The sequence below is a fragment of the Roseibium aggregatum genome, assembly GCF_014692675.1.
GTDB classification, from domain to species: Bacteria; Pseudomonadota; Alphaproteobacteria; order Rhizobiales; family Stappiaceae; genus Roseibium; species Roseibium aggregatum_C.
Genome location: NZ_JABFCZ010000020.1, coordinates 1 through 55638 on the forward strand (window position 1 = coordinate 1; position 55638 = coordinate 55638).

Sequence of the window (55638 nt, forward strand, 5' to 3'; positions counted from 1 at the left end):
CGCCGCCGGCTTCAGCCAGCGTCATCGTGATCGCAGCAGTCAGCGTGGTCTTGCCGTGGTCAACGTGCCCAATCGTGCCAATGTTGACGTGCGGCTTGTTACGCTCAAATTTTTCCTTCGCCATCGGCGTCGCTCTCTGTCCAATACGTGTAATCGTTAAAGGCTCGAGGCGGGACGCTTTCCGGCGCTTTGGACGTATCCGCGGACGACGAATTGCTTCCCGTATGTTCTGTTCAGGATTTCCGGGCGAAAGCAGCTTCCGTTCCGGACACTCCGATCAGCACCCATGATGGAGCGGGTGAAGGGAATCGAACCCTCGTCGTCAGCTTGGAAGGCTGCTGCTCTACCATTGAGCTACACCCGCGCACCGGAGGTCTGCCGGACGATGGTGGAGGAGGTTGGATTCGAACCAACGTAGGCATAGCCAACGGATTTACAGTCCGTCCCCTTTAGCCACTCGGGCACTCCTCCATCTCGTCCTGCTTCACGCCGAAGCGGTCAGGATGGCTTCACGAAGAGCCCGCCCGGAAGGACGAGCAATCCCGTGGCGCGTGTTATGCAGATGACGGGTAGTGGTGTCAACGCCGATTTTCAGAACATTTCGAAAATTTCCCAACTTTGCCCCTCCCGCCCCCTCTGCCTCGTCAGATGAGCGCTTCGAGCGGGGAATTTATCTTTGTTTGCAGTCAATTGCCGTCTGGCACCCATGGAGAAATCCGGGAGAATTCCGCAGTTTACATCCAGTCCGGCAGGAATCCGCCGCAATAGAAGTGTTGTAGCTGCAACATTATCGTTGTATATGCAACACAATCAGACACCCGGAGACCCGCACCCGATGGATATTGAATGGATGGGCCGCGTTTGCCTGGCGCACGCCGCCCGGCGGACCGCCAATCTGGTGACCCGCCACTACAACCGCTACCTGGCGCCGCTGAACCTGGAAGTCACCCAGGCGGTCCTGCTCGGCGTGATCGGTTCCGGCCGGGCGAACTCCTTGAGCGACCTTGCCCGCCTGATGGGCATCGAACGCTCCACCCTCCAGCGCAATCTGCATCCGCTGGAGCAGGCAGGCCTGGTCCGCAGACACAAAAAAGGCCCGAAGCAGGTCGTCCCGGAACTGACCCGGCAGGGTGAGGAAAGTCTGGCGGACGCCTATGAAGCCTGGCAGCAGGCGCAGAACAGCCTGACCGACATGCTCGAAACGCCGGACGAAGACGCAATCCGCGCCCATCTGTCGGCGCTGCGCAAAGCCGTTCACCGCGCCGAAGCGGTCACACCCGGCGAATGAATCCAGTCACAAGGAAAACAGGGACATGTCACTCATGAACGAAACACAGACCGCCGGCAGCAGTCCGAATCTCGGAGCCCTGCCCCGCGACCGCATCGCCCGGATGACCGGCGTGGAAATATTCGAAGAAATGCTCGCCGGCCGCCTGCCCGCGCCACCGATCATGGTCACCATGGAAATGGGACTGCGGGAAGCCGAACGCGGACGCGCCGTCTTCACCGGCACGCCGTCGGCGGCTCACATGAACCCGCAGGGCACCGTTCATGGCGGCTGGATCTCCACGATCCTCGATTCGGCCCTGACGTGCGCCATCCATACCGACCTTGAAGCCGGCGAACTCTGCACGACCACGTCGCTCACGGTGAATATGGTCCGTCCGCTGATGCCCGGTGCCGGCGAGGTCCGCTGCGAGGGCCGTATGGTCCACCGGGGCCGGCGGCTCGCAACGGCCGAAGGCAGCCTGGTCGATGCCAACGGCAAGCTGATCGCCCACGGGACGGCCAACTGCATGATTTTCGGGATCGGCCAGTAAACCGGCCGATCCACCGTCAGGCCACCCGGCCAGGACTTACTGGCAGAAGCGTTTCTGACCGCCGTAAGTCGTGTAGTAGCCCGTGTTCGGGTCGAACGACCGGTACTTGCTGCGGCAGTAATCGTACCAGGCAGGCGACCACGGCTCCAGGCCGCCGCCGCGCTGCGGCCGCGGCGCGTTCCGCCGCGCCATGCAGTCATTATAGGCCCGCTTATAGGCACGGTTCCATTCGACCGAGGACTTGCCCGCACCGGCTGCGGCGCCGACACCGCCGCCGATGGCCGCGCCCCGGCCCCAGCTGCCGGTAACCGAGCCGATCACTCCGCCGACAACGGCGCCGCCGACGGCGCCGCCGACCACATTGTTTCCTGTGCGCGTGTTCCGGTTGGCGTAGTCGCGGGCGTAACTGTCGCAGGAGGCATGTGACTGTGCCGAAGCCTGGGCGGCCATCATGGCCGATCCGCTCAGCCCCAGAACGATTGCCAGTGCCGCATTCCGAATAAGTCTGGTCATGATGTCACCTCGTTTAAGGGTCCCTGTCATTAACGGAAGTCTATCGCCAATGGTTCCATCGGCACTTTGATATCGCGCAAATGCGACAAAATCCTGCTGACACGATCTCACGCCGGCCGATTGGCATCCGGCCGGCTTTCCTCGTATATATATCGAAATTTGAATTTAAGCCGGTGCCCCAAAGGCGCCGGCAGGCGGACAAGACCGGACCAGATGCCAGATCAGATGACAGAAACCCTGCTCGCGAACGAACCCCTGATTCGCATCGTCTTCTTCCTCGGCGTTCTGATTGTCATGGCCATCTGGGAAGCCGCGTCTCCCCGTCGCCGGCGGGAGATCCCGCGGGTGATCCGCTGGACCAACAACATCGGCGTGGTGCTGCTCGACAGTTTCCTGGTCCGGCTGACCTTCCCGATCGTCGCCGTCGGGCTGGCGCTTCTGGCCGCTGAGCGCGGCTGGGGCCTGTTCAACATCTTCCAGGCACCCGCCTGGCTTGCCATCACGGTGTCCGTCGTCGCGCTCGATCTGGCGATCTACCTGCAGCACGTCATGTTTCATGCCGTACCCGCCCTGTGGCGGCTGCACCGGATGCACCATGCGGATCTGGAAATCGACGTGACCACGGGCCTGCGCTTTCACCCGGTGGAAATCCTGTTGTCCATGGGGATCAAGCTGGCGGTCGTCGCCGTTCTCGGCCCGCCCGCCGTCGCCGTCCTCATCTTCGAGGTCCTCTTGAACGCCACCGCCATGTTCAACCATTCCAATGTGAAGCTTCCCGAGAACGTCGACCGGGTTCTCAGGCTCCTGGTCGTGACGCCCGACATGCACCGGGTCCATCACTCCATTCACCCGGCGGAGACCAACAGCAACTTCGGCTTCAATCTGCCCTGGTGGGACCGGCTGCTCGGCACCTACACCGCCCAGCCGCGCGACGGCCATGAAGGCATGACCATCGGCATCGAACAGTTCCGGACCGTCCGTGACCTGTGGCTCGACCGCATGCTGATCCAGCCCCTGCGCGGACCGGCCAGCGGCTACGCGATCAACCGCGAACAAACCTACAAGAAAGAAGAAGAATGACCGGCCAAAGCTCCACCCCTGCACGCAAGCCCTTCTCCAGGATCGCCGTGATCGGCTTTCTGGGATCCCTCATCGGCATTGGCCTGTTCGCCGCCTCGGTGATCGGCTATCGAAGCGGCACCTGGTTCGTGGCCGAGGTCATGAACCTTGCAGAGTGGGCCGTCTACGCATCCGCCGTCGGCTGCCTACTGTCGCTTGCCGGCCTTGTCATCTCTCGCCCCGAAGGCGGCCGGCGCGGCCTGATCATCAGCCTCCTGGGACTTGTCCTCAGCGCCCCGCTGCTCGGGATGACCGCCCGCTTCGACTACGCGGCACGGGCCTATCCGCCGATCAACGACATCACTACCGACCGGCAAGATCCGCCGGTCTTCTGGGACATGCCCAACCCGATCGACTATCCCGGCGGCGCGACCGCCGAGCTGCAGCAGACGGCCTATCCGGATCTGGCGCCGCTGACCCTGGCAACGTCACCCGAGAAGACCTATGCGCACGCCCTTAATATCGTGAAAGGCCGCGGCTGGGAGATCGTCGCCGATGTGCCCGACGAGGGGCGGATCGAGGCGGTTGCCAGTTCGCTGGTCTTTGGGTTCAAGGACGAAATCGTCATCCGCATTCAGGAAGACGGCGACGGCTCCCTCGTCGACATGCGCTCCCGCTCCCGGGTCGGGCGCATCGACCGCGGCGTCAACGCAAAACGCATCCGCGCGTTTCTGAAGGATCTGAAACAGGCGTCGGAAGGTTAGAACATCTTCCCCGCCGCTCTTTTTAGAGTTAGGAGTGCGCCATGACCGATGACACTCCCAACCGCCGACCCAAGCGTCCGTCTTCCAAGGACGGCCGCCTCCCCTTTGCCAAGAAGAAGCCGGCACCGCGCCGGCCCGGCCTGCCGCCGGAAGGCCCGATCCTGCTTTACGGCATGCACACGGTGGAGGCCGCCTTCGCCAACCCGGACCGCAAGCGGCGCAAGCTCTTTGCCACCGAAAACGCCCAGCGCAGGTTGGACGAACGCGGCATCAGGATCGACGTGCCGGTCGAGACCGTGCAGCCGCGCCAGCTCGACCACATGGTCACAAGGGACGCCGTCCACCAGGGGGTGATCCTGGAAGCCGATCCCCTGCCCGCCTATGGCGTGAAGGAGCTGAAGGGCGCCCGGCTGGTGCTTGCGCTCGACCAGGTCACCGATCCGCATAACGTCGGCGCCATCCTGCGCTCTGCCGTCGCCCTTGACGCCGACGCGGTGGTCACCACCGAGCGCCACGCGCCCGAGGAAGGCCCGGTGCTCGCCAAATCCGCCAGCGGCGCGCTCGACATGATCAAGCATGTGCGGGTGAAGAACATGGCCCGCTTCATCACCGAAATGGGCGAACAGGGCTTTTTCAGTGTCGCCCTCGACAGCAACGGCGAGGCCTCGCTGGAGCAGACGGAGTTCGGCCCGAAGACGGTGCTGGTGCTGGGCTCGGAGGGAAAAGGCGTGCGCCAGGGCGTGCGCGAGGCTTGCGACAGTCTCGCCCGTCTCGACATGCCGGGCAAGATCCGTTCGCTGAACGTCTCCAACGCCGCCGTCCTCGCCCTCTACGTGGCGCGAACGAAAATGGGGCTTTGAGGCGAAGCGGCACGCTCAGTCCGCGACCGGCGAAAGCCCCTTCAAGGCCCGACCCGGTGGCATCGTGAGGGCGGCGTCCAATTCCTCTACCGTCGGCGATCCCACGTCCTTGTAAGGCTCAGCGCCGTAGGCAAGGTAGCTCCTGAAGCCAACCGCGCTTTCGGAAACGATCTCCTTCGGCGGCCCGTCAGCATCGGACCCGAACGTGTCGATCCGGCGCGGAAACACCTGCGCCTCGCCCGGCAGAAGATAGGCCATCAGATCGGCGGAACCGGCGGCGTTCGGAACAACGGAATAGCTGTACCCGGTAACCGTTACCAGGCGGTCGCTGTCATTGATGAGGATCGTCGCTGTCCGTCCGAAACGCCGGTCCGTGGGGACCGCCAGACGCGCCCCGTCCCGGCCATGATAGGTACCGCCGTAAAACAGGTCGCGGCGTTCAACGACGACATCGGCATTCTGCGAACGCACCACCACGACCGAAACCGGCGGCACCCGCAACAGCATCGGCGCAACGAAGGCCGCTGCGGCGACCAGAGCTCCCGCGGCCAAGATGAAAATGGATTTGCGCAGGAACACCGCATAGATGACCAGCGCAATCCCGGCGCCAGCAACGATCAGGGCAACGACTTCGCCGTATCTCGCACTTTCTTCAAGAATGCGGCTCCCTCCCCTTTTCTCCCTGCCGCCAACGCCGCAGGCTCCGCTCCCGGCAGAGCGGACAACGATAGAGCTTTAAGAGCAAAAACCCTCCCGGCGTCATTGGCAAGCACCGATTGAGGGCAGGGATCAATTGAAGGGACCGGCTCCGGAAGCCGTCTGGCGCCTACGCGCCCTCGACCGCCTCGAAGCCCTCGAACTCAGGATGGCCGGCATAAAGCCCCTTGTTGTCGCCCGCGTTCTTGTGGGCGTTCCGGAAATGCTCCGACTTCGTCCAGGCGATGAAATCGTCCTTGCTGGCCCAGATCGTGTGCGAGGCGTAAAGCACGGTGGAGCCGTCTTCCGCCTCCGGTCCCTTCATCAGGTGAAAGCTCTGAAAACCCGGCACCTTTTCCAGCTGGGAATCCCGGCTCTTCCAGACCTCCTCAAACGCGCTTTCCTGGCCCTTGTTCACCCGGAACCTGTTCATGGCAAGAAACATTCCGCACTCCCGTTCGTGGCTGTGTTCGTTTCGACCGCCGCCGGATCTATCGGCCCACAGGTCGGATCGCGGGGCATGTTAATAATATGACTAATTAATTCAAGTTTATTTCCCGTCGAAAGCGGACAGATGGGCGCACGGCGTCCTGTCGCGCCTGAGGCCGGCGGGGCCACATTGAAAAGAACGTTTTCCGCAAAAACGCGCCCTTCAACTATCCACAAACGGAGCGCCCCAAACACCCGGCTTTCCGCCGTTTGTTAGCTCGAAGATGGGATTTCGTGCCGCCTCATGCGAAAATCATGCACAAGCCGGATTTTTCTGCTAGAAGGCGGCTCATATGCCGGTATAGCTCAGCTGGTAGAGCATCTGATTTGTAATCAGGGGGTCGCGGGTTCGAATCCTGCTGCCGGCACCAGTTTTCTCAATAACTTTCAATATTTTAACACCATCCCGCCGCGGCCTTTCGCGTCTGGACATGGGGTATCTTGTGGGCCCCCTGCCGCCCCCTAATCGTCCCGGACCAGCGTCGGCACGCCGAGGTTTTCGATCAGGCGGGTGGTTTCGCGGTGGACCAACGCGATGTTGCTGTCGCGCACGGTGGGCAGCATCGCTCGGGCCTTGCGGGTGTCGGCATAGTCGAGCCGGGCGAAGATCAGTTCCTCGCCGTCCTCCGCCTCCGCCACGACGGTTCCGTAGGCATCGAGGATGCGCGAGCCACCCCAGAAATTGAGATCGCCTTCCCGGCCGATCCGGTTGGCCATGACCACCGGCGCGCCGTACATCATGGCGTAGAAGCGCAGCGTCGTTCCCCAGGAGCGGGGATTGTCGAACGTGCCGCCGACGGCCTCGCGGCCGCTGGAGATCGGGGCGACCAGCATGGTCGCCCCGTGCAGGAAGGCCAGGTGGGTCAGCGCGGGATTGTAAAGGTCCGCGCAGATCAGCAGCCCCATCGCCCAGTCCTCGCTCACCCGGTGGATGTCGACGAACCGGCCATGGGAATAATACTTCGTCTCCACCAGCCGGCCGTAGGAGGGAATGTTGATCTTGCGGTGGATGTAGCGCAGCGCCCCGTCCTTGTAGACGGCGGACGCATTGTAGAACTGCGCGGCCGGCCCCTCCTCGACGAAGCTGACCACGATTTCCATTTCCCCCGCCTCGCGGCTCAGCGCCTTGAGCCGTTCGTCCCGGGAATTCATGGTCACGTCGAGCAGGTTCTCGGCACCGTTATGGCCGACAAGGGAGAGTTCGGGAAACACCAGCATGTCCGCGCCGACCGCCCGCGCCCGCTCGATGAACATCAGATGCTTTTCCGCATTGGCGGCGATATCGCCGCTCACGCAGGCAAATTGCGCGGCCGCGACGGTCAGATAACGCGACATGGACACCTCCGGAAAAGCGACAGGAACGAGCTAGATTTCACGGTCAAGCAGAACGTCACTGTAGGGATAGCGGGACATTTTGGCGACGCCGTTTTCGGTGATCACCACCTGTTCCTCCAGCTTGACCCCGTCCATGGCATCGACCTCGCCGATATAGCTTTCCACCGACACCACCATGCCCGGCTCCAGCACGCCGTCCTTCGAATACTTGTCGAAGTCCCCCTGGTGCGCCACCAGCGGCGTTTCCCCGTGCAGGCCGACGCCGTGGATGATCGAGGGATAACGCCGGTCGTAGAAGCGCTCGGGAATCTTCCAGGCGCGTTCCGCCAGCTCCCGGTAGCTCAGGCCCGGCCGAAGCAGGTCCATGTTGAAATGGATCTGGTCGTAGGCCATCCGGTAGAGCTCCTTCTGATAGGCGCTCGGCCGGCCCGGCCCCACGTGGAAGGTGCGCGAGAAGTCGCAGTAGTAGCCGTGGCAGCCGATGGTGTCGGTGTCGAGCGCGATCAGTTCGCCGGGCCGAACGGGGCGTTCGCTCGCCTCGTTGAACCACGGGTTGGTGCGCGGGCCGGAATTGAGCAGCCGCGTCTCGATGAACTCGCCGCCCTGGCGGATGACGTTGCCATAAAGCACGGCGAAGAGTTCGTTTTCCGTCACGCCCGGTTTGATCGCCTGTTCCACTTCGTAGACGGCGGCCTCCGTTCCGGCGACGGACTGGGCGAGGCAGGCGATCTCCTCCGGCGTCTTGATCCGCCGGTAATGAAGCGTGTCCTGCATGCAGTCGACTGCATTGAGGCCCTCAGCCTCCAGCGAGCGGACCAGGTTCACCGCCGCCCGGTCGAGGCCGACCTTGGTGCCGCCACCGCCATGGGCCTTGACCAGCTCGGCGATCTCCGCGCCGAAGGGATCGGAGGAGACACCGTCGCGCTGGTTCACCGCCGACCAGACCACCTTCGACACCCGGTGCTCGTCGATGGTTTCCAGCCACATGGAGACATGCTCGCTGCCAGGATATTCGAACAGGATGATCGGCCCCTGTACCGGCACGTAGATATAGCGGGTGGAATTGCGCAGGAAATAGCCGAACATGTTGCGCGAGCCGGTGGCGTAACGCTGGTTGTTCGGGTCGAACAGGACGAGGGCCGCATAGTCCTCCTCCACCATCATCGCCCTGAGCCGCGCCAGCCGCCCGGCCCTCAGCCGCCTTGGATCGAAGGCCTGCGGAATCGGATCCGTATTGCCGGTCGGCGCCGACGGAATGATCGGGATCTCCTCCGGCTCGCGGTCTGTCAGGACATCGCTTTCAACAATGCTCATGAGGGTCTTTCCTCTTCATCTCCCGGCCAGTTCCATGGAGTGTGGCCGTATAAAATGTGTTCGTCGATGGCGGGGTTTGGCGATTAGCGCGCGCCTCTCACCCGCACAGTTGTCATCCCCGGCAAGCGAAGCGCGACCGGGGACCCAGTACGCCGTGTCCTCCCGGCTCAAGCAGCCGGCCTCACGGGTTACTGGATCCCGGCTCTCCGCTTCGCTGCGGCCGGGATGACAACTGAGGATCAGGCGCTTCCTTGCCTCATAATCTGCCATCATCCCCACCGCCAAACCCTCAATCCGCAAGGGCGTCGGTGCGCACGATCTCGCGCTTCAGCATCTCCTCGTGGATCGGCGCCATACGGCCGAAGATGGCCCGGGCGCGTTCCGGGCGGCCGATGAAGCCGGGTTCTCGGGCATAGGCAAAGATCACCGTGTGCCGTTCGCGCGGACCTTCCACCGGGCTGACCCGATGCAGCGAGTTGCGGCCGAAGAAGATCTGCAGGTCGCCCGGCGACAGTTCCAGGGTCTTCAATGCGCTGTGGTCGCCGTCGAGAATGCGCTGCACGCCCTCGAAATTCTCCCCCGCGGCACCGCGGATATTGGGCGCGTACTGGAAGATCCCGCCCCCCAGGGGCTTGCGCGTCTGCATCGACACGATGAAGTCGTTGCTGTCGAAATGCCAGGGATGCTGGCGGCCCTCCTTCAGCACATTGACCACGAGATCGGCAAGCGGATCGGCAAACTCGTGGATTTCAGGTTCACCCACCACCGCGGCGACGAAGGCCTTGAAGTCCGGATGGTGATAAAGCGTCCGGATGATCGTGTCGGACGCGATCCGGTCGCCGGCGACGAAACCGTTGGTGCGGTCGTCGAAGCGGTTCTTCGGATGCTCCGGCGGCAGCGACGGGTCGCCGGCGGAATTATACGGGTTGGTCTCCGTCTCGTTGATATGGGCATAAGGCGACAGCCGTTCGGTCTCCGCCTCGAGCTGCTTAAGCATCGACGGCGGCACGAAGTCCTTCAGCACCGCGCAGCCGTCTTCGGCCAGTTGCCGCCGGCACGCGTCTATCAGCGCCTGGCCTTCCGCTTCCTCCAGCCTATGAATGGGATACCGCCTGAGATCGATACAGTCCTCCAGGCCGACTGCAGCCGCTTCCATCTCGCTCATCCGGACCATCCTCCGTCTCGTGTTGCACGATTTGGAAAAAAGCGTAGTCGATCCGTATCGATGCGAGAAACGAGTTGTTGCTATTTCATCTATGAGGATCTGTAATGGATAAGATGCGACGGAAGAAGGTGAGGTTTCCTGCCGAAGCCGCCACTAATTCTGCCGTCATTCCAGACCGTGTGGCGCGCAAGCGCCTTCGCGAGATCTGGAATCCAACTGACAGCGCGAGCTTAGCGAGCTCCGCTTCCAATAGGAGTTGAGACGTGCCCGCGGCGCGGCTGATGTCTGGATTCCAGATCAGCGTTCGGCCAAGCCTCACTTGTCTGGAATGACGGGATAGGTACGGCTTTGCTCCACGCACAACAAACCCAATCCCGATTGACGGACCAACCCCATGGACAGCGATCTTCTCAAGGCCTTTGTGGCCGTGGCGGATACCGGCGGCTTCAGTGCCGCGGCCAAACTTCTGAACCGGACGCAATCCGCCGTCAGCCTGCAGATCAAGCGACTGGAGGAGCACATGGGCACGCCGCTGTTCGCGCGCACCAGCCGGACCGTGGCGCTGACACCGGCCGGGACCCGCCTTCTGCCTTATGCGCGCCAGCTGTTGCGGCTGCAGCAGGACGCCCATGCGGCCCTCTCCCGCGATCTCCCGCCCGAACGCATCCGCTTCGGCCTGACGGAGGAACACGCGGCAGCCTACCTGCCGGGCTTTCTCGCAACCCTCGCCGAGGCCTATCCCGAAGTCCAGGTCGAGGTCGTCTGCGACGTGTCCTCCGAATTGGTGGAGCGGTTCAAGGCCGGCAAGCTGGACCTGGTCCTGGCCGTGCGCCACCAGCCGACCAAGACCGGCCGCGTGCTGGGTGTGGAACCGATGATCTGGGTCGCCCGTGAGGACTTCGACTATTCGGAAGACATGGTGCTGCCGCTGGCGCTCAATCCGGACGGCTGCCTGTTCCGGGCTCATGCGCTTGCCGCCGTCGGCCGCATCGGGCGGGCGTGGCGCGAGCCCTATGTCAGCCAGTCGCCGACCGGCATCAACATCCCTGTCCGCTCGGGCCTTGCCATCACGGTCAAGACTCCGCGCAGCCTGCCGCCCGAGTGCTGCGACGTCGGCGCCCGGTTCGGTCTGCCCGCCCTCGGCCTTGCCGAAATCGAAATGCATGTGTCCCCTGCCCAGATCGGCGACGCCTTCCAGTACCTGGTCGACCTGGTCGACACCCAGTGCCGGCGCGGCACCGCCGGCTGATCTACCCGCGCGCGACTTCCGCCAGATCGTTCCAGACCATCTGCCGGGCGATCAGGTCGCCGGAAAATTCGAACCGGTCGATGAAGCGGATGCCGGCAAAGGCCTCGCCGTCAGGCCACTCGCCTGAAAGGGTGCCGTAGCAATAGACGATGCCGCCGTCTTCGCTCGCGCAGGTGTCGAAGCGCTCATAGGTCTTGGTCACGAACCGGTAGCGCGGTTTCGCCCAGGCGATCAGCTCCTCCAGCGTGGTGAACTCGGCAGCACCCGGAAAGGTCATCCTGAAATCCGGTGCCAGGAAGCTCTTCGCCTTCTCCAGGTCACGCGCCTCCATGGTTTCGAGGAAGTCGCGGATGCGAACGGCCGGATCTGGAGCCGCCTTACCAGGCAGCCGCGACTGCCCGCCGCGCATGTAGTTCGAAGGCTTCAATTCCTCGATGGCGACCGTGATTCCATCGAGCGGCGCGGCGATGGTGGTGCGCACCGCATCGGTCAGCGCCTTGCCGAGCCGCTGGCGGGTGTCGTCGGAATAGCCCTCGATCAGGGTGACGCGAATGACCGGCATGACCTCTTACTCCCTCGAAATAACCTGACGCTGATTCAATCGGGTTGACATAATGGTATAATGACATACCATTTAACAAATTCAATCGGCCGGGGGATAGGCGGTGAGCGCGAAAGCGGAGCAGATGGACAAGGCGACGGAGCCGGAACGCCGCTCCATGGGACGCCTCAATCCGTCCGGCCACGTCCCCCTCTATCACCAGATCTTCCTGATCCTCAGGAACCGCATCTACGGCGGCGACCTGTCGGAGGGTGACCTCGTCCCGGGCGAACAGGACCTGACCACCGAATTCGGCGTGTCCCGCATCACCGCCAAGCGGGCGCTCAATGAGCTGGCCGACGCCGGTCTCGTGGTGCGCGAGCGCGGCCGCGGCACCCGCGTCGTCAAGCGCCCCCCTGCCCCGGCGGTCACCTCCTCCATCGACGGCTGGCTGGAAAACATCTCCCTGATGGGCCTGGCGACAAAGGCCCAGGTGCTCGAGTTCGAATATGTGCCGGCGAGCGACGACATCACCCTGGCGCTGGAGCTTGAGCCCGGCACGGAAGTCCAGCGCGCCGTCCGCGTCCGCTGGCTCGATCAAGAGCCCATGTCCTATCTCGTCACCTACGTGCCGGCGGAAATCGGCCGCCAGTTCGAGCGCTCGGACCTGGACGTGAAGCCGCTGCTGCACCTGCTTGAACGCACCGGGGTCGACGTCAGCTCCGCCCGGCAGACGATTTCCGCAACGCTTGCGGATTCGGAAGTCGCCGGCGCGCTGTCCATCCACGCCGGCGCGCCCCTGATCGAGGTTCGCCGCGTGGTGTGCGACAGCCGGGAACGGCCGGTGGAATACATCCGGGTGCTTTACCGCCCCGATCTCTATCACTTCGAAATGTCCATGCGACGGGTCCGCGAGGAAAGCGGCCCGCGCTGGACGGCGACAACGACGCCATCGGTCCCGGCCGACGGCGGATAACAACATCCAGACGGGAAACCGGGAAACCACGACCTGATGAGGTCCAAAAGGGGAGGTCTTCATGACCGATGACAAGAAGTCGGCTGGCATTGTCCGCCGCGATTTTCTGAAAACGACCGGTGCTGCGGCACTCGGACTTGGTGTGACCGGATTTCCGGCGGTGCTGCGCGCCCAGCCGGCATCCGTCAAGGTCGGCCTGATCCATCCGGTCTCCGGCTTCATCGCCTTTTCCGGCAACCAGTGCCGCGAAGGCGCTCTGATGGCGATTGCCGACATCAACGCGGCCGGCGGCATCAAGTCCATGGGCGGCGCCCAGCTTGAAGCCATGCTCGGCGACAGCCAGGGCAAGCCCGACATCGGCGCCGCCGAAGTCGCCAAGATGACCGAAGCCGGCGTGAACAGCATCGTCGCCGGCTATGCCTCGTCCATTTCACTCGCCACCTCCCAGGAAGCGGCCAAGACCAACACCCCGCACGTGGTCGACGTCGGCGTGTCCGACAAGATCGTCACCCGCGGCCTGCCCAACACGTTCCGCTTCGGCCCGGGCTACGGCAAGATCGCCGAATTCGCCGTCGACAACCTGGACACGATCAACAAGGCCGCCGGTTCCCCGGCAAAGACGGCCATGATCATTCACGAGGAGTCGCTGTTCGGCACCGGCACCGCCAACCTGCTGTCGCAGAAGCTGCCTGAAAAGGGCATCGAGGTCATCGAGGTCATCAAGCACGCCAACCCGACCCGCGACTTCACCAACATCGTGCTGCAGATCAAGGCGAAGAAGCCCGACCTGATCATTCCGGCGAACTACTACAACGAATACGTCCTGCTCGCCCGCACCATGCGCCAGCAGCGTGTGGAGGCCAAGGGCATCTACTCGGTGCTCGGCGGAGCCGCGTCGAACTACAAGTTCGTCAAGGAATTCCCGGAAGCTGCCGAATACATCATGGATTGTAACCACTGGTTCAATCCGAAGTCGGACGTGGCGCTGCAGCGCAAGGCAGCCGCCGAAGCCAAGGGCCTCGTCTACACTTACGAGGTGTTCCTGGCCTACAACGCCGTCCTCGGCCTGGCGGATGCCTTCGAACGGGCTGGTTCCACCGACAAGGATGCCGTTAACGAGGCCCTGTCGACCTCGACCATGGACATGTCCTACATGCCCTACGGCCCGACCAAGATGGAAGGCGGCCAGAACCAGGGCGCCCAGCCGGTGAACACCCAGGTGCTCAACGGCGATATCGAGGTGATCTTCCCCAAGGAATTCGCGTCCGCCGACGCGGTATTTCCGATGAAATAAGAAGCATAGAACCTTCGACCTGGCGCCGGGCTCCCACTGCCCGGCGCATTTTCTCTTTGTTTGTTCGAGCGGTCTTATGCCTGACCTGGCCATTCTCATACCGTCCGTGCTGAACGGCCTCACCACGGGCGCGCTTTACGCCCTGGTCGCCCTCGGCCTGACCCTGATCTACGGCGTCCTGCACATCATCAATTTCGCCCACGGCGCGCTCCTGATGATCGGGCTCTATGCGGTCTATTTCCTCAACGTTCAGTTCGGCGTCGACCCTTACGTCTCGCTGCTGATCGTGCCGCCCTTAATGTTCGCGCTCGGCTATGCCTTGCAGCGCGGGATCATCACCCGGGCCGGCCACGGCCGCGACGAGAACATCCTGCTCGTCACCCTCGGCCTTTCCATCGTGATCGAGAACCTGTCCCTGTTCGTCTTCAAGTCCGACACACGGGTGATCGACACCCCCTATTCCTTCGAGGTCGTCGAAATTCTCGGCGCTTTCCTGCCCCTGCCCAAGGTGATCGCCTTCGTCGGCGCCTTCGTCACCGCCGGCATCCTCTGGGTTCTGATGTCCAGGACCGATCTCGGCAAGGCGATCCGCGCGCTTGCCAAGGAGCGCAAGGGCGCCAAGCTGGTCGGCATCAACACCGAGCATGTCTACGCCATGAGCTTCGGCCTCGGCATTGCCTGTCTCGGCGTTGCCGCCTGCCTGCTTTTGCCGAGCTATTACGTCAGCCCCCAGGTCGGCCACGGCTTCGTGCTGATCGCCTTCACCATCGTCGTCCTCGGCGGCATGGGCTCCTTCGTCGGCGCCCTGATCGGCGGGCTGATCATCGGTGTCGTGGAAGCCCTCGGCGGCTTGTTCCTGGGCGAAAGCCTGGGCCAGATCGGCATCTTCGTGATCTTCATTCTCGTGTTGATCTTCCGGCCGACCGGCCTGCTCGGACACAAGGTGTAAGACGATGAGACAGCTTGTAATTCTTGGCATCGTCTTCGCCCTCATCGGTCTCGCCCCGTTCGTGATCGCTTCGGAGTTCTGGCTGAATCTCGTGATCATGACGCTTTATGCGGCCCTGCTCGGCCAGGCCTGGAACATTCTGGGCGGTTTCGGCGGCCAGTTCTCCTTCGGCCATGCCGCCTATTTCGGCACCGGCGCCTATACGGTCGCCGTGCTCCAGGTGCAGCTCGGCGTCAATCCGTGGCTCGGCCTCGTCGCCGGCGGGTTGATGGCCGTGGTCGTGGCGGCGGGCATCGGCTTTTCCACGTTTCGTTATGGCTTGCGCGGCTCCTATTTCGCGCTGGTGACCCTCGCCTTCGCCGAAGTGCTGCGCATTCTGTCGAACTCGGTGGATTTCACCGGCGCCGGGGTCGGCATCCTGATCCCCCTCGACCAGGGCGCGGCCAATTTCCAGTTCGTCTCCAAACAGGGCTTCTTCTGGGTGATCTGGCTGATGGCGCTTGCCGCCTTCACCGTCGTCTGGTGGCTCGGCAACTCCCGCTTCGGCGCGCAGCTGATGGCGGTGCGTGACAACGAGGATGCCGCCCGGGCGCTCGGCGTCAGCGCCTTCAGGGTGAAGATGGGCGCAATCATGCTTTCCGGCCTGTTCTCCGGTCTCGCCGGTGTGTTCTATGCGCAGTATTTCCTTTATCTCGACCCCTATATCGCCTACGGCCCGGCCATCTCGATCGAAAGCCTGCTGGTGCCGATCATCGGCGGCATGGGCACCCTGTTCGGCCCGCTGCTCGGCGCCGTCGGCCTTCACCTGATTTCGGAACTGACGCGGGAACTGATCGGCGACCTGCCGGGCATCAGCCTGGTTCTCTACGGCATTCTGCTGGTCATCATGGTGCTGTTCATGCCGCGCGGCCTTGCGGGGCTCGTCAACCGCCTGCGCCCGAAATCCGCCGCCACGGGAGCCCGCCATGCCTGAGGTTCCCATGCTTGAGATCCGCGGTCTCATGAAGTCCTTCGGCGGGGTGAAGGCGTCCAACAACGTCAGCCTGACCGTGCCGGAAGGCAGGATCACCTCGCTGATCGGCCCGAACGGCGCCGGCAAGACCACCCTGTTCGCTTTGATCACCGGCTTTCACAAACCGGACGCGGGCACGGTCAGCTTCCTCGGCGAGGACATCACCGGTCTCGCCCCCGAAGAAATCGCCCGCCGCGGCATGGTGCGCACCTTCCAGATCGTCCAGCCCTTCGCCGGCCAGACGGTACGCGAGAACATCGCCGTCGGCGCCCATCTGCGCATCCGCTCCCGCACCGAGGCGCTTGAAAAGGCGGAGGCCGTGGCGAAGCAGGTCGGTCTCGGCGACCGGCTCGACCAGGACGCCTCGTCTCTCACCGTTGCCGGCCGCAAGCGGCTGGAAGTCGCCCGCGCGCTTGCGACCGACCCGAAACTGATCCTGTTCGACGAGGTGCTCGCCGGTCTGAACCCGTCGGAAATCCGCGACGTCATTCCGGTGATCCGCGCCGTGCGCGAGGCCGGCGTGACCATTCTCCTGATCGAACACGTGATGCAGGCGGTGATGAGCCTTTCCGAATACACCTGGGTTCTGAACCAGGGCGAACTGATCGCCGAGGGCGCACCGGCCGACGTCGTCAGCGATCCGCTGGTGGTCGAGGCCTATCTCGGCAAGGGCATGGCCGAGCGCATGGCCCGGCGGGAGGCGCGCCATGCTTGAGGTCACGTCCCTGCGCAGCGGTTACGGCGCGGTCGAGGTCCTGCGCGGCATCGATCTGGATATCGAGGCCGGCGAGATCGTCGCCCTGCTCGGCTCCAACGGCGTCGGCAAGACGACCTTTTCCTCGGTTCTGTCCGGCCTGATCCGCCCATGGAGCGGCACCATCCGCTTCAAGGGCGAGGAGATCCAGGGCCTTTCCGAACAGGCGATCGTCGACCGCGGCCTGATCCATGTGCCGGAAGGCCGGCATGTGTTTCCGAACCTGAGCGTGCGCGAGAACCTGGAGCTCGGTTCCTACCGGCGCGGCCGGGCCAATCGGGCCCGCAACCTCGATCACGTGGTCGATATCTTCCCGAGGCTGAAGGAACGCTTCGCCCAGAAGGCGGGCACCCTGTCGGGCGGCGAGCAGCAGATGCTGGCGATCGGCCGCGGCATGATGGCCGAACCCGAACTCCTGATCCTCGACGAACCGTCCATCGGCCTGTCTCCGCTGCTGGTGGAAGAGATGTTCGACCTGATCCAGCGCCTGAACAGCGACGGCCTGACCATCCTCCTGGTGGAGCAGAACGTGCTCCAGTCCATGGAAATCGCCGCCCGTGCCTTCGTCATGGAAAACGGCGAGATCCGCCTCTCCGGCGTCGCCTCCGTGCTGATGGACGATCCCGAGCTGCAGCGCTCCTATCTGGGACTGGCGTGATGGCAACAACAGCAAAAACGACACTGGCACAGAAAATCATCGCACGGGCGGCGGGCCGGGACACGGTAACGCCGGGCGAAATCGTCACCGCAAAGGTGGATCTTGCCATGATCCACGACTCCGGCGGGCCGCGCCGGGTCGAGCCCATCCTTCAGGACCTGGGCGTCGGCCTGTGGGACACGGATAAGGTCGTGCTGATTTCCGACCATTTCGTTCCCGGCGACACGGACGAAGGCGCGCGCATTCTCGAACTCACCCGCCAGTGGGCGAAGGATCGCAAGGTCGCCTTCCATGACGGCGAAGGCATCTGCCATGTGGTCCTGCCCGAACGCGGTCACCTGAAGCCGGGCATGTTCGTCGTCGGCGGCGACAGCCATTCGCCGACCGGCGGGGCCTTCGGCGCCTATATGTTCGGCGTCGGCGCCACCGAAATGGCGGGCGTACTCGCCACCGGCGAAATCTGGATCAAGGTGCCCGGCACCATCCTGATCGAATGGAAAAACCGGTTGTCGGACGCCGTGACCGCCAAGGACATCATGCTGGCGCTCTGCGGCCGGCTCGGAATGGACGGCGGCCAATATCAGGCGGTGGAATATACCGGCGAGGCGATTGCCGCCCTTTCCATGCAGGAGCGCATGACACTCTCCAACATGGCCGCCGAACTCGGCGCCCAGGCGGGCCTGATCGCACCGGACGAAACCACTGCGGCCTATCTGTCCGGCGTCGGCGGCGATGCCGGCAATTGGCACGGCCTGCGCACCGACCCGGATGCCGACCTGCTCGCCCGTCACGTCTTCGACGCGGCAACGCTGGAGCCCCAGGTGGCAGCCCCCCACTCCCCGGCCAATTCGGCACCCGTGACCGAGGTCCCGGACACGAAAGTCGACGTCGCCTATATCGGCGCCTGCACCGGGGCCAAATACGAAGACCTGAAGCGGGCCGCCCGCATCCTGAAGAGCCGCAGGCTCGCCACGGAACTGATGGTCGCCCCCGCCTCGAAACGGGACCAGGACAGGGCCGAAGCCGACGGCATCATGAAGGTGTTCGAAGACGCAGGCGCTGAAATCCTGGCCAATGCCTGCGGCATCTGCGCCGGTTACGGCTCCAACCGCCTCGGCGAGGATGTCACCTGCATTTCCTCCACCGCGCGCAATTTCAAGGGCCGCATGGGTGCCGCCTCCTCCAGGGTCTGGCTCGGCTCGCCGCTGACCGTGGCCGCCTCCGCGGTCACCGGCCGGATCACCGACCCGCGCGAGTTCCTGAACGGCGGGGAGACTGAGGCATGAGCGGACGCGTCTTTCTCTTCGGCGACGACATCGACACCGACCAGCTCGCACCGGGCGTGTATATGGCCGGCGGCATCGAGATGCTTGCCGCCCATTGCCTGGAAGCCGCAAGGCCGGATTTCGCAAAGACCGTTCGTCCGGGCGACGTGGTGGTGGCTGGGAAAAACTTCGGCATGGGTTCGTCGCGCGAACAGGCCGCCGAAGCGCTGAAGCATCTGGGTGTTGCCGCCGTGATCGCCCGCTCCTTCGCCGGCATCTTCTATCGCAACGCCATCAACCTCGGCCTGCCGGTGCTGATCGCCGACGACCTCGACGGCATTGCCGACGGTGACGCCGCGGATCTCGACCTTGACGCCGGCGGACTGCGCCTGACGTCGAAAAACCAAACTGTGCAGCTGGAACCGCTGCCCGACAATCTGAAGCGGATGCTCGCCGACGGCGGGCTGGTGCCGCATCTGAAAAAACGCTTCGCAGCAGAGCGGAAAAGGGAGACAGGCCAATGAGCCTGAAACAAAGACTGGCCGAGCAGCGCATCCTGCTCGCACCGGGTGTCTATGACGCACTGACCGGCCTGATTGCCGAACAATCCGGGGCCGAGGCCGTCTATCTGTCCGGGGCCTCCATCGCCTATACCCGCTTCGGCAGCCCCGACATCGGCCTCGTTTCCATGAGCGAGGTCGCCGAGACCATCGCCAGCGTGCGCGACCGGATCGGCCTTCCCATCGTCGTCGACGCCGACAACGGCTTCGGCAATGCGCTCAACGTGCAGCGTACGGTCCGCACCTTCGAGCGCATGGGCGCCAATGCCCTGCAGCTGGAAGACCAGACCCTGCCCAAGCGATGCGGCCATCTCGACGGCAAGTCGCTGGTCTCCAGGGCCGAGATGGCCGGCAAGATCCGCGCCGCCTGCGATGCCCGCGTCTCCGAAGACACGCTCATCATCGGCCGCACCGACGCCATTGCCGTCGAAGGCTTCGAGGCCGCGCTCGACCGGGCCGAAGCCTATGTGGAGGCCGGTGCCGACATGCTGTTCATCGAGGCGCCGCAGTCGCTGGAACAGATGCAGGAGATCGTCTCCCGCTTCGCCGGCCGCGTGCCGCTGATGGCGAATATGGTCGAGGGCGGCAAGACGCCGATTGTCGATGCCGCCGGGCTCGAGGGCCTCGGCTTCAGCTTTGTCATTTTCCCCGGCGGGATCGTGCGCGCCATCGCCGCCACCGCCCGCGACTACTACGCCAATCTCATTGCCAACGGGTCGAACGAGGCCTTCCGCAGCCGCATGTTCGACTTTGCCGGGCTGAACGGCCTGATCGGCACCCCCGGCATCCTGGCCGAAGGCAAGAAATACGACGAGGAAGCCGACTGATGGCAATAGATCCGGTCACGCTCGCAATCCTGAAGGGCCGTCTGGAACAGATCGCCGACGAAATGGACGCGACCCTGTTCCGTTCCGCCTTCAACCCGATCATCGCCGAGGCTCATGACGCCTCCCACGGCATCTACGATGCGGTCACCGGAGAGACCCTGGTACAGGGCAAGTCCGGCCTGCCGATCTTCGTCGGAGTCATGGCCTTTGCCGTGAAGGCGGTGATCGACAAGGCCGCAAAGCAGGGCGGCATCAACGAGGGCGACGTCTGGATCTTCAACGATCCCTACGACGGCGGCACCCACCTGTCCGACTTCCGGCTGGTCAAGCCCGTGTTCCGCGACGGCAAGGTATTCTGCTTCCTTGCTTCCGTCGGCCACTGGCACGACGTCGGCGGCAACGTGCCGGGCAACTACAATCCGGCCGCGACCGAATGCTTCCAGGAAGGCATGCTGATCCCGCCGGTCAAGCTCTACGACAAAGGCGAGTTCCGCCAGGACGTGGTCGATATCCTGTCGGCCAATTCCCGCCTGCCGCTGTCGCTCTACGGCGATCTCAACGGCCAGATCAACGCCCTGGAACTGGGCGAGCGGCGCATGAACGCGCTGCTCGACGAATATACCGACGCGACCGTCGCCGACTGCCTGGTCGAGCTGAAGGCCCGCGCGGCGCAGATGATGCGCGCCCAGATTTCCGAACTGCCGTCCGGCACCGTTTCGGCCGAGGATTTCCTCGACAACGACGGCATCAACGACGAGCCGCTGAAGATCGCCCTCGACCTCACCATCGAGGGGGACCGCATGGTGCTCGACTTCACCCGTTCCTCGCCTGCCTGCGCCGGCCCGGTCAATATCTCCCGCTCCACCACGGTTGCCGCCTGCTACGTCGCCCTGAAGCATATTTTCGGCGATGTGCCGGCCAATGCCGGGGTGCTGGAGCCGGTCGAGTTCCGCATTGACGAGGATTCGCTCCTGTCGGTGAAGGCGCCGAAACCGGTCGGTGGCTATACCGAAACCATCCTGCGCCTGATCGACGTGGTCTTCGAGGCGGTCGCCCAGATCGCGCCGAAGGAGGCGATGGCCTGCGCCTACGGCACCATCAACGCCCTGTCGCTTGCCGGTCACCGCGCCAATGGACAGCGCTGGGTGATGTTCTCCTTCTTCGGCGGCGGCCATGGCGCCCATGCGGGCGGCGACGGCCTGAACCACGGCAATGCGCCGATCTCCACCGCGACCATTCCGCCTCTGGAAATCCTGGAAGCCGCCTACCCGGTCCGCTTTACCCAGTGGGCGCTCCGGCCCGATTCCGGCGGCGCGGGCGAATACCGCGGCGGTCTCGGGGCGATCTACGAGATCGAGCTCCTGGAACGTCAGGCCGACGTCTTCCTGTTCGGGGAGCGCGGCAAGTTTGCGCCGGCCGGCGTCGTCGGCGGCCATCAGGCAGCGACCAACCGCTTCCAGTTCGAACAGGCCGGCGGCTTCAAGGAGCCGCCCATGGTCTCCAAGATCGTCGGCGTCAGCATCGTGCGCGGCCAGAAGCTCCGGCTCGAAACCCCGGGTGGCGGCGGCTACGGCAACCCGCGCGACCGGGATCCGGAAAGCATCGCCCGCGACGTGCGTCTCGGGTTCGTCAGCCCGGACTGCGCGACGAATGAATACGGCGTCACGCTGACATCGGACGGCTCGGTCGACAGCGCCGCAACCAGTAACCTGCGTTCCACAGAGGCAGCAGAATGATCAAACCGGCTTACGTCATCGGGGTCGATGTCGGCGGAACCTTCACCGACGTGTTCATCCTGGACGAAGAAAACGGCACGGTGACCACCACCAAGGTGCCGTCCACCCGCGGCGACCAGTCGAAGGGCTTTGTCGAGGGCATCGGCCAGAAGGTCGCCGACTTCGGGCTGATCTCCACCGTGGTCCACGGCACGACCGTCGGCACCAACGCACTTCTGGAGCGCAAGGGCGCCCGCACCGGCATCATCACCACCGAAGGCTTCCGCGACGTTCTGGAAATGCGCCGCCGCGACCGGCCGACCACCTGGGGCCTGAAGGGAAGCTTCACGCCCGTTGTCGAACGTCCCGACCGGGTCGAGGTCGACGAACGGGTGCTTGCCGACGGTTCCGTTCTGCAGGCGGTGGACGAGGCCCAGGTCAAGGCGCAGGCCCAGGCGCTGGCCGATGCGGGCTGCGAGGCGGTCTGCGTGTTCTTCATCAACGGCTATGCCAACAACGACAACGAGCGCATCGCCGTCGACGCGGTCCGCTCGGTCTGGCCGAACGCCTATGTGACCGCGGCTACGGAAATCCTGCCCGAGATCCGCGAGTTCGAGCGCCTGTCGACGGCCACGCTCAACGCCTATCTGCAGCCTGTGGTCTCCTCCTATCTGGACCGGCTGGAAAAGGGTCTCGCTGACAAGGGTTTTGTCGGCGACATCCTGATCGTGCAGTCGAACGGCGGCGTCATGTCCATCGACACTGCCAAGCGTTATCCCGTCCGCACCGCGCTCTCCGGTCCGGCAGCCGGCGTGATCGCAGCCACGGAAATCGCCAGGGCGGCGGGTTTTGAGAACATCATCACCTGCGACATGGGCGGAACCTCCTTCGATGTGTCGCTGGTGGCCGAAAGCGAAGCCGCGCTGGCAGCCCAAACGGCGATCGACTTCGGCATGGTCGTGCGCACGCCGATGATCGAGATCACCACCATCGGCGCCGGCGGCGGCTCCATCGCCTCCGTCGACAAGTCCGGTCTTTTGCAGGTCGGTCCTGAATCCGCCGGGTCGGATCCCGGCCCGGTCTGTTACGGCCTCGGCAACGATCGGCCGACCGTGACCGACGCCAACGTCGTGCTCGGCCGCATCAACCCGGACCGGCCCATCGGCGGCAAGCTTGCTCGTCTCGACATCGAGGCCTCGCGCAAGGCGATCAAGTCCCATATCGCCGATCCGCTCGGCCTCGGCATCGAGGAAGCCGCGGAAGCGATCCTGAAACTCGCCAATGCCAAGATGGCCGGGGCCATCCGCCTCGTCTCCATCGAAAAGGGCCACGACCCGGCGAAATTCGCCGCCATGCCCTTTGGCGGCGGCGGCTCGCTGCATACCGGCGCGCTGATCAAGGATGTCGGCCTGGGTTCGGCCCTGGTGCCCCGCTTCCCGGGCGTGACGTCGGCGCTCGGCTGTGTCGTCGCCGATATGCGCCACGACCGGGTGCAGACCGTCAACCGCCTGCTCGACCAGATCGACGCCGCAGAGCTCGGCCGCGAGATGGAGGCTGTCGCAGACGAGACCGAGAAGCTGCTTGAAGGCGCAGGCGTCGCCTTTGCCGGCGTCGACCGGGTCTATGAATTCGACATGCTCTATCTGGGACAGACCCACACAGTCAGCGTGCCGGTGACCATCCCGTCCTCGGGTCTGACCACTGATGCGATCCGCGACGCCTTCGAAGTGGCCTACAAGGACGCCTACGGCCGCCTGCTGGAAGGCATTCCCATGCGGGTGATGAACTACCGCATCGCCGTCATCGGCCGCCGGCCGCAGCTGGACATGGCCGTATTCGCACCGACCGCCGGCAAGCCGGAACAGGACTGCCGGATCGGCAAGCGTTCCGTCTTCTGCGACGGCGCGTGGCACGAGGCCATCGTCTACGAACGGCTCGACCTGGAAATTGGCGCGGAGATCGAAGGCCCCGCCCTTCTGGAACAGTCGGACACGACCATCTTCGTCGATCCGGGCCTGCGCGGCCGCGTCGACGCCTATGGCAACCTGGTGATCGACCGCATGGAAGGTGCCGATGTCTGATCTCGCCCTTGACCCCGCCCGCACGGGCCTCGTCATCGTCGATCTGCAGAACGACTTCCTGCATCCGGACGGCGCCTATGCCCGCGGCGGCCAGAAGAACGCCGATATCGCAGCCCTTCCCGCCCGTGTCCTGCCGCTCTTCGAAGCCATGCGGGCCAAGGGCGGCTGGATCGTCTCCACCCATTTCACCCTGGTCCCCGGCAAAGGCGGCGAACCGTTCATCTCGCCGCATCTGAAGGAGCTGCGCCCGTTTCTGGCTAAGGGCGACTTTGCGCCCGGAAGCTGGGGCCATGCTTTGGTCGACGAACTGCAGCCGGCGGATCTCACGGTCGAAAAGGTCGCCTATTCCGCCTTCTACATGACCCGGCTGGAATGGGTGCTGCGCAAGGCGGGCATCGACACGCTGATCTTCTCAGGCATCGTCACCAACGGTGGTGTCGCCTCGACCGTGCGCGATGCCCATGTGCGCGACTTCAAGACCATGGTGCTCTCCGACGGCTGCGCGGCCTTCTCGCGCGAAACCCACGAACGGTCTATCGGCGATCTCGGCACCGTCTCGAAGATCATGACCTGCGCCGAGGCCCTGACGCTGATTTCGGGGCTCTGACATGACTGCCGGCGGCATCTCAAGGGAACCACCGTCGCGCATCGACGCGGAAGCCGAAGTCGTTATTATCGGCGCCAGCGCCTGCGGTCTGGTCGCAGCCCTTCGGGCGAAAGGCGCCGGATCCGATGTCCTCGTCCTTGAACGCGACGCCTCCCCGTCCGGCTCGACCTCCATGTCCTCCGGTTTCGTGCCCGCACCCGCTACCCGGTTCCAGCGCGCCATCGGCGTAGCAGATGACAGCCCGGCGCTGTTCGAAACCGACCTTCTCGCCAAGTCCAAGGGCAAGTCCGACAAGCACCTTGCCCGGCTCGCCAGCCGCACCATCGGCCCGGCCCTGGAATGGCTCGCCGACGCGCACGGCCTCGACTGGATCGTGCTCGACGACTTCCTTTATCCCGGCCATTCCCGCCACCGCATGCATGCGGTTCCGGAAAAAACCGGTGCTGCCCTGCTCGCCCGCCTGCTGGCCGCGGCGGAACAGGCGGACATCCCAGTGGCGACCGACGCACCGGTGACAAGGCTCTATGCGGACACGGACAACCGCATCACCGCCGTCGAAATCTCGCGCCCCGACGGGCAGACCGAGATCCTGGGCTGCAAGGCGCTGATCCTTGCCTGCAACGGCTATGGCGGCAACCGGGAGCTGGTCGCCCGGCACATCCCGGAAATCGCCGGGGGCATGTACTACGGCCACGAGGGCAACAAGGGCGATGCACTCCTGTGGGGCGAAGCGCTCGGCGCGGAGCTGAAGCATCTTTCAGGCTATCAGGGCCACGGCTCGCTTGCCCATCCGCACGGCATCCTGATCTCCTGGGCGCTGATGATGGAAGGCGGCATCCAGGTGAACACGGAAGGCCGTCGCTTTTCCAACGAGCACGGCGGCTATTCCGAACAGGCCGTCCATGTGCTCGGCCAGTCGGACGGCATCGCCTGGGACATCTACGATGCCCGCATCCACGCATTTGCATTGGGTTTCCCGGACTACGTGGAAGCGGTCAAGGCCGGCGCGATCCGCGAAGCTTCGGATGTCGCGGACCTAGCAAAGGTGACCGGACTGCCGGAGGCCGTACTCGCGGAAACGCTGTGCGATATTGCCGGGTATCAGGCCGGGAGGGCGCAGGATCCGTTCGGCCGGGACTTTACCGGCAAGCCCGGCCTTGCCCCGCCCTATTACGCGGTCAGGGTGACCGGCGCCCTGTTCCATACCCAGGGCGGTCTGATGATCGACGACGAGGCCCGCGTTCTCGACCGTGCAGGAAATCCGTTCCCGAACCTTTTCGCCGGCGGCGGAGCGGCCTGCGGCGTTTCCGGACCGGACGTCTCCGGCTATCTCTCCGGCAACGGCCTGCTCACCGCCATCGCTTTCGGTTATCTCGCAGGCAGCTTCTGCCGCGCCTGAACCGGACTGAATAAAGAAAAAGGCGAAGCCGTTTCCGCGGCTTCGCCTTGTTTCGTTTATCGCTGCCTGAGCCTCGCTAACGCCCCATCAGGGATGGCAGCAGATAGGTGATCGAGGGCACCAGGATCAAGAGGGTCAGCCGGATGATATCCGCGACCCAGAACGGACCGACGCCCTTGAAGATCGTGCCTGTCTTCACGTCCGGCAGCACGCCGCGCAGCACGAAGACGTTGAGGCCGACCGGAGGCGTGATCAGGCTGATTTCCGTGACCACCACCACAACGATCCCGAACCAGATCAGCACCATCTGCGGCGGCACGCCCGGGAAGACCAGTTCCGAGATCAGCGGATAGAAGACCGGCACGGTCAAGAGGATCATGGACAGGCTTTCCAGGATGCAGCCGAGCACCAGGTAGACGGCCATGATCAGCAGCATCACGCCGAACGGCGGCAGGTTGGACTGGGCCACCCAGTCGGTCAGGATGCTCGGCAGGTCGGCGTAGTTGATGAAGTTGGAAAAGATCAGGGCGCCGATCAGCACGCTGAAGATCATCGCCGTGGAGCGCACACTCTGCAGCAGCACGTCGAACAGGACCGGCCACGTCAGCTTCCGCCGCGCCAGGGCGAACAAGAACGCGCCGGAGGCGCCGATGCCGGCGGCTTCCGTCGGCGTGAAGATGCCGCCGTAGATCCCGCCCATCACCAAGAGGAAGAGCAGCATCACGCCCCAGACGCCGCGCAGCGCCCTGAAGCGTTCGTTCCAGGGCATACGTTCGCCGGGAGGCCCGGCTTCCGGCTTGAGCCAGATCGTCGCCCGCACGGCACCCAGATAGAACAGGATACCGAGCATGCCCGGCAGGATGCCTGCCATGAACAGCTGGCCGATGTCCTGCTCGGTCATGATACCGTAGAGAACGAGAATGACGCTCGGCGGGATCAGGATGCCGAGCGTGCCGCCGGCGGCAATCGAACCGGCCGCAAGGCTGTCGGAATAGCCATACTTGCGCATGGACGGCATGGAGACCTTCGCCATGGTCGCGGCCGTGGCAAGGCTCGAGCCGCAAACCGCGCTGAAGCCGCCGCAGGCAACCACGGTTGCCATGGCCAGCCCGCCCTTGCGGTGACCGAGAAAGGCATTGGCCGCCATGTAGAGTTCATCTGAAAGGCCGGCCCGGGTCACGAAGTTGCCCATCAGGATGAACAGGGGCACCACGGACAGGTCATAGGCAAGGCCCGTCTCGTAGGTCACCGACGAGATCATGGCCAGGGCCGCGTTCCAGTTGACCAGATAGGCAAAACCGACCGTCCCCACCAGGCCCATGGCGAAGGCGATGGGCAGGCGCAAGAGGATCAGGACAAGGAGAACGGCAAAGCCGACGAGCGATTCCTGCACGGGGGTACCTTGTTCGTTGAAGTGTTTGTTTCAGACCGCATCGGCCATCAACGGCCGGCTGCCGTCAATTCGTGCCAGAAGCCTGGACTTTGCGCGCGCCGAAGATCTGTTGAAATGCCAGAACCACAAGCACCAGACAGGTGAGAGCGGCGGTTGCGCACATGAAGAAAGTCACCGGATAGACCGGAATATGGAGAACCGCGGTTTCGTCGCCGTAGTCCAGCTGTTCCAGCGCCTTGAACCACATCTCGCGGCTCAGAACACCGGTCATGAACGCGCAAACGAGACTGATCACGCCTTCGCGAAAACGCTCCAGTGTCGGGGACACGCTGAATTCGATCAGATCGACGGTAATATGCTCGCCGCCAATCGTCACCAACGGCAGGCCGGCAAAGATAAGCGTCGCCAGCATGAGTTCGGTCATCTCGAAGCCGCCGGGAACCGGCGCACTGAAGATGTAGCGTCCCCAGACGTCGACGAAGGTGAGAACCATCATTGAAAACAGAAGCAAAGCGGCCAGGACACTCAGAGCCCGGGTCGTCCAGAGGACGACCCGGTCAGCTGCCTTACCGCGATGGGCGGAAGCTGTTGTCACTGTTCGGCTTCCACCTTGGCGATTTCAGCCCGCAGGTCGGCCATGACCTTGGCACCGTCGAGACCCTTTTCCGTGACCTCGGCAATCCAGGCCGCCTCGATCGGGTCGGTCTTGGCCTTGATCGCGGCAACGAAATCGTCGGAAGCGGTGGTGATTTCCACGCCATCGGCTTCCATCGTGGCGACGCCGGCCTTATCGGCATCATCCCAGCCCTTGCCGGCGATGCGGGCGAAGTTCTCGCCGGACACCTTCATGATCGCGTCCTGGTCTTCCTTGGACAGCTTGTTGAAGGAAGCCGGGTTCATCACCAGGAAGAAGCTGGTGTTGTACAGGCCGCCGGGAACGAATGTCGCGTAACGGACCAGCTTGCTCAGCTTGAACGAGGCGATGGATTCCTTCGGGAAGAACACGCCGTCGGCAACGCCGTTGGACATCAGTTCGTAGGACTTGGAAGCCGGCTTCAGCAGGCTGGTCACGCCGAGTGCCTGGGTGACGTCGTTGACGACACCGCCGCCGACGCGGATCTTCAGACCGTCGAGGTCGGACAGCTGGTTGACCGGACGCACGGCGTTGAACATTTCGCCCGGACCGTGGGTAAACACGCCCAGGACAACCGTGCCCTTATGCTCGTCGAACTTTTCCAGGTACTTCTTGTAGATGCGCCAGTAGGCCACCGAAGAGGCCGTTGCGCTGTCGCCCAGGAACGGCATTTCCACCGCCTTGGTCATCAGGAAGCGGCCCGGCTGGTAACCGTGCACGCCGTAGCTGATGTCGGCCAGGCCGTCCTTGGCGATGTCGAAGTGTGCCGGGGGCTTGCCCATGGCTTTCGGCAGGATCTTGATCTTGACGTTGCCGTTGGTCGCTTTTTCCACTTCGGCGATCCACGGCTCGATCATGTGCTCGACGATCGGGTGTTTCGGCGGCAGCCAGGACGACAGCGTCAGGGTCGTCTCGGCACTCGCGGCACCGGAAAGGCTCATCGCTCCCAGAGCGACCGCACCCAGCGCCAGATATTTCAACTTAGCAAACATTCAACCTCCTCCTGCCGTTTGTTCGGCATCGTTGGGATTTAAAACCCGATTTTCGTCGGACTTCCAGATCTGCGCCCCGCAAGCCAAATCCTGTCAGACAAACCTCCTCGTTCCCAGATAAACTAAGTGCCTTTTGGTTTCATTTGCAACCTTTTTTGCGGGATACTTGGCTTATTTAACAAGGTAACTATCGTTAACGTGCGTCCGGAGAGCGAATTTCTGGATCTTGCCCATGACATTCGTCGGCATGGCATCGATGAACACCACATCCTTGGGATGTTTGAACCTTGCCAACACACCGTTAAAGCGATCGAGAATGGTCTGCTTGTCGATGCTTGCCCCCTCGGTGCGCACCACCACGGCGACCGGAACCTGGCCCCATTTTTCGTCGTCGCGGCCGACGACGGCCGCCTGTTTTACTTCCGCCATCCCGTTCAGAACCACCTCCAGCTCGGCCGGGTAGATGTTCTCGCCCCCGGAGATCACCACGTCCTTCTTGCGGTCGTTGATGAAGTAATAGCCGTTTTCCTCACGGTAGCCGATATCGCCGGTGAAAAACCAGCCGTCGCGCAGGGATTGTTCCGTCGCCGCCTCGTTGCCCCAGTATTCGTACATCACGCTGGGTCCGCGAACGAGGATCTCCCCGGACGTGCCCGCCGGCACATCTCTCCCGGCCTCATCCACAACGCGGATTTCGCAATGAAGGGCCGGCTTGCCGGTCGAACCGACAGTCTCAAACGCGTCCTCTGCCCTCTGGTAGATCGCAATCGGACAGGTTTCCGTGGAACCGTACACCTGCAGGACCGGGATGCCGCGCGCATGGATCGCCTCGATCAGCGGCACGGGCACGTAGGAAGAGCCGGTACTCACCGACCGAAGGCTTGAAATATCCGCCTCCGGCCACTCGGGCAGGGAAAGAACCGCGTCAATGGTGGCCGGAACCAGGACGATCAGGCTCGGCCGCCTGGAGACGATGTCCGACAGGACCGCGCGCGGATCGAACTTCCGGTGCAGCGTCACCGTGGCGCCGGCATAAAGCGCCGGTGTGGTCTGGATGTTGAGCCCGCCCACATGGAACATCGGCAGGGCCGTCAGAACGTGGTCCGCCGCCGTCAGCCCGTGCATGTGCAGGCTGTTCAGCGCGTTCCACTGCACGGCTTCCTGGGTCAGCACCGCGCCCTTTGGATGGCCGGTGGTGCCCGACGTATAGACGAGCAGCAGCGGCGTCTTCAGATCCACATGGGGGTTGCGGTCGTCGCCTTCAGCCGTTGCCAGGGCCACTGCCAGCGGTTGCCATCCCTCTCCCTCGAAGCCACAGGAGACGAAGTCGCAATCGGGCAGCTCAGCCCGCATGCTTTTCGCATGCTCCCGAAATTCCGCCTCGCAGAACAGCGCCTTGGCATGGGCATCCTTCAGGATGAACACATGCTCGGGCGCCGCCAGCCGCCAGTTGAGCGGGATGAACAGCGCGCCGAGCCGGGCGCAGGCGAACATCAGCGCCAGGAACTCCGGACTGTTGAGCCCGAGATAGGCCACCCGGTCGCCACGGCCGATGCCGTAGACGCCCTTGAGCGCCCGGGCATGGCCATGGATCATCGCGGCGAAGTCGCCGTAGCTGATGGCACGGCCCTCATAGTGGAGGGCCGTCTTGTCCGGCGTGAAATCGGCGTGCCGGTCAATCCAGGCGGAAAGCTCCATCAGTCGTCGCTCTCACCCTTTTCGTAAAGCGCCTCGCGGCCGATACGGTCGACGCACAGTTCCGCCGTCCAGGGCAGCATCAGCGAACCGCAGCGGCTGTCGCGGTAAAGCCGTTCCAGCGGCAGGCTCTTCAGCATGGACTGGCCGCCGCAGGTGCGGATGGCAAGCTGGCACAGTTCGTTGGCGTTTTCCATCACCGTGTGCTGCGCCGCATAGGCCCGAAGCACCTGTTCCTTGGTCGGGTTGGGGCGGGCTTCGCTGATCACCTGGAACCACAGCGCCTTGGTCATTTCCAGCATGATGCGCATGTCGGCGACCGCGTGCTGCTTGGTCGGGTACATGCGCCGCTTGACCGGCGGCATGCCCGGGATCTCGCCGCGCAGATACTGCACGGTGAAATCGTAGGCCGCCTGGGCGATCCCCATGTAGGTCGGCGTCAGGGTCATGAACATGTGCGGCCAGGAGGTCGCCGCCTCGAAATAGACGCCCTTGGGCATCAGCGAGGCATCGTCCGGAACGAACACGTCCTTGAACAGCAGGTTGCGCGAGACCGTGCCGCGCATGCCGAGCGGGTCCCAGTCGCCGTAGACCTCAACACCTTCCGCATTCGCCGGCACAGCCACATACATGGTGTCCTTGCGGCTCAGCTTTTCCTTCTTCTCCGTGCACAGCACGCCATAATAGTCGGCTGAGCCGGAGAGCGAGGCAAAGATCTTCTTGCCGTTGATCAGCCAGCCGCCGTCGACGCGGGTCGCCGTGGTGCCGAACGGCTGGAAGCCGGCCGCCGCAGCTCCGCCCTCGGAGAACGGTTGCGCATAGATCTTGCCTTCCTTGACGATGCGCTCGTAATGCACCGCCCGGTTCTTTTCATGCTCGGCGCGCTGCTCGTCGGTCATGGTCAGGTCGTCGGCCAGTGGCCCGGTCCACAGGCACGAGCACACATGCATGTTCCAGGTCAGCGACGTGGTGCCGCAGAACCGGCCGATTTCGGCGGCCGTCATCATGTAGGTCTTGTAGTCGGCGCCGAAGCCGCCGTGTTCTTCCGGGACACAGATGCCGAGCAGGCCGACCTCGTGCATGTCCTTGTAGTTTTCCATCGGGAAGATCGCTTCCCGGTCCCACTTGTCGGCGCGCGGTGCGAATTTCTCTTCGCCGATCTTGCGCGCAAGGGCGGTCAGCTTCTTCTGCTTGTCGGTCAGCCGGAAGGCCTCGGGGTCGAAAATCGGAGCGTAACGCTCGTTATCGGATACGGACATATCCAGCTCTCCTCAGACTAGATCCAAAAACTCTTCAACGGCGGCATCGAAACGCGCCGGGCATTCCATGTTGGCCAGATGTCCCGCGCCCTCGAGGCAGACATACCGGGCGCTGGGAATACGGGCGGCCATGCGCTCCATCATCGGCGCCGGCGCGTTGGTGTCCTTTTCGCCTGCCAGCAGCAGGGTCGGCACGGCGATCTGCTTGAGCGTGTCGCGCCGGTCGAAGGTCACCAGGCACTGCATGGTCGCGCGGTAGGTTTCGTTCGGCACCCGCGACATGCACTGGCGGGCAAGCGCCACTCCGTCCGGGTCGGCATCGTCACCGATCAGTTCGGGCACCACCTCGGCGGCCACATCCGCCATGGTCTTGCCCTGATCGAGCGGACCGAGACGGGCGGCCACGAATTTCTTCTGGAAATCCCCGTCCGGACTGCCGAAGGCAGGGCTGGTGGCCGACAGCACGAGACGGCGCACGCGGTCGGGATGAGCGGCGATGAATTCCTGCGCCACCATGCCGCCGATGGAATGGCCGACGATATCCGCCTTTTCCAGGCCGAGATGGTCCATCAGGCGCTGAAGCGCATCGGCCAGGCCTGAGAAGGTCGTGGTTTCAAGCAGCTTCGAACCGCCGTAGCCCGGCATGTCCCAGGCAATGGCGCGCCGGGTCTGACCGAAATGGTCGAGCTGGAACTTCCAGCTTGCCGCGCCGCCGCCGACGCCGTGCAGAAAGATCACCGGATCGCCGCTTCCCGCTTCTTCCCAGGTGATGGGAAAGTCCGCCGCGCTCACGCCAGCTCTCCAAGCAGCTTGCCGTCCTCGATCACCATCTTGCCGTCGAGCGCGATATCGCAATGGCCGACGGGCAGATCGAAATGGCCGAGCGTGTAGCGCTTGGCAAATTCGTTGGCGCCGGTGGAATAGAGGAAGTTGCCTGCATAGGCACGCACTTCCGTGCCGTTGGTCTCGCGCTGGTCATACATGGTAAGCGCCTCGTAGCGCGCGCCCGGGTTCATGCCCCAGCCGACATGGGACGTAGCATAGGCGTTCTTGTCGCCCCAGGCGGCAAAGTAGCGGCGCAGCAGCTCCGCATCGGTGCCCCTGCCCTCGATATCGACCACGAAATCGTTTTCAAGCGTCAGCTTGACCGGATCCTGCAGATAGCGCTTGAAGGTGAGATTGATGTCGCCGGCGTCCAGCACCAGCGTGCCGTTGACCGTGCCCGCTCCGGGGAAACTGACCACCACGCCGCCCGGCCAGTGGGCGACGGTGCCCGGACGGTCACAATAGCCCCAGACACCGGCGGTCGGCGCATCGCGCAGGTCGACCTTCAGGTCGGTGCCGGCTTTCGAGAGGACCGTCATGTGTTCCGCCGCGCGCAGCATCTTGACCGCGGCCTTGACCTTCGGCGTCAGCGCCGGATCCGGCAGCAGCCGTTCCAGCGCGTCCGGATGTTCGTTGCTGATCATGAACAGGCGCGCGCCGTCGGAGATGATCTCCGGCAGTTCCGGCGCATGCAGCATGCCTTCCACGGTCAGATCGACGACCATGGAGCTCGCCTTGAGCGCCTTGATCACCGGACCAAGGCCGCGCACACTGTCGCTGGCGCCGGTGGAGCGGACCGGAACCGGGCTGCGCTGCGGCGGGGTCGGCAGAACCACATGGAACGGCCGCGCGCCGAGGCGTAAAAGCGCCAGTTCGGTCAGATGAACGTTGAGATCGCGAGACTGGGTTTCCGACAGGATCGCCACTTCCTCGCCTTCGGCGACCTTGCAGAATTCAAGCGCCTTGGTGAAAGTGTCGATCCACTTGCCTTCAATACGATCCGAAAGCATCGTTCCTCCCTGCCGTCGCCCGTTGCACAATGGGCGTCACGGTTTCCCTGTTGGCCCTGGAGGACACGCAGCCATGGCGGCAATATCCTGTCTCCTCCACATTCACTGTGTAGCAAGTATTTGAAATTATATCAATTGGAATATATTTATGCTTAAACTAATTCCGAAACCGGCCGATGGAAACGGCAGGTAGCAGAACGGGGGAACGCCTCATGACGGTCATGATCGATCAGAAAAAATTCCGCCAGGCCCTTGGCCGCTTCACGACCGGCATTGCCATCGCGACCACCTGCAAGGAGGAAGGTACGCCGGTCGGCCTGACGATCAATTCCTTCAATTCCGTCTCCCTCGACCCGCCCATGGTGCTGTGGTCGATCGGCAGGAATTCTCCCAGCCGGACGGATTTCGAGGATGCCGGCCACTTCACCATCAATGTGCTCGGCTCGCACCAGATCCCCCTGTCCAACAACTTCGCCCGTCCCGGCGACAAGTTTTCCGAAGTCGCCTGGGAAAGCGGCAGGACCGGCGCCCCGGTCATTCCCGACTGCATCGCCACCTTCCACTGCAAGACCGCATTCTGCTACGAGGGCGGCGACCACATTATCTTCGTCGGCGAGGTGGAGAATTTCGAGATGAACGAGGGCGAGCCCCTGCTCTATCTGGACGGACGCTACGGCGTTGCCCGTCCCCATCCGGACACGGCCTGAGCCATGCCCAAAACTGTTGTCAAAGAAGAGGTAGGGGACAAGGCAGCCGACGCCTCGTTTATTTCCGACTACCTGCCCTATCTGCTCGCCCATGCCAGCCACCTGATCAGCGGCCAGTTCCACGATCAACTGCGCGCGCGCGGCATCAGCGTGTCGACCTGGCGTCTGCTGGCTACGCTTTCCAGCGGCGACGGCATGACCATTGGCGCTCTCGCCCGCATCGGCCTCTACAATCAGCCGACGACCACCAAGATCATCGACCGGCTGGAGGAAACCGGCCTGGTCGAACGCCGCCAGGACGAAAAGGACCGGCGCAAGGCGCTGGTGTTCATCACCGCACAAGGCCGCGCCATGGTCGACGACCTGCTCGGTGAGGCAAAGGCCCATGAGGCCAAGGTCACCGCCTCCTACACGCCGGAGGAAATGGCGACGCTGAAGCGCGTCCTGCGCACCCTGATCTCCCGCCTGGAAGACGACGCCTGAACGCAAGGACCTTGGTGTCCGCTCCAGGCCATTCCGGCCTCATTTGTAAGTTTACGGCCTAATTCGGCCTTGGCGACCAAGCACTTCCTGCTATTAAGGAGAAGTGACGAGCCTGCCGCCCGGACGGGGCCGGGCCAACCGGGAAACGCCTGCGAGTTCATGATGCCCATTGCGATGCCCTCTGACAAAGCTCCTCGCAGCGCGCCTGAAAAAGTCGAAAAGCTTTACTTCGTCGCCAGCGATACCGCAGAAGCCCAGGAAGCGTGCACGCGTCTGGTCGCCCGTTACGGCGAGGTCAGTGCCGAAGAGGCGGATGTGATCGTCGCGCTCGGCGGCGACGGCCTGATGCTGCAGACACTGCACAAGTTCATGGGAGCCGGCAAACCGATCTACGGCATGAACCGCGGCTCGGTCGGCTTTCTGATGAACGAGTACCGGGAAGACGATCTGCTCAGCCGGGTCGCCGAGGCCGACGCCACCCCGATCCATCCGTTGTCGATGGACGTCGTCGACCAGTCGGGGAAAAGCTCCACGGCCCAGGCAATCAACGAAGTCTCCCTGCTCCGCCAGACCTCCCAGGCCGCGCGCCTGCGCATTTCCATCGATGGCCGCGTACGCCTGGAAGAGCTGATCTGCGACGGTATCATCATCTCGACCCCGGCCGGCAGCACCGCCTATAACCTGTCCGCCCACGGACCGATTCTGCCGATTTCCTCGCCGCTTCTGGCATTGACCCCGATCAGTGCCTTCCGGCCCAGACGCTGGCGCGGCGCCCTGCTGCCCAACCACGCCCGCGTGGACATCGACATCCTCGAACCGGAAAAACGCCCGGTCAGCGCGTCCGCAGATCACAGGGAAATCCGCGACGTAACCAGGGTGTCCGTGCACGAGGACGGCAGCGTGGAAGGCCTGATCATGTTCGACAGGGAACACGGCTGGGACGAGCGCATCCTGACGGAAATGTTCCGCTACTGACAAAGCGGGAAATTGACTGGCTAACAGACTGTTAAGCAGATCTCCGCATACTGGAACGCGACTTTAAGCCCCTGGTGCGGTGGACAAGGGGATAATCCCGGCCGTTGCGGATAACGCTCGCAAAATGCGGGAAGCAAAGGGTTGATCATGGCTGCTAAGCCTCTTGAGGAAGAAGAGCGCGAGATCCTCTCGCCTCCGACGGATCTTCGGAAAAAGGTGCGAATCCTGAGCAAGCGCGAGGCGAAGAATTTCGATCCCGTAAAGGCTGCCGAACAGGCCCTTGAACGGCTTTCGGGAAAATTCGACGGCTGGATGAGCAATGAGACGTCCGAGCTGATGACCGCCTACGATGCGATCCGCGCCGAAGGGCTCAACAAGGCGAACCTGGATACGCTCTATCAGGCCGTTCACAACATGAAGGGTCAGGCGCTCACCCTCGGCTATCCGCTTGTCGGATCTGTGGCCTCCAGCTTCTGCCGCCTGCTGGAACACGTGCCCGGCCCGGAAAAGCTGCCGCTTTCCCTGACGGAGCAATATGTCGAGGCGATCCGGGCAATGGTGGCCGAAGGCGCCCGCGATACGGACAATCCGACCGGTGCGGCCCTTGCCGACAAGCTTTCGGAAGTGACCGAAGACTATCTCGCCCAGTTCCCGCTGAAACCCGAGGACGAGGCCGACGATCTGATGATCGGCTGAGATCCGAGATCGGCTGACCGGCCTCTGCCATCATCGCTGCCCGACGTCTTTCCTCAGGCGGCCTTCAGCAATTTCTGCAATCTGCCTTTGACAAAGGCCCGCGCTTCCAGCCGGGCCACGTCGACCGCGAACCGGCGCAGGAACGCGGCGATATCCTCGTCCGCCCCAAGCGACCCGTCCTGGATTTCCGACAGCAGGGCCTCCGTCAGCGTGCGCGCCTGCTCCAGGCTCATGTCCCGGGTGAAATCCGCCTCGGCGCTGCGGGCGATTTCGATCGCCAGCAGAAACGCCTGATGGGACCTGAGCGGTAATCCCGCCTTGCGCAGGACCGCCTTCAACGCCGGCAGGCGGACCGATATCAAGAGATGCCTGAGGCGATCGGCCGGCACGTTTCCAAGAAGAGAGAGCGCGGCTGCAAACAGCCGCAGCCGGCCGCAACAGACGGCGCGAAGCAGGAATTTCGTCGTCAGCAGGGCCTCGCCGCGCAGGTGTTCCACGAAGTCCGGCATTTCGCTGTCTGAGGCTTCCAGGGCAAGATGCAGGGTGACCTTGTCCGCCGCGTCCGCCAGGAATTCCTCCTTCAGGTGATCGGGCACCTTTTCGGCAAACATGGGATGGCTCTCAAGCCGCTCCGCAAACCGGCTGAGCAGCTTGTGGCGCAAGGTCAGCGGCAGGCCGGTCCGGTTCAAAAGCGCCTCGCTCACCGGCATGACGGCCTCATGGCGTTCTGCAATCCGGATCAGGCTGGATTTGAGGATATTGGCCGACCTGTTTTCCAGCATCACCTGGCACGCCCGGGCGCAGCCGACTTCGGCGAGGGCCGCGGCGACGACCGGCTCAAGCCCTTTCCGGCCGGCGATGGCGCACTGGATCCGGTCGGACCCTTGCGCCAGGGCATCGACGAGCTCGACCTCGGTGAAGACCGGCGAGGATTTCAGCACGATCTCGGCAACAGGCTCCACATCCTCGGAAAGACTGAGAATGACGTGGCGCGGCGCCTGACTGTGTTCCGCCAGATTTCGCGCCAGAGCCTCCCTCACCTGCGGGCAGGGATCGTCCAGAAGGAAGGTCAGCGCAGCGGCAGCCCCCCTGCGGTCTTCCTCGCTCAGGTCGGAATAAAGCCAGGCACGGGCAAGCGCACCGGCAGCCGCCGCACGCGGCGCGTCCGGAGCACTATCAACCCAATTCAGAAACTCTCGTATGATCATGGTGACGCACAACAGGTCTTTGGTTCAGGTTCAACCCTGACATCAAAGACTTAACGATCGGTTCACCATAATTATGACAGGTCGGACGGCGGAATTCGGCCGTGGCGCCGCTCAAGCCGGCGGCAACAGGTCCTTCTGATCGTCGTCTTCCTTGAATTGCAGGAAGCGTGTCAGATCCAGCGGACGGTGCCGTTCGGCATCCGCCAGTTCCTGGGCTGCGACCTGTGAAGAGGCACTGCTGGAATAGCGGCTTTCTGAAGTCGCCGTGAACGCCGTGGTGAAGCGTGTGTCGACACCGGCTGACGCCGAAGCGGCATCGTTCCGGAACAGGGCCTCAAACGGGTTATGCGTTTCCGTGGCGCGGAACGCGTTCATGACACGCCGCGTTGCCTCGTCCAGATTTTCCGGCATGCCTTTGGCAGGCACCGGCTGGCCGTCGGCGCTGGCCACGCGGGTCCCTTCACCCGGTTTCGCATTGGGGACGGCCGTGGCCCCGTTCAGGCTGGCGATCATGGTGACCGCGTCGTGTTTGGAAACGATGGCATCATAGACTTCCGATGCCGTCCGGGGCGTGCCGTTGTGATTATAGAAGATCGACCGGTTGGCCCGCGCCTGGGTCGGAAACAGCTTGTCGGCGCGCGCGTCCGCATTGTCCTGGGTCGCGCTGATCAGCCGGTTTGCCCCCGATGCGCCCAGGAAATGGGCCATATACAATTCGCCGTCAGTCGGATTGCGTCCGAGCTTCCGGCTCAGTTGCGCCGCGTTTTTCTGGGTGAGTTCACCGGCCAGAACGGAAGCGATTTCTGGATCCTTGCGCAGCTCCAGAATTTCCTTGCGCACCTCCGGGTCCTTCACCCGGTACTTGCCGCTGCTGGTCTGTTCGATCTGGTCCGCATATTTGGCCAGCCCGTGTTCCGGTCCGGCCTCCTTCATGGTTTCCAGCCAGGTGGATTCGATGAACTGGAACAGCCCGGTCGCGCTCGATGTCCTGGCCTTGGCCTGAGGGTCGAACGACGATTCTCGCGCCGCCGTCTTGACCAGGTACTCAAAGGAGGTACCGGTCGATGTACTTGCGGACTGAAATGCCTGCTCGATCCGAGACGCGATCGAGGCGGAGTCAGCTACACGCATGATCCCTTCTCCCCGATGGAACCGTTACTGGTTGGTTAATGTCGCGCCCCAAAGGTTAACAAAACCTTAACACACAGCATCTGGAGGGATATTCGGGAAGGAAGCCGTCCCTTTCACACGGATGACGTGTCATTTCTACCGAAAACAACGCCTTACGCCTGTGAACAAGCGGCCCGGGGGCATCGGAAGCATCCCGGGCCGACTCAGTCCATGGAGCGGTGATTTTCGCAATTTGCGAAAATCAGTCCTGCGGCCGGGTCATCTCGAACACTTCGTCGGTGACCGCGTAGTCCTTGTATCCAAGTCGTGTCAGGGGCCTGACGCGGGTAATGTCCAGCCGGCCGTTGACGATGACACTGTCATCGATATGGACGGCGACCACCTGACCGAGAACCATCCAGTTATCGGCATCCTTGCCGTCAACGTCCTGCAGGCGGATGGTTCGCAGATGCTTGCATTCCAGGGCCGTATAGGCTTTCGCGACACGCGGCGCCTTGACGAGCCGCGACGGCGCCATTTCAAGACCGGCCCGTTCGAATTCCGACTGCCCGTGCGGCAACGGCGCGGATGAGGCGTTCATGGCGTCCTTCAGGTGGTAACTCGCCATGTTGCAGACGAAGTCCCCGGTCTCGTCGATGTTGGAGACGCTGTCCTTGTAGCCGTTCGACGAAAACATCACGATCGGCGGCGTGTCGGCGACCGCATTGAAGAAACTGTAGGGCGCCAGGTTCGGACGGCCTTCCTTGTCGAGGGAGGAGATCCAGCCGATCGGGCGCGGTGCCACGATTGCCTTGAAGGGGTTGTAGGGCAATCCGTGATCGTTCTTGGACGTTTCGTAAAACATGTGGCTCAGCTCTCTGACCAGTCAGTGCAAATCTGCGCCAGCTCCGGGCGCGGGCGTTCGAATGGTGCCTGTGTTGGCGTTCCGATATGGATGAAACCGGCGAAGCGTTCCCCGTCCTTCGCACCGAGAAACCGGCTCGCGTCTTCATCGAAGGCATACCATTCGGAAATCCACTGGGCGGCATAGCCCGACGCGGTGGCCGCGCTGATAAGGTTCATGCAGACGGCACCGGCAGACAGTTCCTGCTCCCACACCGGGATCTTCGGATGAACGGCAGCACGGCTGAGCACGCCGACCACGAGCGGTCCGCGGGTGAATCGCGTCAGTTCCTGCTGGCGGCGCGCCTCGTCCAGGGGAGCTTCGCCCTTCGACTCGGCGATTTCCAGGAGCTTGGCACCGATCCGCTCGCCCTGTTCGGCCCGGTAGATCACAAACCGCCACGGGGCAAGCTTGCCGTGATCCGGCACACGGGCGGCAGCGGTCAGAATGTCCGTCAGCTCGCTTTCGGAAGGAGCGGGAGCCGTCATGGTCACGGAGGGATGCGAGCGGCGCCTGAGGAGAAAATCCAGGGCCTCCTGGCATCGGGGCGCAAAATTCGACATGTAGGGGATCGCCTATCTTGAACAGGTAAAAGGTGGAAGCATCTGCCGCATTGAGGTAATTCATCGAACGCGGTTGTCAACTTTTAACGAATGGGTCTTGAATTTGCCCGATTTTCCGGCACACAAGACAGTGACATAAAACGGCATATGCAGATGTGACAGTCGCGGCGCAAAGCCGCCGTAGGGTATCGGGGTAGGTATGAGCAAGTTCGAAATCGTGAAGCGATCTTGCAAAATGGCAGTTATCGGCCTGGCAGTGCTTGCCGGCCTCGCGCTTGCGCCCGCCGCCGTTGTTCCTGCCGGCTTCACAGGTACCGCACAAGCGGAAACCCTGCCGATGCCGCCGCGGGAAAAACCCGATCCCAACGCACCGGCTGCTGCCCCCGAAGACCCGATCGAAAACCTGCTCGACCGCGATCCGGAGCCCCTGTTCAGCGACGCGCTGGTTCCCTACGCGCCGACCCAGCAGCCCGGCGACACTTTTCCCTCGGGCACCAAGCAGGGTGCGCTTTATCTGATGGCGAAGCTGACCCGCGACAGCAAGCCGCTCGAAAGCGGTCTGATCTGGCGTATCTACAGCGAGACCACCAATGAGGACGGCCGGCTGGAACTGGTTGCCACATCCCGTGGCGGCGATGCCGAGTTCCGCCTCGATCCCGGCGCCTATCTGATCCACACCGCCTATGGCCATGCAACGGCCACCAACCGGATCGTCATCGGCCGGGACGTCATGTCCAAGATGGTGATCCTGAACGCGGGCGGCGTGAAGCTCGACGCCATGCTGACCGAGGATCAGCCGATCAAGAGCGGCTCGGTCCAGTTCGACATCTACGGCACGGAATTCAACGAACGCGGCGAACGCAATCTCGTGGCTCAGGACATCAAGCCGGGCACGATCGTCAGGCTCAATTCCGACACCTACCATGTGGTCAGCCGCTACGGCGGCGCCAATGCGGTCGTGCGCGCCGACATCCAGGTCCTCCCGGGCAAGCTGACGGAAGCGACCATGTATCATCAGGCGGCCGACATCACCCTGAAGCTCGTCAACGACCCGGGCGGCGAGGCCATCGCCAACACCTCCTGGTCCGTGCTGAGCCCGGGCGGCGACGTGGTGGTGGAAGCAAACGGCGCGTTTCCGGCCTTCGTCCTGTCCGCCGGCGACTACGAGGTGGTCGCCCGTAACAACGGCAAGCTGTTCCAGCGCAAGTTCACCGTCGCTTCCGGCGATGACAAGGAAGTCGAAGTCCTGGCGAACGCCGGCTCCGAAGCCCCCGCCAACATGACCCAGTAAGACCGGCTTAAGCCCTCATCAGCCCCCGCCCTGCCCATAACAGCTGCGCGAACTGAGACCGTATGCTCATGCACCGGTCTGCGGATTTCTGTGCAGTCGGATAACACGCCCCCAGCGCGGGGGAATTCGCACCTGATCTGGCCGAATTCCCCCTGATCTGCTTGAGAGCCTTACTTCAGGTCCGGTGCGACCGCTTCTTCGGCGAAGGCTGCGATGGCCTCGTCCAGACCCATGGAGGTCTGGTCCTTGGACCCGAGCCGGCGGACGTTCACGGTCCGCTCTTCCGCCTCCCGCTTGCCGCAGACGACGATCACCGGGATCTTGGCCAGCGAGTGTTCGCGGACCTTGTAGTTGATCTTCTCGTTGCGGAAATCGGTTTCCACCTTGAGACCCGCCGCACGAAGCTTCTCGGCGACTTCCTGGCCGTAATCGTCGGCATCGGATGTGATCGTTGCGACGACCACCTGCAGCGGCGCCAGCCACAGCGGGAAATGCCCGGCGTAGTTCTCGATCAGGATGCCGAGGAACCGTTCCATGGAGCCGCAGATGGCGCGGTGGATCATCACCGGGGTCTTCTTCTCCCCGTCCCTGTCCACATAGAAGGCGCCGAAGCGTTCGGGCAGGTTGAAGTCCACCTGGGTGGTGCCGCACTGCCATTCACGGCCGATGGCGTCGCGAAGGGTATATTCGAACTTCGGCCCGTAGAAGGCGCCCTCGCCCGGCAGGATATCGGTCTTTACACGACCGCCGGACTGCGCCTCGATCTGCTTCAGGACCTTTTCCATCACCGCTTCGGCATGATCCCAAAGCTCGTCGGAGCCGACGCGCTTTTCCGGCCGGGTCGACAGCTTGACGACGATTTCCTTGAAACCGAAGTCCTCGTAGACCGACAGGATCAGGTCGTTGATCTTCAGGCATTCCGCCGCCATCTGCTCTTCGGTGCAGAAGACATGGGCATCGTCCTGGGTGAAGCCGCGCACGCGCATCAGCCCGTGCATGGCGCCCGACGGCTCGTAGCGGTGCACCACGCCGAACTCGGCGAGGCGCAGCGGCAGGTCGCGGTAGGACTTCAGGCCGTGCTTGAAGATCTGCACGTGGCCCGGACAGTTCATCGGCTTCAGCGCGAACACCCGGTCGTCCTCGGCCTCCGTGTCGGCGCACTGCACGGAGAACATGTTCTCCTTGTACCAGCCCCAATGACCGGAGGTCTCCCACAGCGAGGTATGCAGCACCTGAGGCGCGTTCACCTCGTCATAGTCGGCGTCCAGCCGGCGGCGCATGTAGGCGACCAGCTTCTGGAACAGGCTCCAGCCCTTGGCATGCCAGAAGACAACGCCCGGACCTTCTTCCTGGAAGTGGAACAGGTCCATTTCCCGGCCAAGCTTGCGGTGATCGCGCTTTTCGGCTTCCTCCAGCATGTGAAGGTAGTTCTTCAGGTCGCTGTCGCTCGCCCAGGCCGTGCCGTAGATGCGGGTCAGCATCGGCTTGTTGGAATCGCCGCGCCAGTAGGCACCGGCAACCGTCATCAGCTTGAAGGCATTGCCGATCTTGCCGGTGGAATCCATGTGCGGACCGCGGCACAGGTCGAACCACTTGCCCTGGCGATAGATCTTCAGGTCCTGGTCTTCCGGGATCGCGTCGACCAGTTCCACCTTGTAGGCCTCGCCCATGTCGGCGAAGACGTCCCTGGCCTTCTCCCGGCTCCAGACTTCCTTGGTGAACGGCTCGTTGCGGGCGATGATCTCGCGCATCTTCTTTTCGATGACGGTCAGATCGTCCGGCGTGAACGGCCAGTCCTCGCGGGTATCGGGATGGACGCGCTTGAAGTCGTAGTAGAAGCCGTTCTCGATCACCGGGCCTATGGTCACCTGGGTGCCGGGCCACAGCTCCTGCACGGCCTCGGCCATGACATGGGCCGCATCATGACGGATCAGCTCCAGCGCACGCGGCTCGTCGCGGGTAACGATCTCGATGCTGGCATTTGCGGTGATCGGATCGGAGAGATCCCTCAGCTCGCCGTCGATCGAGACGGCCACGGCCTTCTTGCGCAGGCTTTTGGAAATGCCTTCGGCGATCTCGGCACCGCTGATGCCGGGTTCGAATTCGCGCACGGAATTGTCGGGGAAAGTCAGGCTGATCATATCTTTTCTCCAGCTCACTCCTGCAGACAAGGCAGGTAAGCGTTTCTCGTTTGATTGATGCGCCTTCACATAAGCGATTTGGGCCGGTGGGGCAACCTTCGAGAGCGCATCACCACCCATCAACGGTCATCCCGGCCAAGCGCAGCGCGAGCCGGGACCGGCGAGCCACCAGAACTTCGAAATCAGGTGGCTCGCCGGTCCCGCATCTTCGCTTCGCTTCGTGCGGGATGACGATTGAGAGGTTGCTTTCGTTGACAGGTCTTGCCCCCTATAAATCCTGTCACCTGCTCTCCAGCCGCTTCAGGTACCAGCGGATCAGCTGGTCCCAGACGATGTCCTTTTCCGCTGAATCCTCGCAGCCGTGGTCGAGGTTCGGATTATCGTTGACCTCGATGACCACGACCCGGTCGCCGATCTGTTTCAGGTCGACGCCATAAAGCCCGTCCCCGATCAGGCGGGCCGCACGAATGGCGGTTTCCACGACGGCGGGCGGAGCCTCGGCGAGCGAGGTGGACCGGAAGCTGCCTTCCACCGACTTCTTGCCGTCCTCGTGGCGCACGATCTGCCAGTGCTTCTTCGCCATCAGGTACTGGACGGCAAACAGCGGCTCGCCGTCGAGCACGCCGATGCGCCAGTCGAACTCGGTCGGGCAGTATTCCTGGGCCAGGATGATGTCGCTGTCCTCGAACAGCTCCTTCAGCTTGTCCCGGATCGCCTCCTCGCCCGTCACCTTGAACACGCCCCGGCTGAAGGATCCGTCCGGGATCTTCAAGACCACCGGAGACCCGAGCCGGTCTTCCAGCTGGTCCGCCTCCTTCAGCGAGGACAGGATCACCGTCTTCGGCGTCGGCACCCCGTGCGCCTCCAGGAGTTCGGCCAGATAGACCTTGTTGGTGCAGCGGATCATGGAGACCGGGTCGTCGATCACCGGCATGCGCTCCTGCACAGCGCGCCGGGCAAAACGGTAGGTGTGATTGTCGATATTGGTGGTCTCGCGGATGAACAGGGCGTCGTATTGGGCAAGCCGGTCGAGATCCCCCTTGCCGATCGGCACCAGTTCCACTCCGTGCCGGGCGGCAACCTTTGCCATGTATTTCAGCGACGAGATGCTCGACGGCGGCAGCTCCTCCTTCGGATCGGAGAGCACGGCGAGCGCGTATTTCATCACGGCGCGCTGTTTCGGCGCCCGCCAGGGACGGTGGGTGTAACGCTCCAGCGCTTCGATCAGGAAGGTGCGGCGGGCCGCATCCAGCTCGGTAATCGCCAGCGGCCGGATCCGGCGGATCGCCCGCCACTCTCCCGGCTCGACCGTGACCTCGAGAATGGGTGTCCGGTACCAGTCGAACAACAGCCGCGCGAAAGGCTCCAGCTGCTCGTTGCCGGCCTGCCCGAGACAGACGGTGATCCTGGAAATCTCCTCCGCCGCCGCGCCGATCTTGCGAAAGCACTGGTTCAGGCTGTTTTCCAGTTCCGGCAGGGCATGATTGTAAAGCTGCTTGCGCGACAGCTCGATCATGGTCTCCACGCTCGGCAGCACCCGGTGCTGGCGCGCCTCGGCCAGCAGCGAGGCATAGTAGCCGGCGCCCTGATAGGCATAGGAGCGGGAGAAGTTCAGGATGTTCGGATTGATACCGGTAAACAGCTTCGGCCGCATCAGGTAGTCCCTGACGGTCATGACCTTGTGCGGCGTATCCGCGTTGGAGATGTCTTTCAGGTTATCGACGAGAATGACCCAGGTCGGCATGGTTATACCAATCGTGGTTGATTATGACGCATCTGACCGCGTTTTCGGCGCGGTCGGCTAGGAGCGCTTTGCAGGGCGATGTGGGACATCGGCCAATAAGCGGGACAACGTCCGGGCGCGGTGAAAACGCGGCCTTCGGTGGACCTGACCTGTCCGCCGGACTGCGTTGCGCCGCTTGCCCGACCAGGCGGGTCGCGCTGCGCGACGCGCCTAGCCGACAAACAGGTCAGGTCCATCAGATGTGCCATAATCAACCACGATTGGTATTTTCCTTCTTGAGAAGAACTTGGGCACGGACAGCCGTCCGGCCCCATCGCGCCATGCGCTCGAATTCCGCATCCGGGATCGGCAGGTTCGCCGCATCCGCCGGGCTTTCGTGCCGCTCGTGTTCCAGCCAGGGATCGTGAATGATCAGGTGGCGTTCGTCCTGATCGTGCACAAGGATCCAGTGCGGAACCTTCTGGCCGAACATGCGGTAGCCGGAGATAAGCACGATCGCCACCGCGCCTTCGGCCACCTTCGCCGCCAGTTCCCGGGCGGTCAGCGGCTGGTCCGACGCGGTCACGCCCAGAGCCTGCGCATCCCGCCGGTAGCCCTCCTGAACCAGACGCATCACCTCCCGCTTTTCCGGATCGCGCACCGAGGACAGGAACAGCGGCTCGTCCGGCGACAGCCGCACCTCCGCCTTCAGCCCCTTCCGCGCCGCCGCCGTCGCCAGCCCGAACGGCCCGCAGCCGCCGTGCCCGGAGGCAAGATAGATCGTCGTCGCCTCACGCCAGAGCGAAAGCTCGGTCAGGGTATCGGTCGGAAAGTCGCTGTCGAACTGCTTTGCCGCCATGATCAGGCAGGCCGGACCGCAGGTGAATTCCGTGGTCTGCGCGTAATAGGGCGCGCGGCCGCGGCCTAAACCGGGGTCATGACCCGGACCGTGCAGCAGCTTTTCCATCCGAAGCGCCGTGCAGCCGTCCTCGTAATAGTCGGGAACCTGCCCGCAAGGGCGGTAGCCCGAGGCACGATAGAGACCGATCGCGGCCTCGTTGTCCTGACGCACCTCGAGGCGAAGCACGATCCGCTCTTCCTCGAAGGCGGCGCGCTCGCTGGCCGCAAGCAGGCGCCTCGCAACCCCTGATCCGCGGCAGTCCGGATCGACCGCCAGAGAATAGAGCCGGGCCAGCGCCGTGCCGCTGCGCAGTAGGATCAGCGCATAACCGACGATCCTGTCGCCGGTATCTGCCACAAGGAGGCGCGCGGTCGAGCGTTCCAGAAACCGCCGGAAACTGCGCCGCGACACGCGGTCGGTTTCAAAACAGCGGTTTTCCAGTGCGACCAGGCCGTCCAGATCGCTCAGGCCGGCCTCTCGTATTATGATTGGATCATCAGCTTCGTCGGGCAATCATTCGGTCCCGGAAACCCGGCGGATATGAACCGGGAAAATTGAACCTTCCTGCCGGCAATCGGGCGGTCGAAAAAAGACTCGCTGGCTGCCGCCGGCAGCGACAGCCTCAATACTCCTATCGCGCGGTTCTGTCTTGCGAAAAACGCAAAAGCCGGCAGCGTCTAATCCATTTTGAGCGATCAGCCGACGACCTTCGCGCGGTCCTTGCCCGTCTGGCGCAATTCGGCGTCGCGTTTGGCCTTGGCGACCGCTTCCTGACCCCCCCGGGTTTCCGTCATCATGGACAGATCCTGCTGATTGTCCTGATCCACCGGCGTCAGCGCCAGGTCCGTATAGGTCTTGCGGTCCGGCGCCCGCTTGACCGCCTTGTAGCGCCAGTAGAACCGGGCGACGTTGCTCACGATCGCCCAGTGCTTGGAAACGATCTCGGTGAGATAGCGGGGATAGAAGACCAGCGGATTTTCGATCGGCAGGCCCGAGCGGCGGTCGGTGCGCACCTTGATCCGGAAATAGCCGCCTTCCAGCGGATGGACGCCCTCGTAGCGGACCATCAGCCAGAACCACATCATCAGGAACAGCTTGTTGCCCGGCCGGCCTTTCGGATGGGCGGCGGCCCGGCGCAGCACCGTCGTGACGTGGTCCATGCTGTAATAGCTGTCCCAGGCGGACCGGTAGGCGTCCTCCCATTCGGCGTCCGACATGACCGGGTGATGGCTGACCCGGTGGTTGAGATCGTATTTGTTAAGATCCGGATCCATCCAGATGCCCTTTTCCAGAAGCACCTTGTGGTCTTCGGAACCAGGCAGCGGCGTCAGGAAGAAGAACTCCAGCAGGTCGAGCGGCAGTTCCTTCTTGATGATCTCGATGTCGCGCAGGACGGATTCCTTGGTGTCCCCCGGGAAGCCGATGATGTAGCCGGCATAGGTGGTCGCGCCGTGGTCGCGCCAGGCGAGCAGCATCTCGCGGTATTCGGTGATCTTGTTCTGCCGCTTCTTGGCGGCCATCAGGTTGTCCGGGTTGATGTTCTCAAGCCCGATGAACACCCGGTTGACCCCGGCCCGCGTCGCCTTCTCGATGAAGTTCTTGATCCGGTGACAGAGCGTGTCGACCTGGATGATGAACTTGATGTCGAAGCCCTCTTCCTCGCGCAGGTAGATCAGCCGGTCGAACAGTTCCTCCCAATGGCGGTTGCGGGCGAAATTGTCGTCGGTGATGAAGAAGCGGTTGATCTTCTGGGCGTAGTTGTCGCGGATGATCCGCTCCAGGTCGTCGGCGGAGCGGAACCGGCTCTTGCGCCCCTGCACGTTGATGATGGTGCAGAAGGAGCACTGGAACGGGCAGCCGCGTCCCAGATCGAAACTGGAATGGGAGCCGGCGGTAAACTGGATGTGCTTCGACGGCAGGATCGGCGTCGGCTCGCCATCGAGCGACGGCAGGTCCGACATGAAATTGTAGATCGGCTTGAGCTCGCCCGCATAGGCATGACGGAAGACATCGTCCAGGCGCAGATCCTCCGCCTCGCCGGCGAAGAAGGTGATCCCCATCTTCTGCGCGTCCACCATCTCCTGCGGCATTTCCTTGAGCATGGACATGCACCCGGAAACGTGGAAGCCGCCGATGGCGACCGGCAGATCCGCCTTCAGGAATTTCTGCGCCAGGTCGACCGCGCGCGGAAACTGGTTGGACTGCACGCCGACCAGGCCGATCAGGGCCTTGCCGCCGGACTGCCGGATCATGCGGATGATCTTCGCCGGCTTCACCCGCGTGTTGGTCTCGTCATAGGTGTGCAGGTGGATCCGCACATCCGGGCCCAGCGCCTTCCGCTCGATCGCAGCCTCGGCAAGGCCGTTCAGGCAGGCAAGCGTATTGGAGGGGATCGCGGAACGCAGCCATTGGATCGGATAGCCGTCGTCGTCGTAATGCGTCGGCTTGATCATGATGAAATGGAGGTCTTCCACGCTCTACTCTCCACCCTGTCGGGTTTTCCGGATGTTTCTCAGGCGACCCTCGCACCCGCTTGACGATGGGTCAATGCATATAACGGAATTCCGGAGACAGACAACACCACGCACGTCATGCACTGTTAGAAAGACTCATGTAGCGCGATGATTGACCTACGGCAATTTGACAGCCAGCATTGGGTCTAGAGAATTTTGCGGAGTACCCGGTCACGGGCGAACGGCGCTCGGAGGTTTTCGCGCCGAAGGAGGGACGTCATGAAAGACCGCATTGTCATGGTCACAGGCGCATCGGGAAACCTCGGCAGCGCCGTCGTCGATACGCTTCGGCCCTCGTGTACGGGTATCGTCTGCGTGAATTACAGCGGCGAAGCCACGGAACAGCTTGAGCTTGGCGCCGACGGAAAAGCCGCGCTGCTCACGATCGGCGGCACCGACACCTCCAGCCCGGAAGCCTGCCAGACCGCGGTCGACAAGTGTCTTGCCGCCTTCGGCAGGCTCGACGGGCTCGTCAATACGGTCGGCGGGTTCGGCATGGGCCCTGTCGATGACGACGGCATCGCGCTGTGGGAAAAATTCATGTCGATGAACGCAAAGACGGCCTATTGCATCAGCGCCGCCGTGCTGAAGCCCATGCAGGAGGCGGGCTTCGGACGCATCGTCCACATTGCCGCCGCCCCAGGTCTGAAGGCCGGCGCCCGGCAGGCGGCCTATGCCGCGTCCAAATCCGCCGTCATCCGCCTGACGGAAGCGATCGCGGCAGAAAACCGCAAGCACGGCATCTCCGCCAACTGCATTCTGCCCGGCACCATCGATACGCCGCAGAACCGGGAGGCGATGCCGGATGCGAACACCGATACCTGGGTCAAGCCGGAATCGATCGCCCGGCTGATCGCCTTCCTCATGACGCCGGAAGGCGGCGTGACCACCGGCGGCGCAATTCCTGCAACCGGCAAGGTGTGACCGCCCATGCTGTCATTGTCCGATCCCGTTGCACTGGGCCTCGCCATCTGGGCCGCGATCGGCCTTGTGACAGGGGTCGCGTTTCTTCTTTACGGCATCGACCGGATCGATGAGGCGGCCGAGGGCGCCTATGCGGTGCGGCCGCTGCTGCTTCCCGGGATCGTTCTTCTCTGGCCCCTGGTTCTGTGGCGCTGGCGGGTCCTGTCGAAAAGGAGCCGCTGATGCAGCGCAGGCACCGACGGGCCCATGCCGCCATCTGGACGCTGCTGGCGATTGTCCTGCCTGTGGCGCTGGCCGTCATTTTTCTGAGCTACCCCAGGCTTTCCAGGGATGCGCCGGCCATCCGGCTGGATGAACCGGGCAAGACGGCGGCAGGGCAGTCATGAGCGTTTCCTATCAGCCGGTCATCTGGAACAGGACCAAGATCATCTACGATGCGGTGCTGATCGTGGCGATCGTCGCCTATGTCCTCATTTTCCTGAAACTCGGGCCGATGCTCTCGCCGGCGATGGCGGAAACCAATCCGCCCATCTTGAGGATGCGGGCCTTCGGGTCTCTTGCCCTGATCCTGCTGACGGTGGTGCTTGCGATCGGACCACTTGCCCGGCTCGACGTGCGCTTCATGCCGCTTCTTTATAACCGCCGCCATTTCGGCGTGATGACCGCGATCGTCGCCGCCACCCATGCCTGGTACGTGCTTGCCTGGTATTTCGCCTTCAGCCCGACGCCGCAATTGCTCGCGCTCTTCACCAGCAACACCAGCTTCGCCCAGGTTTCCGGTTTTCCCTTCGAGCTGTTCGGCGTGTTCGCGCTGACGATCCTTGCCGTTCTTGCCGCGACCAGCCACGATTTCTGGCTCTCCTTCCTGTCGCCGGCGATCTGGAAGGCGATCCACATGAGCGTCTATGCGGCCTATGCAGCCGTCGTGCTTCACGTGGCGCTCGGGGCGCTTGCCGACGGCAGGAATGCGGCCCTCGGCGTCTTCCTGTTCGCGAGCCTCGGAACCTTGTGCGCCCTGCATCTGATCGCCGGCAGGCGGGAGCGGGCTGCCGACAAGGCCGGTTCGCCAGAAGTCGACCGGACGGGTTGGATCGACATCGGCGACGTCAGCGAGATCGCGGAAAACCGGGCGATCATCGGGGCCGCCCCCGGCGGCGAGAGGATTGCCGTCTTCCGCTCGAAGGGAAAGCTCTCTGCCATTTCCAATGTGTGTTCGCATCAGAATGGCCCGGTCGGCGAAGGCAAGGTCGTGCTCGGCCTGGTTACCTGCCCCTGGCACGGCTACCAGTATCGGCTTGAGGACGGCTGTTCGCCGCCGCCCTTCAAGGAACGCATCCGCAAGTACCGTGTTGCGTTGTCCGGCACCCGGGTTCTGGTCGATCCGGAGCCCTTGCCGCTCGGAACCCGCTTGGAACCGCTTGCCATCCCCGAAGACACGCTCGCGGCCCCTGCCGCGCCGAGCGGAGGCTGACCATGCTGAAACCACCGGAGCGCGGCTTCTTCGTCGGCTATTTCAAGAAGGTGCCTGCCGACATCCGCAGGCTGATGCTGGTCTTTATCGCAACTTTCATAGGGACCTTCGCCGCCGCCGCCTTCGTCCTGGCGCTGGACACGGACAGCCCGGGTTCGGGATCCTTTGCCGGGCCGCCGCCCGAAGGCGAGATCACCGGAACCATCGACCTGTTGCCCTACCCCGTCCTGCGGGTCGCGGCATCCCCGGGCTCGCCGGCACGGGCGATCATGCTGGCCGGAACCGGAAAGTTCGGTGTGTCGGACCGGGCGGAGAAGCTGAAAGGAAAATCGGTCGTTGTCGGCGGTTTTTTCGTCAAGCGCGGCGATCTTGAGATGCTGCTGGTCGGCGGCAAGATGAAGGCGGAGGATGAACAGCCGGCGGACCTGCCGGTGCCGCAAGCCCCCGAAGACCTTGGCCGCTGGCGTCTGACCGGAGAAATCTGCGACGGAAAATGTGCTGCCGGCGCCATGCGCCCGGGCACGGGCCTTGCCCACAAGGCCTGCGCCAACCTGTGTATCAGCGGCGGCGTGCCGCCCGTCTTCGTCTCCACCGCGCCGGTTGAAGGACGCAGTTTCTTCCTCATGGCGTCTGCCGATGGCGGACCGATGCCGGCGTGGCTTTTGAACAAAACCGCCATCCCCGTGGTGCTGGAGGGCCGTGTCGAGCGCCGCGACGATCTTCTGGTCTTCAAGGTGGACGGGCAAGCAAAGGACGGCGGAACATGAGCGAAAAGACGAAATCGCCCGTCAGGCACCTTGTCGGGCTGACCGCAGCCGTTCTTGCCCTGGCCGTTATCCTGTGGGCTTGGCAGGACGGACTGAATTTCCTGAACGGAACGGTTTTTTCCGAATTGCGCTATCTGGCGTTCGCCGGCTTCGTCGTGGTGTTTCTGACCGCCGTCAACAAGGTGATGGACCGGTTTTTTTAGACAGAACCTGAAAAAAGACTAAGTAACTATACGATCGACATTATTTAAATCAGCGATCAACCATGTAGATGGAGACGTAGCCGAACGCCATATTTGGCCGATTGCGTCCCTGCCGCTGTAACTGCGTTATCAATCCAAGTATCGAATATCTCTAACGCCGCTTCCTCGCTCAAAAGTCCGTGCTGAACGGCTTGATGGAAGTAGTCGAAGTTCTTAACCTCCATTTGCCTTCCATTGATCTCCTTATGGATTGTAGTGACACGTGATCGCTTGTCCACCACCACAGTAAAGCCTCGCTTTCGCAGCTCAGCCCATAGATGCGCAGGATTAAACGCTGTCATAACAATGACATAACCGAAGATAATGTCATACAGAATATGAGCATCCAGCGGCCACCAGAAGAATGGGTCAGTGCCCGTCAACATTGGCGGATAACCGCTGTCGTGATTTCCGAGACTGCTGACAAATAGGCAATTGTCATCCAATTCGTTAGACAGGATTGCCAGTGCAGCATCCTGAACGGGCTTGAGAGCTTTCTCTCTTGGCCCCGTCTTCCTCATCAGCCTTCGCCCCAAACTCGATATCTTGCGGGGCCGCCATGCCCCTATGGTCAGACCTGATCCCGCTTGTCTGAACCGCACTACACGGGTTTCGCTCTTACCTACGACCTGAGCCAAAATGCCGTGGTGAAATTGGGTCTTCATGTCAATGCGGACATCATCCTTCGATTTCTTTTTGTTGGTGAATGCAGCGGATATCTGCTTAACCTGCCGGTTCAGCGTTTCCCTAACGCCTGGTTCCAAAGGGATAGCCTGCTCATCATTTGCGGCATCTACTGGCGGAATAACCAGACTCTTTTCGTCCCCGGCTACAATGCCGAGAGCGATTTGATACTGGTCTTCACCCATATGCTTAGTTTTCAGTTCGCCTACACATGCGATTTTCCCTGAGCTTGGATCATAGAAGCTGACATCGCCCAATCGAAGGATCGATGTAATACCGTGATAGATTACAAAATTTCCCTCAAATCCTTGTAGTTTCTCAACAAATGCCCGTTCTCCAATCCCGCCTATTCCAGGGGGGAGGAGTAATTGCCGTTGGTGCATCGCATGTTGCTCCAAAAGAGCTGGTTCATTACGGTAGAATACCCACGCGAAGCCATCGCCCAGACACCGGCCAATTCCCAGAGCTTCAATGATGACATTGCGGTATTGGGCTAGCTGTGCCATTCGATTATCGAACCATTCAGCACTGTACAAAGATTTGCGGCCGATCAGGCGCCTTTCGGCTGCCTTGATGGCTCGATAGGTCGTGCAGAGGCGCTCGAAAGCCGTTGTGAGACGAACCTGAAAATCAAAGATCGCCTGCCTGGATTTTAGTTTCTTTCGGGGTGTTCGGAGAAACTCCCAGCACCACTGGAAGTGGACATCGGCTGCGTCGACGCTTTCGATCACTAAGCGCTTTGAGATGGACGTCGACCTCATCACATAACCCTTTCCTAGCTCGTAGCTATGGTAACGTCAGTAGCCGGTCCTCTACATTTCAACCTTTAGACGATTCTGTCACACTGATTTAGCCTGCCCGGGAACTAGTGCGGGCTGTATGGTAGGTAAACTTAATGTCTTTGGACGGAGAGCATATGGGCGAGGACGAAAATAGAAGAATTCCGGAGGTGCCCACGTTCTCCGAAGACATCTGGCTTGCTTTGGCTATTGCTTCGGCCGTTTTTACGTTGCTCGGTTTGCTCTTTGCCTTTTGGTGGGTATTTCTTGATCCTGCAGTTGGTGATCATATGACAGAGCGATCTCGTGCTGTGACACCTTTCCTGGCAGCAGGTGCGGCGGCGGTTACGTTTTTCTCGGTGCTTTGGCGCGGGACAATCAATAGTCGGCAAGCGGATGAAGACCGGCGGCAAAACGATAGTCGGGAAGAGGCTGAACTTGCCTTACTTCTAGAAAAGGCTTCCGACTTTGTTGCATCAGAACGTCCCGAGAAGGTCAGCCTTGGCTTAACAATGTTTGAAACAGTCGTTTTGGCTGACAATAGGAAATATGCGGCTCCAGCACTTGAGCTTGTATATGATCAATTAGTGCCCGCGCATCGAGAAAGAGATGAATTTGGGCTTCGCATTATTGGGCAGATCGAGCGGATTTTTATAAATGCGAAAACGAAGAAAAATCTAAAGCCAGAGCGTAGGTGGTTGGATTTTAGCGCAGTACATAAAGAAGGAGGAAGCAAAACGAATCTTACCTTCGATTTTAGAGCAATATACCCTGTTACTTCTGTCATAGGCGCAAAAATCTACGCTGATCCGGAAGAATTGGCAAAACTCAAGGAAGAGGAGGGGCGATGCAGCTTTTCGAAGTGTAATTTTAGTTTTAGTTTTAGCTTTGAGGCCGATGTACCCCTCCGACTGGATAATTGGTATTTCTTCGAATGTGCTTTCTATGGCTTGGATATTTCATATCTCTCGTGGCACTTACGTTCTGCAAAGTGCACGTTCGAGAAATGTGACTTCTCCGGCGCTGTTTTTGAATACTCGGATATCCTCCATTCCAACACGTTCATAGAATGCACTTTTGCCGGTGACCAGCCGCCACAGATTGAGAATATCGTAGAGCCCGACCTGCAGGAAAATTTAGACACAATAAAATTTCTTGCTGAAGCTGCGAATATCTTTCCGGCGATAGAGAAGGATGAAATTCCTTTCTAAATGCATTTTATAAACATGCGCTAGTTAGTGAACGGGGGAAGCTCATTTAAAAACTTCAGATGGCTCGGAATGTTTGTCACAAAAATGTCAGACCCCAATTGACTGCTTTCAGTTACTGCAAGGCACCCTATCATTCCCCTTATGAGATTTCCCGCTTTAAGCCGTTGATATTATTGCAGATGAAAGGGCATATAGTCCCGTTCCTGCACTAGGGACCTATTCAGTCCAGACGATGCTCTTTCTTGATGTGGGCGCCCGTCCAGTGGCCGTAACGCCACGGCCGGAACCAGTTCCGGCCCTTCGGCAGGTGATCCGGAACGGGGTCGTAGCCCGAAGGGCCCCAGGGATTGCATCTCAGGATCCGGGAAAGCCCGATCCAGCCGCCGGCCCACATCCCGTAGGTGCGGATCGCCTCTTCGGTATATTCCGAACAGGTCGGCGCATAACGGCAACCGCGCCCCATGAAGGACGACAGCGTATAGCGGTAAAGCCGGATCAAGCCGATACCGGCGAGCTTCGGCAGGTTTGTGAGAATGTTCATCGTGGGGATCTTATACCAATCGGGTCTTCGGCCGGTCACGATCTATCGGCGGGTATTTCGTCTCATATCGGGACCGATACAACGGATTAAAGCC

General features: G+C 62.5%; 56 protein-coding genes and 3 tRNA genes. 32 read left to right on the plus strand and 27 right to left on the minus strand.

What is annotated here, in order from left to right; translation table 11 throughout:
- The 3 genes from HK439_RS17555 to HK439_RS17565 form a co-directional block, all read right to left on the minus strand.
- A partial coding sequence (locus tag HK439_RS17555; RefSeq protein WP_235987997.1) for a GTP-binding protein occupies window positions 1-124 on the minus strand: 124 nt, incomplete at its 3' end.
- Window positions 125-290: 166 nt separating this feature from the next.
- Window positions 291-364 (minus strand) — tRNA-Gly (locus HK439_RS17560).
- 22 nt (window positions 365-386) lie between these two features.
- Window positions 387-471: transfer RNA gene (locus tag HK439_RS17565), tRNA-Tyr, on the minus strand.
- A gap of 364 nt (window positions 472-835) precedes the next feature.
- On the opposite strand from HK439_RS17565, the gene HK439_RS17570 reads away from it, so the two are divergent.
- A complete protein-coding gene (locus HK439_RS17570) occupies window positions 836-1288 on the plus strand; it encodes a MarR family winged helix-turn-helix transcriptional regulator (RefSeq protein ID WP_190292823.1) in 453 nt (150 codons plus the stop codon).
- A gap of 34 nt (window positions 1289-1322) precedes the next feature.
- Complete coding sequence (locus HK439_RS17575; RefSeq protein ID WP_190292824.1) at window positions 1323-1820, plus strand: PaaI family thioesterase; 498 nt, start codon at window positions 1323-1325, stop codon at window positions 1818-1820.
- Window positions 1821-1856: 36 nt separating this feature from the next.
- Here the strand turns inward: HK439_RS17575 and HK439_RS17580 are convergent, their stop codons facing one another.
- Complete coding sequence (locus HK439_RS17580) at window positions 1857-2333, minus strand: BA14K family protein (protein ID WP_209011910.1); 477 nt, start codon at window positions 2331-2333, stop codon at window positions 1857-1859.
- 225 nt (window positions 2334-2558) lie between these two features.
- Between HK439_RS17580 and HK439_RS17585 the strand changes: the two genes are divergently transcribed.
- Genes HK439_RS17585 through HK439_RS17595 form a run of 3 tightly spaced genes read left to right on the plus strand, consistent with a single transcriptional unit; the run spans window position 2559 to window position 5016 of the window.
- Window positions 2559-3413, plus strand: coding sequence for a sterol desaturase family protein (locus HK439_RS17585; protein ID WP_190292825.1), 855 nt, complete (start codon window positions 2559-2561; stop codon window positions 3411-3413).
- A complete protein-coding gene (locus HK439_RS17590) occupies window positions 3410-4156 on the plus strand; it encodes a DUF1499 domain-containing protein (RefSeq protein WP_190292826.1) in 747 nt (248 codons plus the stop codon). Before HK439_RS17585 ends, HK439_RS17590 begins: the two co-directional genes overlap by 4 nt.
- A gap of 41 nt (window positions 4157-4197) precedes the next feature.
- Window positions 4198-5016 carry a TrmH family RNA methyltransferase gene (locus HK439_RS17595; RefSeq protein WP_190292827.1) on the plus strand — a complete coding sequence of 273 codons (819 nt, stop codon included), beginning with the start codon at window positions 4198-4200 and terminating at the stop codon, window positions 5014-5016.
- A gap of 15 nt (window positions 5017-5031) precedes the next feature.
- Here the strand turns inward: HK439_RS17595 and HK439_RS17600 are convergent, their stop codons facing one another.
- Window positions 5032-5568, minus strand: coding sequence for a hypothetical protein (locus HK439_RS17600; RefSeq protein ID WP_190292828.1), 537 nt, complete (start codon window positions 5566-5568; stop codon window positions 5032-5034).
- Between the two features lie 274 nt (window positions 5569-5842).
- The gene (locus tag HK439_RS17605; RefSeq protein WP_190292829.1) at window positions 5843-6157 is read right to left on the minus strand and encodes an antibiotic biosynthesis monooxygenase family protein; all 315 of its coding nucleotides are present in this window, start codon (window positions 6155-6157) and stop codon (window positions 5843-5845) included.
- Window positions 6158-6496: 339 nt separating this feature from the next.
- Between HK439_RS17605 and HK439_RS17610 the strand changes: the two genes are divergently transcribed.
- Window positions 6497-6572: transfer RNA gene (locus HK439_RS17610), tRNA-Thr, on the plus strand.
- Between the two features lie 91 nt (window positions 6573-6663).
- On the opposite strand, the gene HK439_RS17615 is transcribed toward HK439_RS17610, so the two are convergent.
- The 3 genes from HK439_RS17615 to HK439_RS17625 form a co-directional block, all read right to left on the minus strand.
- Window positions 6664-7536, minus strand: coding sequence for a nitrilase-related carbon-nitrogen hydrolase (locus HK439_RS17615; protein ID WP_190292830.1), 873 nt, complete (start codon window positions 7534-7536; stop codon window positions 6664-6666).
- 30 nt (window positions 7537-7566) lie between these two features.
- Window positions 7567-8850 (minus strand): M24 family metallopeptidase, encoded by a 1284-nt coding sequence (locus HK439_RS17620; protein WP_190292831.1) that lies wholly within the window; start codon window positions 8848-8850, stop codon window positions 7567-7569.
- 289 nt (window positions 8851-9139) lie between these two features.
- Window positions 9140-10015: a hypothetical protein gene (locus HK439_RS17625; protein ID WP_190292832.1), complete on the minus strand. Its 876-nt coding sequence runs from the start codon at window positions 10013-10015 to the stop codon at window positions 9140-9142.
- A 394-nt stretch (window positions 10016-10409) separates the two neighbouring features.
- Between HK439_RS17625 and HK439_RS17630 the strand changes: the two genes are divergently transcribed.
- Window positions 10410-11264 (plus strand): LysR family transcriptional regulator, encoded by an 855-nt coding sequence (locus tag HK439_RS17630; RefSeq protein ID WP_190292833.1) that lies wholly within the window; start codon window positions 10410-10412, stop codon window positions 11262-11264.
- 1 nt (window position 11265) lies between these two features.
- On the opposite strand, the gene HK439_RS17635 is transcribed toward HK439_RS17630, so the two are convergent.
- Window positions 11266-11826 (minus strand): tautomerase family protein, encoded by a 561-nt coding sequence (locus HK439_RS17635; RefSeq protein ID WP_190292834.1) that lies wholly within the window; start codon window positions 11824-11826, stop codon window positions 11266-11268.
- Between the two features lie 103 nt (window positions 11827-11929).
- Between HK439_RS17635 and HK439_RS17640 the strand changes: the two genes are divergently transcribed.
- From HK439_RS17640 to HK439_RS17700, 13 genes are all read left to right on the plus strand, one after another.
- Window positions 11930-12781: a GntR family transcriptional regulator gene (locus tag HK439_RS17640; protein WP_190292835.1), complete on the plus strand. Its 852-nt coding sequence runs from the start codon at window positions 11930-11932 to the stop codon at window positions 12779-12781.
- Between the two features lie 61 nt (window positions 12782-12842).
- Complete coding sequence (locus tag HK439_RS17645) at window positions 12843-14075, plus strand: ABC transporter substrate-binding protein (RefSeq protein ID WP_190292836.1); 1233 nt, start codon at window positions 12843-12845, stop codon at window positions 14073-14075.
- Between the two features lie 76 nt (window positions 14076-14151).
- Window positions 14152-15024 carry a branched-chain amino acid ABC transporter permease gene (locus HK439_RS17650; RefSeq protein WP_190292837.1) on the plus strand — a complete coding sequence of 291 codons (873 nt, stop codon included), beginning with the start codon at window positions 14152-14154 and terminating at the stop codon, window positions 15022-15024.
- 4 nt (window positions 15025-15028) lie between these two features.
- Window positions 15029-15997, plus strand: coding sequence for a branched-chain amino acid ABC transporter permease (locus HK439_RS17655; RefSeq protein ID WP_190292838.1), 969 nt, complete (start codon window positions 15029-15031; stop codon window positions 15995-15997).
- Window positions 15990-16751, plus strand: a complete 762-nt coding sequence (locus HK439_RS17660) for an ABC transporter ATP-binding protein (RefSeq protein WP_190292839.1) — start codon at window positions 15990-15992, stop codon at window positions 16749-16751. The genes HK439_RS17655 and HK439_RS17660 overlap by 8 nt, the downstream gene beginning before the upstream one ends.
- Entirely contained in the window at window positions 16744-17448 is a 705-nt protein-coding gene (locus tag HK439_RS17665) for an ABC transporter ATP-binding protein (RefSeq protein ID WP_190292840.1), read from the plus strand. The genes HK439_RS17660 and HK439_RS17665 overlap by 8 nt, the downstream gene beginning before the upstream one ends.
- Window positions 17448-18734 (plus strand): 3-isopropylmalate dehydratase large subunit, encoded by a 1287-nt coding sequence (locus tag HK439_RS17670; RefSeq protein WP_190292841.1) that lies wholly within the window; start codon window positions 17448-17450, stop codon window positions 18732-18734. Before HK439_RS17665 ends, HK439_RS17670 begins: the two co-directional genes overlap by 1 nt.
- Window positions 18731-19237, plus strand: coding sequence for a 3-isopropylmalate dehydratase (locus tag HK439_RS17675; RefSeq protein WP_190292842.1), 507 nt, complete (start codon window positions 18731-18733; stop codon window positions 19235-19237). Before HK439_RS17670 ends, HK439_RS17675 begins: the two co-directional genes overlap by 4 nt.
- Window positions 19234-20100: an isocitrate lyase/PEP mutase family protein gene (locus tag HK439_RS17680; RefSeq protein WP_190292843.1), complete on the plus strand. Its 867-nt coding sequence runs from the start codon at window positions 19234-19236 to the stop codon at window positions 20098-20100. The genes HK439_RS17675 and HK439_RS17680 overlap by 4 nt, the downstream gene beginning before the upstream one ends.
- Window positions 20097-21836, plus strand: a complete 1740-nt coding sequence (locus HK439_RS17685) for a hydantoinase B/oxoprolinase family protein (protein ID WP_209011919.1) — start codon at window positions 20097-20099, stop codon at window positions 21834-21836. Before HK439_RS17680 ends, HK439_RS17685 begins: the two co-directional genes overlap by 4 nt.
- Entirely contained in the window at window positions 21833-23896 is a 2064-nt protein-coding gene (locus tag HK439_RS17690; protein ID WP_190292845.1) for a hydantoinase/oxoprolinase family protein, read from the plus strand. Before HK439_RS17685 ends, HK439_RS17690 begins: the two co-directional genes overlap by 4 nt.
- Window positions 23889-24503: a cysteine hydrolase family protein gene (locus HK439_RS17695; RefSeq protein ID WP_190292846.1), complete on the plus strand. Its 615-nt coding sequence runs from the start codon at window positions 23889-23891 to the stop codon at window positions 24501-24503. Before HK439_RS17690 ends, HK439_RS17695 begins: the two co-directional genes overlap by 8 nt.
- Window position 24504: 1 nt before the next feature.
- A complete protein-coding gene (locus HK439_RS17700) occupies window positions 24505-25902 on the plus strand; it encodes an FAD-dependent oxidoreductase (protein ID WP_190292847.1) in 1398 nt (465 codons plus the stop codon).
- 76 nt (window positions 25903-25978) lie between these two features.
- Here HK439_RS17700 and HK439_RS17705 read toward each other — a convergent pair whose 3' ends face one another.
- The 7 genes from HK439_RS17705 to HK439_RS17735 all read right to left on the minus strand — a co-directional run bounded on the left by HK439_RS17705 (window position 25979) and on the right by HK439_RS17735 (window position 33710).
- On the minus strand, window positions 25979-27295 hold the full coding sequence (locus tag HK439_RS17705) for a TRAP transporter large permease (protein WP_190292848.1): 1317 nt from the start codon (window positions 27293-27295) through the stop codon (window positions 25979-25981).
- Window positions 27296-27359: 64 nt separating this feature from the next.
- Window positions 27360-27890 (minus strand): TRAP transporter small permease, encoded by a 531-nt coding sequence (locus HK439_RS17710; RefSeq protein ID WP_190292849.1) that lies wholly within the window; start codon window positions 27888-27890, stop codon window positions 27360-27362.
- Window positions 27887-28921, minus strand: coding sequence for a TRAP transporter substrate-binding protein (locus tag HK439_RS17715; protein ID WP_190292850.1), 1035 nt, complete (start codon window positions 28919-28921; stop codon window positions 27887-27889). The genes HK439_RS17710 and HK439_RS17715 overlap by 4 nt, the downstream gene beginning before the upstream one ends.
- A gap of 171 nt (window positions 28922-29092) precedes the next feature.
- The gene (locus HK439_RS17720) at window positions 29093-30619 is read right to left on the minus strand and encodes a class I adenylate-forming enzyme family protein (RefSeq protein WP_190292851.1); all 1527 of its coding nucleotides are present in this window, start codon (window positions 30617-30619) and stop codon (window positions 29093-29095) included.
- Entirely contained in the window at window positions 30619-31875 is a 1257-nt protein-coding gene (locus tag HK439_RS17725) for an acyl-CoA dehydrogenase family protein (protein ID WP_190292852.1), read from the minus strand. The genes HK439_RS17720 and HK439_RS17725 overlap by 1 nt, the downstream gene beginning before the upstream one ends.
- Before the next feature lie 12 nt (window positions 31876-31887).
- The gene (locus HK439_RS17730; RefSeq protein WP_190292853.1) at window positions 31888-32667 is read right to left on the minus strand and encodes an alpha/beta fold hydrolase; all 780 of its coding nucleotides are present in this window, start codon (window positions 32665-32667) and stop codon (window positions 31888-31890) included.
- Window positions 32664-33710 carry a peptidase M29 gene (locus HK439_RS17735; RefSeq protein WP_190292854.1) on the minus strand — a complete coding sequence of 349 codons (1047 nt, stop codon included), beginning with the start codon at window positions 33708-33710 and terminating at the stop codon, window positions 32664-32666. The genes HK439_RS17730 and HK439_RS17735 overlap by 4 nt, the downstream gene beginning before the upstream one ends.
- A gap of 212 nt (window positions 33711-33922) precedes the next feature.
- On the opposite strand from HK439_RS17735, the gene HK439_RS17740 reads away from it, so the two are divergent.
- The 4 genes from HK439_RS17740 (at window position 33923) to HK439_RS17755 (ending at window position 36571) form a co-directional block, all read left to right on the plus strand.
- Complete coding sequence (locus HK439_RS17740) at window positions 33923-34417, plus strand: flavin reductase family protein (protein WP_190292855.1); 495 nt, start codon at window positions 33923-33925, stop codon at window positions 34415-34417.
- Window positions 34418-34420: 3 nt separating this feature from the next.
- Entirely contained in the window at window positions 34421-34900 is a 480-nt protein-coding gene (locus tag HK439_RS17745; RefSeq protein ID WP_190292856.1) for a MarR family winged helix-turn-helix transcriptional regulator, read from the plus strand.
- A gap of 174 nt (window positions 34901-35074) precedes the next feature.
- On the plus strand, window positions 35075-35875 hold the full coding sequence (locus HK439_RS17750; protein WP_235987991.1) for an NAD kinase: 801 nt from the start codon (window positions 35075-35077) through the stop codon (window positions 35873-35875).
- Window positions 35876-36022: 147 nt separating this feature from the next.
- Window positions 36023-36571, plus strand: coding sequence for an Hpt domain-containing protein (locus HK439_RS17755; protein ID WP_190292858.1), 549 nt, complete (start codon window positions 36023-36025; stop codon window positions 36569-36571).
- A gap of 53 nt (window positions 36572-36624) precedes the next feature.
- On the opposite strand, the gene HK439_RS17760 is transcribed toward HK439_RS17755, so the two are convergent.
- The 4 genes from HK439_RS17760 to HK439_RS17775 all read right to left on the minus strand — a co-directional run bounded on the left by HK439_RS17760 (window position 36625) and on the right by HK439_RS17775 (window position 40356).
- Window positions 36625-37779, minus strand: a complete 1155-nt coding sequence (locus tag HK439_RS17760; protein WP_190292859.1) for a DUF2336 domain-containing protein — start codon at window positions 37777-37779, stop codon at window positions 36625-36627.
- Between the two features lie 111 nt (window positions 37780-37890).
- Window positions 37891-38910 carry a transglycosylase SLT domain-containing protein gene (locus HK439_RS17765; protein ID WP_190292860.1) on the minus strand — a complete coding sequence of 340 codons (1020 nt, stop codon included), beginning with the start codon at window positions 38908-38910 and terminating at the stop codon, window positions 37891-37893.
- A gap of 241 nt (window positions 38911-39151) precedes the next feature.
- Window positions 39152-39754, minus strand: coding sequence for a flavin reductase family protein (locus HK439_RS17770; protein ID WP_190292861.1), 603 nt, complete (start codon window positions 39752-39754; stop codon window positions 39152-39154).
- 5 nt (window positions 39755-39759) lie between these two features.
- A complete protein-coding gene (locus HK439_RS17775; RefSeq protein WP_190292862.1) occupies window positions 39760-40356 on the minus strand; it encodes a nitroreductase family protein in 597 nt (198 codons plus the stop codon).
- Window positions 40357-40591: 235 nt separating this feature from the next.
- Between HK439_RS17775 and HK439_RS17780 the strand changes: the two genes are divergently transcribed.
- Window positions 40592-41647, plus strand: coding sequence for a hypothetical protein (locus HK439_RS17780; RefSeq protein WP_190292863.1), 1056 nt, complete (start codon window positions 40592-40594; stop codon window positions 41645-41647).
- A gap of 170 nt (window positions 41648-41817) precedes the next feature.
- Here the strand turns inward: HK439_RS17780 and thrS are convergent, their stop codons facing one another.
- The 4 genes from thrS to HK439_RS17800 all read right to left on the minus strand — a co-directional run bounded on the left by thrS (window position 41818) and on the right by HK439_RS17800 (window position 48865).
- A complete protein-coding gene (thrS, locus tag HK439_RS17785) occupies window positions 41818-43788 on the minus strand; it encodes a threonine--tRNA ligase (RefSeq protein ID WP_190292864.1) in 1971 nt (656 codons plus the stop codon).
- A 280-nt stretch (window positions 43789-44068) separates the two neighbouring features.
- On the minus strand, window positions 44069-45532 hold the full coding sequence (locus HK439_RS17790; RefSeq protein WP_190292865.1) for a RimK family protein: 1464 nt from the start codon (window positions 45530-45532) through the stop codon (window positions 44069-44071).
- Window positions 45533-45782: 250 nt separating this feature from the next.
- A complete protein-coding gene (locus HK439_RS17795) occupies window positions 45783-46925 on the minus strand; it encodes a GNAT family N-acetyltransferase/peptidase C39 family protein (protein ID WP_209011912.1) in 1143 nt (380 codons plus the stop codon).
- Between the two features lie 182 nt (window positions 46926-47107).
- Window positions 47108-48865 carry a B12-binding domain-containing radical SAM protein gene (locus HK439_RS17800; protein WP_190292907.1) on the minus strand — a complete coding sequence of 586 codons (1758 nt, stop codon included), beginning with the start codon at window positions 48863-48865 and terminating at the stop codon, window positions 47108-47110.
- Window positions 48866-49144: 279 nt separating this feature from the next.
- On the opposite strand from HK439_RS17800, the gene HK439_RS17805 reads away from it, so the two are divergent.
- The 6 genes from HK439_RS17805 to HK439_RS17830 are packed head-to-tail and all read left to right on the plus strand — an operon-like array spanning window position 49145 to window position 52290.
- A complete protein-coding gene (locus tag HK439_RS17805; protein ID WP_190292866.1) occupies window positions 49145-49849 on the plus strand; it encodes an SDR family NAD(P)-dependent oxidoreductase in 705 nt (234 codons plus the stop codon).
- Between the two features lie 6 nt (window positions 49850-49855).
- The gene (locus HK439_RS17810; protein WP_190292867.1) at window positions 49856-50071 is read left to right on the plus strand and encodes a hypothetical protein; all 216 of its coding nucleotides are present in this window, start codon (window positions 49856-49858) and stop codon (window positions 50069-50071) included.
- Window positions 50071-50235: a hypothetical protein gene (locus tag HK439_RS17815; protein ID WP_190292868.1), complete on the plus strand. Its 165-nt coding sequence runs from the start codon at window positions 50071-50073 to the stop codon at window positions 50233-50235. Before HK439_RS17810 ends, HK439_RS17815 begins: the two co-directional genes overlap by 1 nt.
- A complete protein-coding gene (locus HK439_RS17820; RefSeq protein WP_190292869.1) occupies window positions 50232-51320 on the plus strand; it encodes a Rieske 2Fe-2S domain-containing protein in 1089 nt (362 codons plus the stop codon). Before HK439_RS17815 ends, HK439_RS17820 begins: the two co-directional genes overlap by 4 nt.
- A gap of 2 nt (window positions 51321-51322) precedes the next feature.
- Entirely contained in the window at window positions 51323-52087 is a 765-nt protein-coding gene (locus HK439_RS17825; RefSeq protein WP_190292870.1) for a hypothetical protein, read from the plus strand.
- Window positions 52084-52290 (plus strand): hypothetical protein, encoded by a 207-nt coding sequence (locus HK439_RS17830; RefSeq protein ID WP_190292871.1) that lies wholly within the window; start codon window positions 52084-52086, stop codon window positions 52288-52290. Before HK439_RS17825 ends, HK439_RS17830 begins: the two co-directional genes overlap by 4 nt.
- 56 nt (window positions 52291-52346) lie before the next feature.
- On the opposite strand, the gene HK439_RS17835 is transcribed toward HK439_RS17830, so the two are convergent.
- Entirely contained in the window at window positions 52347-53774 is a 1428-nt protein-coding gene (locus tag HK439_RS17835; RefSeq protein ID WP_190292872.1) for a hypothetical protein, read from the minus strand.
- Between the two features lie 155 nt (window positions 53775-53929).
- Between HK439_RS17835 and HK439_RS17840 the strand changes: the two genes are divergently transcribed.
- Entirely contained in the window at window positions 53930-55003 is a 1074-nt protein-coding gene (locus HK439_RS17840; protein ID WP_190292873.1) for a hypothetical protein, read from the plus strand.
- 220 nt (window positions 55004-55223) lie between these two features.
- Here HK439_RS17840 and yidD read toward each other — a convergent pair whose 3' ends face one another.
- Window positions 55224-55544: a membrane protein insertion efficiency factor YidD gene (gene yidD, locus HK439_RS17845; protein WP_190292874.1), complete on the minus strand. Its 321-nt coding sequence runs from the start codon at window positions 55542-55544 to the stop codon at window positions 55224-55226.
- Window positions 55545-55638: the final 94 nt, after the last annotated feature.

Coding starts and splice junctions, on each gene's coding strand:
- HK439_RS17835 (WP_190292872.1), bottom strand. CDS start 53,774: ATGAGGTCGACGTCCATCTCAAAGCGCTTAGTGATCGAAAGCGTCGAC.
- HK439_RS17755 (WP_190292858.1), top strand. CDS start 36,023: ATGGCTGCTAAGCCTCTTGAGGAAGAAGAGCGCGAGATCCTCTCGCCT.
- HK439_RS17750 (WP_235987991.1), top strand. CDS start 35,075: ATGCCCTCTGACAAAGCTCCTCGCAGCGCGCCTGAAAAAGTCGAAAAG.
- HK439_RS17815 (WP_190292868.1), top strand. CDS start 50,071: ATGCAGCGCAGGCACCGACGGGCCCATGCCGCCATCTGGACGCTGCTG.
- HK439_RS17675 (WP_190292842.1), top strand. CDS start 18,731: ATGAGCGGACGCGTCTTTCTCTTCGGCGACGACATCGACACCGACCAG.
- HK439_RS17740 (WP_190292855.1), top strand. CDS start 33,923: ATGACGGTCATGATCGATCAGAAAAAATTCCGCCAGGCCCTTGGCCGC.
- HK439_RS17585 (WP_190292825.1), top strand. CDS start 2,559: ATGACAGAAACCCTGCTCGCGAACGAACCCCTGATTCGCATCGTCTTC.
- HK439_RS17655 (WP_190292838.1), top strand. CDS start 15,029: ATGAGACAGCTTGTAATTCTTGGCATCGTCTTCGCCCTCATCGGTCTC.
- HK439_RS17690 (WP_190292845.1), top strand. CDS start 21,833: ATGATCAAACCGGCTTACGTCATCGGGGTCGATGTCGGCGGAACCTTC.
- HK439_RS17725 (WP_190292852.1), bottom strand. CDS start 31,875: ATGTCCGTATCCGATAACGAGCGTTACGCTCCGATTTTCGACCCCGAG.
- HK439_RS17830 (WP_190292871.1), top strand. CDS start 52,084: ATGAGCGAAAAGACGAAATCGCCCGTCAGGCACCTTGTCGGGCTGACC.
- HK439_RS17570 (WP_190292823.1), top strand. CDS start 836: ATGGATATTGAATGGATGGGCCGCGTTTGCCTGGCGCACGCCGCCCGG.
- HK439_RS17820 (WP_190292869.1), top strand. CDS start 50,232: ATGAGCGTTTCCTATCAGCCGGTCATCTGGAACAGGACCAAGATCATC.
- HK439_RS17660 (WP_190292839.1), top strand. CDS start 15,990: ATGCCTGAGGTTCCCATGCTTGAGATCCGCGGTCTCATGAAGTCCTTC.
- HK439_RS17680 (WP_190292843.1), top strand. CDS start 19,234: ATGAGCCTGAAACAAAGACTGGCCGAGCAGCGCATCCTGCTCGCACCG.
- HK439_RS17805 (WP_190292866.1), top strand. CDS start 49,145: ATGAAAGACCGCATTGTCATGGTCACAGGCGCATCGGGAAACCTCGGC.
- HK439_RS17780 (WP_190292863.1), top strand. CDS start 40,592: ATGGCAGTTATCGGCCTGGCAGTGCTTGCCGGCCTCGCGCTTGCGCCC.
- HK439_RS17745 (WP_190292856.1), top strand. CDS start 34,421: ATGCCCAAAACTGTTGTCAAAGAAGAGGTAGGGGACAAGGCAGCCGAC.
- HK439_RS17615 (WP_190292830.1), bottom strand. CDS start 7,536: ATGTCGCGTTATCTGACCGTCGCGGCCGCGCAATTTGCCTGCGTGAGC.
- HK439_RS17810 (WP_190292867.1), top strand. CDS start 49,856: ATGCTGTCATTGTCCGATCCCGTTGCACTGGGCCTCGCCATCTGGGCC.
- HK439_RS17605 (WP_190292829.1), bottom strand. CDS start 6,157: ATGTTTCTTGCCATGAACAGGTTCCGGGTGAACAAGGGCCAGGAAAGC.
- HK439_RS17825 (WP_190292870.1), top strand. CDS start 51,323: ATGCTGAAACCACCGGAGCGCGGCTTCTTCGTCGGCTATTTCAAGAAG.
- HK439_RS17590 (WP_190292826.1), top strand. CDS start 3,410: ATGACCGGCCAAAGCTCCACCCCTGCACGCAAGCCCTTCTCCAGGATC.
- HK439_RS17840 (WP_190292873.1), top strand. CDS start 53,930: ATGGGCGAGGACGAAAATAGAAGAATTCCGGAGGTGCCCACGTTCTCC.
- HK439_RS17620 (WP_190292831.1), bottom strand. CDS start 8,850: ATGAGCATTGTTGAAAGCGATGTCCTGACAGACCGCGAGCCGGAGGAG.
- HK439_RS17670 (WP_190292841.1), top strand. CDS start 17,448: ATGGCAACAACAGCAAAAACGACACTGGCACAGAAAATCATCGCACGG.
- HK439_RS17625 (WP_190292832.1), bottom strand. CDS start 10,015: ATGAGCGAGATGGAAGCGGCTGCAGTCGGCCTGGAGGACTGTATCGAT.
- HK439_RS17650 (WP_190292837.1), top strand. CDS start 14,152: ATGCCTGACCTGGCCATTCTCATACCGTCCGTGCTGAACGGCCTCACC.
- thrS (WP_190292864.1), bottom strand. CDS start 43,788: ATGATCAGCCTGACTTTCCCCGACAATTCCGTGCGCGAATTCGAACCC.
- HK439_RS17630 (WP_190292833.1), top strand. CDS start 10,410: ATGGACAGCGATCTTCTCAAGGCCTTTGTGGCCGTGGCGGATACCGGC.
- HK439_RS17695 (WP_190292846.1), top strand. CDS start 23,889: ATGTCTGATCTCGCCCTTGACCCCGCCCGCACGGGCCTCGTCATCGTC.
- HK439_RS17575 (WP_190292824.1), top strand. CDS start 1,323: ATGAACGAAACACAGACCGCCGGCAGCAGTCCGAATCTCGGAGCCCTG.
- HK439_RS17635 (WP_190292834.1), bottom strand. CDS start 11,826: ATGCCGGTCATTCGCGTCACCCTGATCGAGGGCTATTCCGACGACACC.
- HK439_RS17595 (WP_190292827.1), top strand. CDS start 4,198: ATGACCGATGACACTCCCAACCGCCGACCCAAGCGTCCGTCTTCCAAG.
- HK439_RS17580 (WP_209011910.1), bottom strand. CDS start 2,333: ATGACCAGACTTATTCGGAATGCGGCACTGGCAATCGTTCTGGGGCTG.
- HK439_RS17700 (WP_190292847.1), top strand. CDS start 24,505: ATGACTGCCGGCGGCATCTCAAGGGAACCACCGTCGCGCATCGACGCG.
- HK439_RS17775 (WP_190292862.1), bottom strand. CDS start 40,356: ATGTCGAATTTTGCGCCCCGATGCCAGGAGGCCCTGGATTTTCTCCTC.
- HK439_RS17665 (WP_190292840.1), top strand. CDS start 16,744: ATGCTTGAGGTCACGTCCCTGCGCAGCGGTTACGGCGCGGTCGAGGTC.
- HK439_RS17770 (WP_190292861.1), bottom strand. CDS start 39,754: ATGTTTTACGAAACGTCCAAGAACGATCACGGATTGCCCTACAACCCC.
- yidD (WP_190292874.1), bottom strand. CDS start 55,544: ATGAACATTCTCACAAACCTGCCGAAGCTCGCCGGTATCGGCTTGATC.
- HK439_RS17800 (WP_190292907.1), bottom strand. CDS start 48,865: ATGATCAAGCCGACGCATTACGACGACGACGGCTATCCGATCCAATGG.
- HK439_RS17715 (WP_190292850.1), bottom strand. CDS start 28,921: ATGTTTGCTAAGTTGAAATATCTGGCGCTGGGTGCGGTCGCTCTGGGA.
- HK439_RS17735 (WP_190292854.1), bottom strand. CDS start 33,710: ATGCTTTCGGATCGTATTGAAGGCAAGTGGATCGACACTTTCACCAAG.
- HK439_RS17765 (WP_190292860.1), bottom strand. CDS start 38,910: ATGCGTGTAGCTGACTCCGCCTCGATCGCGTCTCGGATCGAGCAGGCA.
- HK439_RS17790 (WP_190292865.1), bottom strand. CDS start 45,532: ATGCCGACCTGGGTCATTCTCGTCGATAACCTGAAAGACATCTCCAAC.
- HK439_RS17760 (WP_190292859.1), bottom strand. CDS start 37,779: ATGATCATACGAGAGTTTCTGAATTGGGTTGATAGTGCTCCGGACGCG.
- HK439_RS17720 (WP_190292851.1), bottom strand. CDS start 30,619: ATGGAGCTTTCCGCCTGGATTGACCGGCACGCCGATTTCACGCCGGAC.
- HK439_RS17645 (WP_190292836.1), top strand. CDS start 12,843: ATGACCGATGACAAGAAGTCGGCTGGCATTGTCCGCCGCGATTTTCTG.